Source organism: Providencia burhodogranariea DSM 19968, assembly GCF_000314855.2.
GTDB lineage: Bacteria > Pseudomonadota > Gammaproteobacteria > Enterobacterales > Enterobacteriaceae > Providencia > Providencia burhodogranariea.
The window spans coordinates 183,092-240,762 of record NZ_KB233225.1; the positions used below are offsets into that span (position 1 = coordinate 183,092).

Below are 57,671 nucleotides of genomic sequence, written 5' to 3' on the forward strand. Positions count from 1 at the left end.
ATTCGCCGCTTTTCTCTAATCTAAAACTCATGAGGTATAATTGATTACATTAAAAAATGTACAAAACCGCATTTATTGAGAACGAAAATTAGATTCGGAAAATGATATTCAGTGATTTAGAGCAGGGAATTTCTCTATTTTACGAATTAATTGTTAATTAATGTTGTTTTTTTAGGCAAGGCTACGGTTATTTCTTGCGCCTTTGAGTCCTCAGCACTAGACTAGTCGCCTATTTTTTTAGATTGAAGTTAATACAATGCGTGTTTCTGATTTTACTTTTGAATTACCCGAAGAATTAATTGCCCATTATCCTCAAGCCCAGCGAAGCGCATGCAAATTGCTAAATCTTGACGGCCCAACGGGGCAGCTAACGCATGGTGTTTTTACAGATATTCTTGAGAAACTGAATCCCGGCGACTTATTAGTGTTTAACAACACTCGCGTCATTCCTGCTAGGTTGTTTGGCCGTAAAGCAAGTGGCGGTAAAATTGAAGTTCTTGTTGAGAGAATGCTGGATGAACATCGTGTACTCGCGCATATCAGAGCCTCTAAAGCACCAAAAGAAGGCGCAGAGCTAATTCTCGGTGAAGACGAAAGCGTGAATGCAACAATGGTTGCTCGTCATGGAGCACTATTTGAATTGCAGTTTGAAGATGACCGCGATGTCCTCACCATACTCAATCAAATCGGTCATATGCCATTACCGCCTTATATCGACCGCCCTGATGAAGAGTCCGATAAAGAACTCTATCAAACAGTTTATAGTCAACGCCCTGGCGCAGTAGCCGCACCAACAGCCGGTCTACACTTTGATGAACCTTTGCTTGAAGCTCTACGTGCAAAGGGTATCGAAATGGCTTTCGTCACGCTACATGTTGGTGCTGGTACATTCCAACCTGTCCGCGTTGATACTATCGAAGATCATGTGATGCATTCCGAATATGCTGAAGTACCACAAGATGTGGTTGATGCAGTGTTGGCTTGTAAAGCGCGTGGAAATCGTGTTGTTGCAGTTGGAACCACCTCAGTACGTTCACTTGAAAGTGCCGCTAAAGCTAGTCAAAATGCATTGATTGCTCCCTTTTTTGATGATACCCAAATCTTTATTTTCCCCGGATTCGAATATCAAATCGTTGATATTTTGATTACCAATTTTCATTTGCCGGAATCGACATTGATCATGTTAGTTTCTGCATTTGCAGGATACCAAAATACCATGCAAGCCTATAAAGAAGCCGTAGCACAGAAGTATCGCTTCTTTAGTTATGGTGATGCGATGTACATCACCCGTAATCCGCTAGCGCGTTTAGAGCAAGTTGGAGAGTAGTTGTTATTCGATAGGCAGTAGCATTGCTGCTTGCTTATTATCGTTAATATCAGCATCAGACTGTTTTTCTGATGCTAGGAGAAGCAAACGTGAAATATGAATTACAAACCACTGACGGTAAAGCACGTCGTGGTCGTTTAGTTTTTGAGCGTGGAGTTGTTGAAACGCCAGCATTTATGCCAGTGGGTACTTATGGTACAGTCAAGGGAATGACACCTGAGGAAGTGAAAGAAACGGGTGCGCAAATCCTTTTAGGTAACACCTTCCACTTATGGTTGCGTCCAGGGCAAGAGATCATGAAATTACATGGTGATTTGCATGATTTTATGCAATGGCATGGGCCAATTCTGACTGACTCAGGTGGGTTCCAAGTATTTAGCCTCGGCGCGATGCGTAAAATTAAAGAGGAAGGTGTTCACTTCCGAAATCCAATTAATGGTGAAAAAGTCTTTTTAAGTCCCGAAAAATCGATGGAGATTCAGAACGATCTGGGTTCTGATATCGTGATGATTTTTGATGAATGCACGCCATATCCTGCTGATTGGGATTACGCCAAGACTTCAATGGAAATGTCTTTGCGTTGGGCTCAGCGTAGCCGCCAACGTTTTGATGAATTAAACAACAAAAACGCATTATTTGGCATCATTCAAGGTAGTGTTTACGAAGATTTACGTGATATTTCTGTTAAGGGACTGGTGGAAATTGGCTTTGATGGGTACGCTGTAGGCGGTCTTGCAGTTGGTGAACCAAAACCAGACATGCACCGTATTTTAGAGCACGTGTGTCCACAAATTCCTGCCGATAAACCACGTTATTTAATGGGCGTGGGCAAACCAGAGGATCTGGTTGAAGGTGTGCGTCGCGGTATTGATATGTTCGATTGTGTGATGCCAACTCGAAATGCACGAAATGGTCATTTATTTGTCACAAATGGCGTGGTAAAAATTCGCAATGCGAAGTATAAATCTGATACTTCAACACTCGATCCTGAATGTGATTGCTATACCTGCCGTCATTATAGCCGAGCCTATTTACATCATCTCGATCGTTGTAATGAAATTCTGGGGGCAAGACTAAATACCATTCATAATTTACGTTATTATCAGCGCTTGATGGCAGGTATTCGTCAGGCGATCGAAGAAGGTAACTTCGAAGAATTCGCTCAAGATTTTTACCAGAAGATTGGGAAAACCCAACCTTCGTTAAATATGGAATGAATTTAAGTGCGAAATTGGGCTAACCTGTGTAGCATAGCAGGCTTGGCTGTACTTATGTTTTAAATTGCTTTCAATAACAATGAGGAAAGTTGAATGAGTTTTTTTATTTCTGAAGCAGCGGCATCCGCAGGCGGTCAAGCACAGGGCAGCCCGTACACGATGGTCATCATGCTCGTCGTTTTTGCCCTGATCTTCTACTTCATGATCCTGCGTCCACAGCAAAAACGTGCTAAAGAGCATCGTAAACTGATGGAATCAATTTCTAAAGGTGATGAAGTTTTAACTACAGGCGGTTTGATCGGACGTGTGAGCAAGGTTTCTGAGACTGGTTATGTTGTTCTTGAACTGAGCGAAACAACTGAAGTAACTATCAAACGTGATTTTGTTGCTGCCGTTTTACCTAAAGGCACAATGAAAGCTATTTAATTTCTGATTTTCCCGAAGGGAACTGCCGTGCTAAACCGTTATCCTTTGTGGAAGTACCTGATGCTGATCGCTGCGATCCTCATCGGCCTGCTTTATGCACTTCCAAACCTATATGGTGAGGATCCGGCTGTTCAGATCACTGGCGCGCGGGGAACCGCCGCCAATGAACAAACGCTGATCCAAGTCCAAAAAACGTTAGAAAAAGACAATATACAGAGTAAATCAATCGCTCTGGAAAATGGGGCTGTACTTGCCCGATTCAACAACTCTGATGTTCAGCTGCTTGCCCGTGAAGCACTCGTTAGCGGACTGGGCGATCAATATGTTGTTGCACTTAACCTTGCACCTGCGACACCTAAGTGGCTAGAAGCTGTTGGCGGTGAGCCAATGAAGCTTGGCCTTGACTTACGTGGTGGGGTTCACTTCCTTATGGAAGTTGATATGGACACTGCATTAGGCAAATTGCAGGAACAAAACATGGACGGTATACGTAATGACTTGCGTGAAGCAGGAATTGCGTACTCTTCTATCCGTAAAGGCGATAACTATAGTGTTGAAGTGCGTTTTCGTAACGCTGACGACCGTAGTCAAGCAGAGAAAATACTGGCTCGTAAATTCCAAGACCTTGTATTCTCCGATGGTAGTAACAATACCATGATTGCCGTTATGACGGATGAGCGTCTACGTGAGGCTCGTAACTATGCCGTAGCTCAAAACATTACTATTATTCGTAACCGTGTAAACCAGTTAGGTGTTGCAGAACCTTTAGTTCAACGCCAAGGTGCGGACCGTATTGTTGTTGAGTTACCAGGTATTCAAGATACTGCGCGCGCGAAAGAAATTTTAGGCGCAACAGCAACACTGGAATTCCGTTTAGTCAACTCAGGCATAGACAGCTCTGCTGCTGAAAGTGGCCGTGTTCCTGGTGATTCAGAAGTTAAATATGATCGTAATGGTGTGCCTTATGTACTCTATAAACGCGTTGTTTTAACGGGGGATCATATTACTGATTCGTCATCCGGCGGCGATGAAAATGGTGCACCACAAGTTAGTATTAGCCTCGACAATGCTGGTGGCTCTATCATGTCTGACTTTACTCGTGATAATCAGGGTAAACTCATGGCAACACTGTTTGTTGAATATAAAGACAGTGGCAAGAAAGATGCCGAAGGTCGTTCAATCTTGGTGAAAGACGAAAAAGTTATCAACGCCGCAAATATTTCTGCACGCTTTGGTAGCCAATTCCGAATCACAGGTATCAATGATCCGAATGAAGCTCGTCAGCTATCATTACTGCTGCGCGCGGGTGCGTTGATTGCACCAATCCAAATCGTTGAAGAGCGTACCATTGGTCCAACTCTTGGTTTGCAAAATATCGAACAAGGTCTGAAAGCCTGTTTAGCTGGTTTGTTTGCATCAATCCTATTTATGATTATTTATTATCGTAAATTTGGTTTGATAGCCAGTACAGCGCTGATGGCAAACTTGGTTATGATTGTGGGTGTAATGTCGCTTCTACCAGGAGCAACACTGACCATGCCGGGTATTGCGGGTATCGTTCTAACCCTGGCAGTTGCAGTCGATGCTAACGTTCTGATAAATGAGCGTATCAAAGAAGAGCTTCGCAATGGGCGCTCCGTCCAGCAAGCGATTCATGAAGGCTATAAAGGTGCCTTCTCAAGTATTATCGACGCAAACCTGACAACACTTATCACTGCAATTATTCTGTATGCAGTGGGTACAGGGTCAATCAAAGGCTTTGCAATTACGACAGCTATAGGTGTCGCAACCTCTATGTTTACAGCTATTATAGGAACACGTGCCATTGTGAACCTATTGTACGGCGGTAAACGTGTTAAAAAGCTGTCAATTTAAGGAGCACGTTGTGGCACAGGATTATACTGTTGAACAATTGAACTATGGCCGTAAAGTCTATGACTTTATGCGCTGGGACAACGTTGCCTTTGGTATTTCTATCGTATTACTTATCGCCTCTATTGCGATTATTGGCGTTAAAGGGTTCAACTGGGGACTTGATTTCACCGGTGGTACCGTCGTAGAAATCAACCTAAGCCAGCCTGCTGATTTGGATAAAATTCGAGAAAGTCTTTCAAACGCCGATCACAAAGACCCTCTTATCCAAAACTTTGGTAGCACCCGTGACATCATGATCCGTTTACCTCCTGCTGAAGGGGTTGCAGGTCAGGAAGTGGGTAAAGATCTAATTAGCATTATCAATAAAAATGTTGATGATAAAGCGACGGTTAAACGTATTGAGTTTGTTGGACCGAGTGTTGGTGCTGAACTTGCTCAAACGGGTGCTCTGGCATTGTTAGCAGCGCTTATCTGTATTCTATTTTATGTTGGTTTCCGTTTTGAATGGCGTTTGGCAGCGGGTGCTGTATTGGCTCTTGCGCATGACGTGGTCATTACGTTAGGTATCTTATCTCTTTTTCATATTGAGATAGATATGACCATTGTGGCATCCTTGATGTCCGTTATTGGTTACTCACTGAACGACAGTATCGTAGTATCTGACCGTATTCGTGAGAACTTCCGTAAGATCCGCCGTGGTACGCCATATGAAATTATGAACGTCTCTTTAACCCAGACGTTGAGCCGTACGATTATGACATCAGCAACGACCTTATTGGTTGTTCTGATGCTGTACATCTTCGGTGGTGCGATGCTAGAAGGATTCTCACTCGTTATGTTAATCGGTGTGACCATTGGTACAATTTCATCTATCTATGTTGCTTCTGCTTTGGCACTGAAGATGGGAATGAGACGCGAGCATTTGATTCCGGTTAAAGTTGAGAAGGAAGGGGCTGACCAAGATTCATTACTGCCTTAATTGTGTATTACTAAGGTCGTATCACTTAGGTGATTGAATAAAGCCAATATCTTTACAACTCGGAGTATGACGAGTATTAAATTAAACACCCTGCAGGGAGACCGCGCAGGGTGTTTTTCATTGCGGTCTGAGTTACACTGTTTACCCGAAATAAGAATCAGGAAACACTATGCATTGCCCATTTTGCTCAGCTGTAGATACGAAAGTAATTGACTCGCGTCTGGTTGGAGAAGGCTCTCAAGTCCGCAGACGACGCCAATGTCTAGTTTGCCATGAACGCTTCACCACCTTTGAAGTGGCGGAACTTGTTATGCCACGGGTAATCAAAAGTGATGAAGTACGTGAACCATTCGATGAAGAAAAGCTTAGGCGCGGTATGCAAAAGGCTCTAGAAAAACGCCCTGTTAGCGCTGATGATATCGAACAAGCAATTATTTCTATCAAGTCACAATTGCGTGCAACAGGGGAAAGGGAAATTCCGTCTAAACTGATTGGTAATTTTGTGATGGATGAACTGAAAAAATTGGATAAAGTTGCCTATATTCGTTTTGCATCAGTATACCGTAGCTTCGAAGACGTGCGCGAGTTTGGTGAAGAGATAGCGAAATTACAGGATTAATAAGATGACTGAACAAGACCGTATTTATATGTCTCGGGCGCTTGAGCTTGCCCAGATAGGCTGTTTTACGACTTCACCAAATCCTAATGTTGGCTGTGTTATCGTGCGTGATGGCGAAATTGTTGGTGAAGGCTATCATCAAAAAGCGGGTGAGCCACATGCTGAAGTCCACGCGTTACGTATGGCAGGCGAAAAAGCTACAGGTGCTACAGCTTATGTTACCTTAGAACCTTGTAGTCATCATGGCCGAACGCCACCTTGTGCTGAAGCATTAATTAATGCGGGTGTAAGCCGTGTTGTTGCCGCAATGCAAGATCCAAATCCAGAGGTTGCTGGTCGTGGTTTGTACATGCTTTCTAAGGCGGGAATTGAGACTGAAACTGGCGTTTTAATGGATCAAGCTGAGGCATTAAATCGTGGGTTTTTAAAGCGTATGCGTACGGCATTTCCTTATATCCAACTGAAACTAGCTGCTTCTCTTGATGGCAAAACAGCATTAGAGTCAGGTGAAAGTAAATGGATTACTTCTGCCGCAGCCAGAAGAGATGTACAGGTGTTGCGTGCGCAAGCAAGTGCTATATTAAGTACTAGTAGCACAGTGCTTGTAGATAACCCATCACTGACTGTACGTTGGAGTGAGTTACCTGATGATGTACAAGCCATCTATCCAGAAGAAACATTGCGACAGCCGATTCGTATCGTGTTAGATAATCATAATAAAGTAACGGCTGACCACAAAGTGACTCAATTGGCGGGGGAATGTTGGTTAATTCGCCCTAAACCTGATTCTGAGGCTATTTGGCAAGGGCAAGTTGAGCAAATTCCTATTTTAGCCGATGATAATGGTATCGATTTAGTTATTCTTATGATGCAATTGGCAAAACGTAATGTTAATAGTATATGGGTTGAAGCAGGACCCAAACTTGCCGGCTCTTTGCTAAAGTTGGGCTTAGTTGATGAACTTATTGTTTATATTGCCCCTAAATTATTAGGGGATAGTGCACGAGGTTTAGTGAATCTACCAGCACTTACTCAGTTATCAGATGCCCCTAAATTTGAATTTACGGATGCGCAAAAAGTTGGTGATGACTTGCGTGTTCGGTTACGTCCTGTGTGGTAATAGGTTTTTTTATAGTTTTGCTGAAATTCAACCACGCGGTTAATGAAAGAATGTGATAAAATCCGCGCCCCGCGGATTATAATTAATATTAAAGGAAGGCTATGAACGTAATTAAAGGTGTTGTTGCTGCGCCACAAGCGCGCATCGTTATTGCAATCGCTCGTTTTAACAACTTTATTAATGATAGTCTGCTGGATGGTGCTGTTGATGCTTTAGAGCGTATCGGCCAAGTGTCTCAAGACAACATTACTGTTGTGTGGGTTCCTGGTGCTTATGAGCTGCCATTAACAGTTAAAGCATTAGCTGAAACGAAAAAATATGATGCTGTGATTGCATTAGGTACAGTTATTCGTGGCGGAACTGCCCATTTCGAATTTGTAGCTGGCGAATGTAGCTCTGGTCTTGCTCATGTTGCATTGAATAGTGATATACCTGTCACGTTTGGTGTTCTGACAACTGAAAACATTGAGCAAGCAATTGAACGTGCTGGTACTAAAGCTGGCAACAAAGGCGCTGAAGCCGCATTAACTGCATTAGAAATGATTAATGTACTTAAGGCTATAAAAGGCTGATTTAGTTTTTTTTATTTAAGGGGAATCTTGTGAAACCTGCTGCTCGTCGTCGCGCTCGTGAGTGTGCTGTACAGGCCATCTATTCATGGCAATTATCCGGTAATAATATTTCCGATGTGGAATATGAATTTATTGCTGAACAAGACATGTCTGATGTTGATATAACTTACTTTCGTGAACTGTTGTCAGGGGTGGCTAATAATGCGATCAAACTTGATCAACAAATGTCACCTTTCTTATCTCGCCAGCTAGAAGAATTAGGGCAAGTAGAGAAAGCAATTTTACGTGTATCTATGTATGAACTTAGCTATCGTCAGGATGTACCTTACAAGGTAGCGATTAACGAAGGTATTGAACTGGCCAAAGTTTTTGGTGCAGAAGATAGCCATAAATTTGTTAATGGTGTTCTTGATAAGGCAGCACCGGCAGTTCGTCGTAAAAAATAAGAAATTGTTCAGGGTTCCCTCCTGTAATACTACAGTAGTAATGAGATAGGCTGGGTTCCGGCCTATCTTTGTATTCATATGTTTATTTTTTAGCGGTAATGCTATTAATTAGGCATAGCGAAAATGGAAAATCTACCATGTCATATGGCGAATTTGACCTCATCGCACGTTACTTTAATCGTCAACTAACCAATCGACGTGATGTGAATATCGGTATTGGTGACGACTGTGCGTTGATGACTATCCCGGAAAAACAGCAGCTTGCAGTGAGCACTGATACACTGGTTTCCGGTATTCATTTCCTTCCAGAGATTTCTCCAGCAGATCTTGCTTACAAATCATTGGCTTCTAATCTAAGCGATCTTGCTGCTATGGGGGCTGATCCTGCATGGGTTTCTCTTGCTATCACATTACCTCATATTGATCCTGATTGGCTTCAGCAATTTAGTGACAGCTTATTTGAACAAATCAATTATTACGGCATGCAGTTGATTGGTGGTGATACAACTCGTGGGCCTATGAGCCTAACCTATACTGTGCACGGTTTAATTCCAGTTGGGAAAGCTTTATCACGCTCAGGTGCTCGTAATGGTGATTGGATTTACGTAACAGGAACGCTTGGTGATAGTGCTGCGGGTTTAGCACTATTACAGGGTAAATTAATCTCTGTAGATGAAAAACAAAAAGCATGGTTAATTGGTCGGCACTTACGCCCTCAGCCTAGGATTTTACAAGGACAAGCGCTACGCAATTTAGCTTCTTCAGCAATCGATATTTCAGATGGATTAATTTCAGATCTCAATCATATACTCAAAGCGAGTGGTTGTGGTGCGCGTATCAATCTTGATGCTTTACCATTGTCTAATGAACTGCAACAAAACTGCTCAGTAGAACAAGCACGCGTTTGGTCTCTTAGTGGTGGGGAAGATTATGAGCTCTGCTTTACGATCCCTGAAATAAATCGCGGCGCATTAGAAATGGCGCTAGCGCATACTGGAGCAAGTTTTACTTGCATCGGGCAGATCAAACCCCAATCTGAGGGGATAAGTTATTATTGCGACAATCAGGTAGTAGATGTTGCATTAAAAGGTTTTGATCATTTTGTTCTGGAAGCAACTAACGGATAAACCCATTTAATTTTTAATAATCGAACCCGTGCCAATAATTTGCCACGGGTTTTTTTTATTGAACTTAATTATTGATCTTTTTACTCAAGTAAAAATTTTTTAATAGTGATGAAAATCAAAGATATTATTTATATTTTTACCTGAAGAGTGAATTGAGATAATTATTAAGTAATACAACAAGTTACCTATTCATGTGTTTAGCATTTTGTTGAAAAGGATGTGCTCTAATTTATTGAATTATAATAACTAATTATTGCCATTATATAAAAGAAAAGCTGCCAAAAGGCAGCTAAAATATAAAGAGGCGTTATATCCCATAAAATAAGAGATATTAGTGTCAATATTGACAAAAATTAATTTGAGGGTAATTAGGTATTAAAAATATACTGAACTTTATTTGAGATAAAAGCAAGATCCTTTTTAAATAAATTTAATTGAAATTGATCTTGTACACTTTTCCAGAATGGATACTGTAAAAGCAGTGATTAGTTTAAATGGATTTGAATTTTAAGTGTTTAAAAACAATACATTATGCGTATTATGTTTTTTGTCAGATAGAAGATGCACGATCAGGCATTGTTTATCGTAACAATGCCTGTTTTGTTTGGATTAATTATTTTTTTTGATACTGTTCGATAGCATCGATTATGCCTTCACTATCTAGCCCTAAATCGCTGATCAGCTCTTCTTGACTACCTTGTGAAATGAAGAAATCAGGTAATCCAAGGTTTAATATCGGTATAATTTTTCGCTCATGCATTAGGAATTCATTGATGCCACTTCCTGCCCCCCCCATGATCGCATTTTCTTCTAGTGTTACTAATAATTCATGGCTATTTGCCATTTCGAGAATTAATGCTTCATCTAAAGGCTTAACAAAACGCATGTCGACAACCGTTGCATTGAGCTTTTCTGCTGCAATGAGCGCGTGGCTAAGCAATGTGCCGAAGCAAAGTATCGCAATTTTCTCGCCTTGACGGCGAACAATACCTTTACCAATAGGTAAAGAAGCAAGCGGTTGTAGCTCTGCGCCAGTTCCAGTTCCACGAGGATAACGAACTGCACACGGCCCTTCTTTATATTGGTAACCGGTATGTAGCATTTGGCGACACTCATTTTCATCACTTGGCGTCATGATAACGAGGGTAGGAATGCAACGCAGGAAGGATAAATCGAATGATCCTTGGTGAGTTTGACCATCAGCACCGACAATACCAGCACGATCAATCGCAAATAGTACAGGGACTTTTTGGATAGCAACATCGTGGATCACTTGGTCATAACCACGTTGCAAGAAAGTTGAATAGATAGCAACAACAGGGTTATAGCCCCCGATTGCCAAGCCTGCTGCAAAAGTCACCGCATGTTGTTCTGCAATAGCAACATCAAAGTATTGTTTAGGGTACTCTTTTGAGAAACGAACCATACCCGAGCCTTCACGCATTGCTGGTGTGATAGCCATCAGTTTGTCATCATTCTCGGCTTCATCGCACAACCAATCCCCAAATATCTTAGAAAACGTTGGTCCGCTTTCTTTGCTTTTAGGTAATGTGAATGTGCTTGGATCGAATTTAGGTACCGCATGCCAGCTGATAGGATCTTTTTCGGCAGGTTCATAACCACGACCTTTTTTAGTCATGATATGTAAGAATTGAGGACCTTTAAGATCACGCATATTTTTCAGCGTTTGCACTAAGGCTATGACATCATGCCCATCAACAGGGCCAATATAGTTAAAGCCTAATTCTTCAAACATAGTGCCAGGAACAACCATACCTTTAATATGTTCTTCAGTTTTCTTTAGCAGCTCTTTGATTGGCGGTAGGTTAGAAAAAACTTTTTTACCACCTTCACGTAATGTGGTGTACAGCTTGCCAGATAGTAGGTGTGCAAGATGGTTATTAAGTGCACCCACGTTCTCAGAAATAGACATTTCGTTGTCATTGAGAATAACTAACATGTCAGGCGCAACGTCACCAGCGTGATTCATTGCTTCAAATGCCATGCCCGCAGTAATTGCACCATCACCAATAATACAGGCAGTTTTACGGTTTTTATCTTCTTTTTCTGCGGCAATTGCCATACCTAAGCCAGCACTGATTGAAGTTGAAGAGTGACCGACACTCAGCACATCATACTCACTTTCTGCACGCCATGGAAAAGGGTGTAACCCATTTTTCTGACGAATAGTATCGATACGGTCTCTGCGGCCGGTCAGAATTTTATGGGGGTAGGCTTGATGTCCAACATCCCAAACAAGGTTATCGAAAGGAGTTTTATAGACATAATGCAATGCAACGGTGAGTTCAATGGCGCCTAAACCAGAGGCAAAGTGACCGCTAGATCGACCAACACTATTTAATAAAAATTGTCTGAGTTCATCACACAATTTAGGCAAGCTTTCTTTAGGCAGCAGACGTAACTCATCTGGTGTTTCTGCCAGCGCTAGTGTTGGATATTTAGCGATATCAATACTCATTAGAGGGCCCACGACTATTTATAATTGTTAATAAGGTAATAGCGCTGATCAATATCAGCGATTGGATTAGCTATTATGCCACTTTTATTATCAGTCGTCTGAATAGAAAGCGGCATTGCATGTTATTAGCTTTTGCGTTCAATAATGAAATTAGCTAGGGCTATTAAGGTTTGTGTATTATAGCCTTGTGCCTCAATAGTTTTTAAGGCATCTAATGCATTATAATACAGTTCACGGGCTTTTTCTTGAGCCGCTTCAAGCCCGAGTAAAGATGGATAAGTACTTTTTTCATGCTCAGCATCAGCTCCCTGGCGTTTGCCAGTCACTTCACTGTCACCAATCACATCTAAAATATCGTCTTGTACCTGAAATGCAAGGCCGATGGATTCAGCGTATTTATCTAAAGCTGGTAATATTTGGCGACCTTTATCTCCAGCAGCATAAGCGCCCATACGAATGGCTGCACGTATTAATGCGCCCGTTTTATGCTGATGAATTCGCTCAAGAGCAGTAAGATCGATTCGCCGACCTTCTGCATCAAGATCTAATGCTTGTCCGCCACACATACCTGCTAAACCGCTCGCATAAGCAAGTTCTGATAACATGGCAATTCTATTTTTATCTGTAACATCGGGCATCGCACCAGATGAAAGCAATTGGAATGCTAAGGTCTGTAATGCATCACCGGCTAAAACCGCATTGCCTTCACCGAACTTAATATGGCAAGTCGGTTGTCCACGACGTAAATCATCATCATCCATGGCAGGAAGATCATCATGAATCAATGAGTAGGCATGAATACACTCAACAGCAGCTGCTGGGGCATCTAGATTATCTTGCTTCACACCAAGCATTGTACCTACAGTATAGGTTAAAAATGGGCGTAAGCGTTTACCGCCAAGCAATGCACCATGTTTCATTGTTGCAGCGAGAGGTAGATCTGAAAAAGGGAGTGCATCTAAGGCGCTTAATATATATTGGTTAACACGCTCATGTGCTTGTTGCTGCTGTAATGTGAAGCTATCAATGTGTTGTTCAGACATAATTTATTCGATATCAGGTGAAAAATTATCAAGGGCTTTATTTTCATCATCACTAAGTAAGATTTGAACGCGTTGTTCGGCTTGTTGAAGGACTTTTTGTCCTTCTTTAGCGATTTTAATACCACGCTCAAACTCATTGAGTGCATCTTCAAGTGGTAGCGAGCCAGACTCAAGACGAGAAACAATTTCCTCAAGTTCTTTAAGTGAATTTTCAAAGCTAACTACAGGAGCTTGTTGAGATTTTTCTTTAGCCATCGTTCTTCAACCACAAATGTTAAATCATAGAATTAGGGGGGGTTATTAGTTTAGCAGACTAGCGTAGTCTCGCTGTGGATACAATTTATTATTGGTGTTTTTAGATTCAGCACGCAAGATAGTGCTATAATGCGCCTCTTTATTGACAATTGGTAACCTGTGCGTGTGTCATTTTTAAAATACGTTCGCTTGCCCCTATAATATTAACATGCTGCTATTATGAAGTTTATCATTAAGTTATTCCCAGAAATTACTATCAAAAGCCAGAGCGTTAGGCTGCGTTTTATTAAAATCCTTACCAGCAATATCCGTAATGTACTTAAATCCTCGGGTAAAGAAATCGCGGTTGTCCGTCATTGGGATAACATTGAAGTACGTGTTAAAGGGGAAACAACGCACGACGAAATTTGTGACATGCTAACGCGTATTCCGGGTATTCACCATGTCTTAGAAGTCGAAGATAAACCCTTTACCAACTTACACCACATTTATGAAATGGTGTACGAGTCTTATGCTGCTTCATTGGAAAATAAAACTTTCTGTGTGCGAGTAAAACGTAAAGGGACACATGAATTTACCTCGATTGAAGCTGAGCGTTATATTGGCGGTGGGCTCAATCAGCACATTCCATCTGCAAAAGTAAGACTAAAACAGCCAGATACAACCGTACATTTAGAGATTGAAGATGATAAACTGATCCTCGTTAAAGCTCGTTACGAAGGTATTGGCGGCTTTCCAATCGGTACCCAAGAAGATGTATTATCACTGCTCTCTGGTGGTTTTGACTCGGGCGTTTCCAGCTATATGTTGATGCGTCGTGGTTGCCGTGTTCATTATTGCTTCTTCAATCTAGGCGGTGCTGCCCATGAAATTGGTGTCAAGCAAATTGCACACTACTTGTGGAATCGTTTTGGTAGCTCACATAAAGTTCGCTTTATCGCCGTAAACTTCGAACCTGTTGTAGCTGAAATCCTTGAAAAAGTCGAAGATGGCCAAATGGGAGTCATACTGAAACGTATGATGGTACGTGCAGCGTCTAAAGTTGCCGAGCGTTATGGCGTTCAGGCACTTGTGACCGGAGAAGCATTAGGGCAAGTCTCTAGCCAAACGCTAACTAACTTACGCCTAATTGATAATGTGTCTGATACCTTAGTATTAAGACCACTAATTTCACATGATAAAGAACATATCATCAAATTAGCACGCCAAATTGGTACGGAAGATTTCGCTAAAACTATGCCTGAATATTGTGGTGTGATTTCGAAAAGTCCGACTGTTAAGGCAATTAAAGCTAAAATCGAAGAAGAAGAGGATAACTTTGATTTTAGTATCTTGGATGAAGTCGTAGCACAGGCTCAAAACATTGATATTCGCCAAATTGCACTAGAAAGCCGTGAGCAAGTGGCAGAAGTGGAAATGGTTAGTGAACTTTCGACCGAAAATGAGGTTATCCTAGATATCCGTTCACCAGATGAGCATGAAGATAAGCCATTATCAATTGACAGTATCGAAGTCAAACATATTCCATTTTATCGATTAGCTACGCAATTTGGTGACTTACCAAAAGATAAAACCTATCTATTATATTGTGACCGTGGTGTGATGAGTCGCTTACAAGCGCTTTACTTGCATGAGCAAGGCTTCACTAATGTGAAGGTATATCGCCCGTAAAAGTATTATCCGATAAATTAGAGCCGATACAGTGAATACCGTATCGGCTTTTTTCCTTGAATCAGTAAACTATAAAACTCGCCAAACCATTTATCCTAAAACGGATCCAAATTGGATGATGTGGACGTCCAATGGTGTATTTTCTCTAGACTAACTCTTGATTAAGTAATTGAAATTATTGATTTTATAATCGAATTGTCTGATCAGTGATTGGGCGTTTAATTCAATTCTTATCCACAGTTCAGGTTAATTTTCGAGATAATCATTAATGCCTGGTGGAAGAACCAGCTCTGAGGCTACTTTTGCTGCAATATCTCGACCAGCTAGCAATTCAATAAGCTTTAGGGCGAAATCAAAGCTAGTTGCTGGCCCTTGGCTCGTGAGTAGATTAACGCGTTCATCAAAATAAACCCGCCTATCAACCCATTTATTTTTAGCAATTTGATGTTCTAATGCGGGATACCCTGTCATATTACCAAGAGGAAATAGTTGGTGGTATTCCAATACGACAGCAGGTGCAGCACAGATTGCTGCAACGATTTTACCATCAAGATGCATTCGTCTAACTTTTTCGACTACTAGTGGGCTATCTCTAAAGGTTTCAGCACCTGTAAGCCCTCCAGGGAGGACAATCGCATCGAAAGGTTCATCTGCTACATTAATTAGTGGGATATCTGCAACGATTTTTATTCCTCTTGATGCTTTGATATTCAAAGAGCCGTCTTCAGTTACACTAGCGAGTGTGACATTAATACCCGCTCGAACTAATAAGTCCGCTGTAGTAACGATTTCTATTTCTTCGCTACCATTGGTGATGCATATCAGCACTGAAGCCGTCATTTTGTTCTTCCTGTTGTTTAATTAAGTGGTACAAGCGATCATTTTCTGGCGTATTGAGGCCATATGATCTCGCTTGTTTAATTAGGTACCCTGTAATGTAATCAATCTCAGTACGTCGTTTTTTACGAATATCTTGCAGCATAGAAGAGTAGTTATCTGCGGTACTTTGAATGATGTCATAAATATAGCTGACAAGCAGGGCTTTATCTGTATGCAATCCTTCCATCGCCATGACTTGGCATATTTCATCAATCAGTAGCTGAATTTGTTCTGGATAATCGGTTAACTTACCATTCTTACAATCATAAACAGCCGTAAGGGGATTAATCACACAGTTAACGGCAAGTTTTCGCCAGCAAGTTGCTAAAATTTGGTTATGCCATGCCACATCGGGTAAAGCTTCATGCAGTATATCGGCAATAGGGTAATAGGGTTCAGCAAGTAGATTAGCTGCGCCAATATGGGTTATACCATTAGCAACATGAAAAACTTGGTTGTTATTTTGCCAAGCTCCATGAGTGGTTACACCGAATAAAAAAGGATGACGTAGAGTTCCTAATTCATCGAGTGTTCCCATACCGTTATGAAGTAATAAAATAGGGCTAGTTTCAGGTATATGATGAAGTAAAGGTAGCAACCCCCCAGATACTTGCCAAGCCTTTAAACAGACGATAATGAATTCACTTTGATTTAAATGACTCATGTTATTGCAAGGGAGTAACTCACGAAAAACACTACCATCGGGCTTGTTCACATCAACAAATACGTCAGATTGAGCTACACGTAACCAGCCTTGTGCTTCATGACCTTTTTGAGTTAATGCTGCAAGCCATAATTTCCCAATTGCACCACAACCAATAAGTGTTATTTTCATATTACCCCTCTGAATATAGAGTGATATATACTCTAAATAACCCAAGTTACAAGTAGGTAAAAAGCAAATATATTCTAGATATATCGAAAACGATATGATTCGAATAGTTCGCTTTAGTACCATGCTGGCACTGACAACACTCTATGTAACTTGAAGTATGACGAATATAGACACATGTAAACTCATATTTCCAGTATAGTGCTTTTGCTGTTAATGGAAAGAGGATATCATGCATCACATTGATTATCTGGAGATCTTAACCATGCCATCATTTGATATTGTATCCGAAGTAGAAATGAATGAAGTCCGTAATGCGGTTGAAAATGCCGAACGTGAATTAACCACCCGTTGGGACTTTAAAAATGTGACAGCAAGCTTTGAGCTAAATGATAAAAATGAATCCATCAAAGTAACGAGTGAATCCGATTTTCAGGTACAGCAGCTACTGGATATTTTGCGTGAAAAAATGGCTAAGCGTGGTATTGATGGTGCTGTACTCAATGTTCCTGACGAAGTAGTTCACAGTGGTAAAACCTACAGTGTGGAAGTGACTTTGAAGCAAGGGATTGAAGCTGCAATCGCCAAGAAAATTGTTAAATCAATCAAAGACAGCAAATTGAAAGTTCAAGCACAGATCCAAGGCGAACAAGTTCGTGTGACGGGTAAATCACGTGATGACTTACAATCTGTTATGGCGCTGATGCGTTCGAGTGATCTAGGTCAGCCTTTTCAGTTTAATAACTTCCGCGACTGATTCACTATAGGGCCCGAATTATGAAGGGCCCATTATCTTATTGTTAGTGAGCTTGAATTATAGCTTCAAGCTGCTCCCTTGACGTTACTTTTCTATCTACTTTGATGTAGACACTTTGCTCTTGTGCGATAACGACAACATCCATGACACCCGGTTGATAAGCCAGCTCTTCTTGTAACCGAACTACATTGGTATAGTTATTTGGTAATTCTAATCGAATGCTACTGACATAGGGTGGTTGCTGCATTGTTAAGCTCACGATGAACCAAATGATAGTTAACAATAATCCACCAATAAATACTGCACCAGCACCATCAGTGTCATATAGCCATCCTCCGAGTATCCCGCCGATTGCTACACCGAGGAATTGGCTGGTGGAATAAACACCCATTGCTGTTCCTTTATAACCCGCGGGAGCTTCTTTACTGATAAGCGAAGGTAGGATAGCTTCCATAATGTTAAAGGCGATAAAAAACAGTTGAAGTCCTAAAAATATCACCCATAAATGATTTCCGGATAACCATAAAGTTATTTCCGCCAACGCGAGTAAAATGATACAAAATAGAAACACTTGCTTCATTTTGCGATGTTTTTCAGCGTAGATAATAAAAGGTAGTACAGAGATAAATGCAATCAACATGGTAATGAGATAAGCTTTCCAGTGATCTTTTGCTAGATATCCGGCATTTGCCATGATTAAAGGAAGTGCAACGAAACTAGCCATAAGCAATGTATGTAAGCTTAAAATACCTAAGTTCAATTTAAGTAATTGTGGATGAGTAAGAACCGCACGTAAATTTCCTTTAACGAAGGCAGATTCACGATTAGTGATGTGTTGATTACCATTCGGGACGACAAAGAGCGTTACAATAATTGCACCAGCAGCGAGTAAAGTAATACCCCAAAATAGCCCACTAATTCCAACCCAATGGGTGATAATTGGACCAAGAACTAGTGCAATAGCGAAGGTAATACCGAAGCTTATACCGATAAAAGCCATGGCTTTAGTTCGGTTTTGTTCGCGAGTGAGGTCAGATAATAGAGCCATGACAGCGGCAGAAATTGCTCCTGCTCCTTGTAGTGCTCGACCAATAATGATCCCCCATATCGAATCACTAAGTGCGGCTATTATGCTACCAATAATAAAAATTATCAGTCCAAATACAATTAATGGCTTGCGTCCTATTTTATCAGACATTAAGCCAAACGGAATTTGGAAAATGGCTTGGCTTAATCCATAAATACCAATTGCTACACCGACTAAAAATTCAGTTGAATCTTTAAGTTGTATTCCGTAGCTGGTGATAATGGGTAATACCATAAACATCCCTAGCATTCGTAGGGAAAAAACAGATCCTAACCCCCATGTCGCACGTAATTCGGAGGAGGTCATTTTGTTATCGTTCATAAATACTCGTCATACTTCAAACTGTAGCTACGATGGCTTCATGCACTAACTTTAATCATGTAGTTATCTATGATCCTAAAAATTAGTTTCACTTGCCGCCTTGCTACAACTTTAACTATTTAGAGCATCTATACTCATGACTTTTTAAGTTGTAGCGTATTTTCATAGAGGTAAAAATTTAGTCCATTGAGCCAAATAGCAATGTTAGTTTAATAGCTGAATTATTTGTTTTCTGGTTACAATGGCTTAGAATGTTACTGATTATAATTCCAGTTATGTATTCGCCATACCTTAATTTACATGGTCATTGACTGCGCTCAGTTAGCCGAGTGACATAGTTTATCTATGCTCCGCCACCTATCTTCACTTATCGTCTATATGCAAATCAAATCCAAATTATCTAGAGTATAGAAAGGTATTATCTAGCGATTACAGATAAACAGCAGCTATTTAATCATAAAAGCTATTCAATAGGATAGGTAGATTAGTCAAATAAAAATGGATAATAGCATTGAATACCAAATAAAAACGGCAGGACAAGCCTGCCGTTAGGAGTAACTAGTTAGAAATTACTTAACTAAGGCTATAACAGTATCGTGCGAAACTATAGGATCAACTGACATCATTATGCTTAATGAAGTTATTGCAATGATGGAGAAGACAAATAGTTTTCTAGCCCAAACACGGTCATCATTTTCGGTTTTAAAGCCGGAAATTGCCATACCAAGCCACCAAAGGCTAACTGCTGCACCTACAATTAGATATTTATAACCAGCATATCCGCTGATAGTCAACATCAGTGTTGCGACCATAAATGCTAAAATATACAAGAAAATATGTGTCTTCGCGACAGAGATTCCCTTGATAACGGGTAGAACCGGAATATTAGCTGCTTTATAGTCTTTAAAACGGAAAATTGCGATGGCATATGAGTGAGGCATCTGCCACAAGCTAAATATCAATAACAGGATAAGTGCACCTGTATCAAATTCATTTGTGACTGCGCAGTAACCTATAACAGGTGGAGCTGCGCCAGATAAGCTTCCAATCAATGTGCCATAGACCGATTTACGTTTCATATATAGGCTATAAACACCTACATAAACGATGAAACCAATCACCGCAAGTAGCATTGCTAGAGCATTTGCTGCTACAAGTAGTAGCAGCATGCCAGCAATACCTAATGCAGTGGCGTAAATCAGGCTAACTTTCGGGTCAATCAGCCCTTTAACTAAAGGGCGATTCTTAGTTCTTTCCATGATACGGTCGATATCACGATCGATGTAGTTGTTAAAAACACAACCAGAAGCGACGACCAGTGATACACCCAGCAAAGTCGCAATAAACAGCGGGTAATCGATAGTGCCTTTTGAGGCAAGTAGAAAACCGCCGATCACAGAAATTAAATTTCCGAAAATAATTCCTGGTTTGGTCACTTGCAGGTATTGCTTAAACATATCGGCAACTCTTTAGTCGAGCATCATATTGATGTTCAGGTTGTACATAATCCACAGAGAGCCAATGACAACGATACCGATGATTAGCAAAGTGAAAAGGAATGCAATCAGGTTCCAGCGCTCATCTGATGATGTGTTCATGTGCAAGAAGCAGACTAAGTGTACGAGAATCTGCACAACAGCCATTCCGACAACAGTCCAAAGAATAACAGCTTGGGATGCTGTACCTTCCATAACCATCCAGAAAGGTATTACCGTCAAGATGACTGATAAAATAAAACCAATCGCATAAGTCTTCATGCTACCGTGGCTTGCTCCAGTATGAGCATCTTTTGCGTGACTCATTTAAATTGCCCCCAGAAGATAAACAACGGTAAATACACAGATCCAAACTACGTCTAAGAAGTGCCAGAACAAGCTTAAGCAGTTCAGGCGAGTTTGGTTAACTTCGGTTAAGCCACGGCGTGAGATTTGAATCATCATAATGATAATCCAAACTAGACCACAAGTAACGTGAATACCATGAGTTGCAACCAGAGCAAAGAAGCCAGATAGGAAGCCACTACGGTCAGGTCCGAAGCCTTCTGCAATAAGTTCATGGAACTCATAGACTTCCATGATAACGAAGCCAAGGCCTAATAGGAAAGTCACAAACAGCCAAAGATTGACTGAGGCGATTTTACCTTTATGCATTGCTAGCATAGCGAAGCCATAAGTGATACTACTGAATAACAGTAAGAATGTTTCACCTAAAACGAACTTCAGACTAAAAATGTCTTTACCTTCAGGGCCGCCAGCAGTGCCATCAGCCAGAACAACATAAGTAGCAAATAAAGAGGCAAACAGTATCAGGTCACTCATCAAGTAAACCCAGAAACCAAATACCTTAGTACCACCAGCATCGTGGTGCCCATGCTCTGCATGGGCTGCATTATGATTAGTCATAGTGTTAGTTGACATCGTTCACACCTGCCTTACGTAAGTCTTCAAAGTGCTTATTCTCGATTTCTTCGATTTCAGCCACAGGTACGTAGTAATCAACATCTTCGTCGAAGCTTTTTGCAATCCAAGTAACAATCATGCCACCGAAACCAACGATTGCTAGCCACCAGATGTGCCAAATCATTGCGAAACCAAATATCAAACTGAATGCAGCAATAATCACGCCTGCACCTGTATTTTTTGGCATATGAATTTCTTCATATTCAGTAGGTTGCTTGTGAGCAGTACCTTTTTCTTTCATATCCCACCAAGCATCACGAGTTTGGATGTGTGGTTCGACAGCGAAGTTATAAAAAGGCGGTGGTGAAGAGGTTGCCCACTCAAGAGTACGTCCGCCCCATGGATCTCCCGTTAAATCACGGTTTTCATGGCGATCACGGATACTTACGATGACTTGGACAACTTGACATGCAATACCGATAGCAATCAGCGCAGCACCACATGCAGCCACTACTAGCATTGTGTGGTAAGTTGGGTCAATGTTTTGGCTTATACGACGGGTCATACCCATAAAGCCAAGAACATACAGCGGCATAAATGCAACGAAGAAACCGATGATCCAGAACCAGAAGGCACGAACACCCCATTTTTCGTTCAGAGTGAAGCCGTAAGCTTTCGGGAACCAATAAGTCAGACCAGCGAAACAGCCGAACACAACACCACCAATAATAACGTTATGGAAGTGAGCAATTAAGAACAAGCTGTTGTGTAGAACGAAGTTAGCACCAGGAACAGCAAGAAGAACACCCGTCATACCACCAACAGAGAAGGTGATAATGAATCCGATGGTCCACAGCATTGGCGATTTAAACTCGATACGGCCTTGATACATAGTAAACAGCCAGTTGAAGATCTTAACCCCTGTTGGGATTGCAATAATCATGGTTGCTATACCGAAGAAGGCATTGACGTTCGCACCGGACCCCATCGTAAAGAAGTGGTGAAGCCAAACAATGAACGACATGATAGTAATAACGATTGTTGCCCATACCAGTGAGGTATAGCCGAACAGACGTTTTTTCGAGAACGTTGCTGCAATTTCAGAGAACACTCCGAACACTGGCAGAACAAGAATATACACCTCTGGATGGCCCCAGGCCCAAATCAGGTTGATGTACATCATCATGTTGCCGCCCATATCATTGGTAAAGAAATGGGTGCCCAGATAACGGTCTAATGTCAGCAGTGTGATTGTCACAGTCAGAATAGGGAAGGCTGCGATAATCAAAATATTGGTACAGAAAGCTGCCCAAGTAAATACAGGCATCTTCATCATCGACATACCAGGCGCACGCATGCGAATGATAGTTGCGAAGAAGTTAACACCCGTTAGTAGCGTACCGATACCGGATATTTGGAGACTCCATATCCAATAATCGACCCCGACACCAGGGTTGTACTCCAAGCCGGACAACGGCGGATAAGCTAACCAACCTGTTTGTGCGAATTCACCTACCCCTAAAGATAAGTTAATCAGCACGACACCAACCACGAAGAACCAAAAGCTTAATGAGTTCAAGAATGGGAAGGCAACGTCACGCGCACCGATTTGTAGTGGCACAACAAGGTTCATTAAACCAACAACAAATGGCGTAGCCATGAAGAAAATCATGATAACGCCGTGAGCTGTAAAGATTTGGTCATAGTGATGAGGGTTCAAAAACCCTTCTTGGCCTGCAGAGGCAAGAACCTGCTGACCACGCATCATGATGGCATCCGCAAATCCGCGGAACAACATGACTATCGCTACGATGATATACATAATACCGATTTTTTTATGGTCAACAGTTGTTAACCACTCTTTCCACAACCATTTCCATTTACCGAAGTAACTGATCGCACCCACAAGCGCTAAGCCGCCAATGACGATAGCAATTAGTGTGACAACGATAATAGGTTCATGGAGCGGAACTGCATCCAGTGTTAATTTTCCGAACATGCCCTTATTCCTCAGTGCCTGTATGAGCAGAGTGGCTCATATGCATAGAATGACCTGCAGATTCATCTTTCGACTCTACAGGTGCGTGACCTTTATGGTGCTCATGACCAAATTTGAGAACAATGTCTTGGTACAGATTAGGTTTCACGCTAGAGAAGTAGGTAACAGGAACGTTTGTGCTCGGCTTAGCGACTTCGTCGAAAGCTTGCATAGTATCCATAGTTTTTGGTGAGGCTTTCACCTTTTGAACCCACTCATCAAAACCTTGGCGATCTTGAGTTGCAATTGCATTAAACTTCATATCGGAGAAACCATGGCCACTATAGCTTGCAGAAAATCCTTTATAAGTGCCTGGTTCATTAGCGATCAAATGAAGCTTAGTTTGCATTCCTGCCATTGCGTAGATTTGGCCACCTAAAGATGGAATGAAGAACGAGTTCATCACCGAATCAGACGTAATTTTGAAATTGACAGGGACACCAGTAGGGAACGCAATTTCGTTAACTGTCGCGATACCTTGCTCAGGATAAATAAATATCCATTTCCAGTCAGCGGAAATAACTTCAATGGTGACAGGTTCCTGATCACTAACTAATGGCTGATAAGGATCAAGCTCATGAGTCGTTTTCCAAGTGATAGCACCTAGAATGATGACGATAATGATAGGAACAGTCCAACAGACTAACTCAATTTTATTAGAGTGAGACCAATTTGGACGGTAGGTTGCTGATTTATTGGATTCACGATATTTCACGGCAAAGATAATTGACATGAAAATAACAGGAATCACAACAACGAGCATTAAGCCGATTGCAATAAGAATCAGCTCTTTCTGTTTAACGCCAACGGCGCCTTTAGGATCCATCAACACCATATCGCAACCGCCTAATAATAAGGCAGCAGCAACCAGCGAGATTGCTCCAATGCTTTTTTTGTAGTTCATAAGTCTCATCCACGACCCCAAATGACAAAGATTCTAATTGTCGTTTCATCAGTGGGGGCATTCTACGGTAAGGTTATGTTAGTGTAAACAATTGTAAGGTAAAGAAATGGGATTGTTAGCTCTTTATGTTAATATGATCACATGTGACGAAATCATAATAAAAAAGTTAACAGTTAAGTAGATTATATCTGTCTTTAGAAAAAACAGTGGTAATAGTAAAGTATCCTTGTCATTTATCAAAGAAAAATATGTACAAAAGTGAGATGAAAATAAAGAAACTGATATAGGTTTTAAATGAAATTTCAGATTGAAATATAAATTTTCTAGCGATAAGGCGATTAAAACTACCTTATCGACTAAATGTCGTTAATTTTATTATAATGAATTGAAAATTTTGATTTTTATTTATTTATTTAGAAAGTTTTCTCTACGTATTTAGAATGTATACTTTAATGTATAAATGATTGCATCCTGATAAAAATCATCACCTAATTTATTATCGGCATAGCGATATTGAATGCCCGCTGATAAGTTTGGTGTCGCATTCCACCAAAATGCGAGAGCGCCATTCACACCATCGCGACCACCATTACCATAACGTTTATGGCGTGTGAATTCCATTTCTGTCCAGTTAGTGATCATGAAATCTTCTTCATACATTTTAAATCCATAGCCTGCTACCCAGCCTAATATATAGCCATTATTGCCTGAGTAATATGTTTGATCAACATAGTGCATTGCGATGAATGGCTTGAACCAGACATCACCAATTAACGTATTGTAGCCTAAACCATATAGGGTGTTAACTTCATGGAAATTACCACCATATTTAGCTCCGGGCATAGACCAAGTACCATAAACGTGACCATATAGGTTAAAACCTCTATCCCCTAAATAATAACGTCCAGTGGTTTTTATTGTATAACGCTGATTACGCCCTGGCTCTGTACGGCGTTTGTGAAATGGGTTTTCTACATCGAAAAAGCCATACAACTCTCCCCAATTGAAGTTAGCGCCACCTTCTAACTCAATATAGGCAAAATCTTTTTTTCGTGTAGTGTTTTCTGATTTAGTTTCGGTACGATGAGATCAGTCTAAATAGTTGATATTGATATCCGCGAAACCATTTTGGTAGCCAAGAAAGTCATCAGCATTAGCTGTTCCTGCTAAAGATGCAACAGCAGCGACGTAGATAAGTTTTTTCATAATATATAATTTTCACTTAATTATTTGCTTTGGTTATTATTGATGCTATCCAAATTTCAACCATCCATTGAATTATGGATGTTAGGCTTTTGATCTACAAATAAGAAATTAATTTAAATAATTAAGTTATATTAATCACTTTTTATTCGTTTTAGTGTCAAAATTTGCTAGTCGGATCTTGATTTTGAAATCAAAAAACCCGGAGTGAATTAGTTACACTCCGGGTTGGTTTCTTTGATTAATAATTTATTTCTTAACTATTTTACGTACAGCAAAGAAATCAAGGCACCCGCCAACGATTAAACTTATTCCACCAATACTGACACCTGCATTGAATATCATGTTTTGGTAATCGGGTAGGGCAAGCCACAATGATATATGAGAAGTGAATAGATAGATTTTAATGGGCGAGAAAGCAGTCACTAATAAAATTAGTAACCAAATTGCAAGAATGCTGATAGCAACAATGAGAGAATAAACAGCGGCCTTGTATGCTTTAGCATATTGTTCTCGACGCTGGAATAACCCTGTGGTTTGGGTATAAATCAATGAGGTTCTACAGGCAAGTAATAACAAAATACCCGGCACAGCAACGAAAATTGAAATTAAATAAAACATTGGCCAGCCATAGGTGCTGACAAAAATACTAGCAACAGGTCCTATATAGACTCTCCCAACAGCGGAAAGTGCAGATAGCAGTGCAAATTGTGTTGCTGATAATGACTTATTACATAAGGTCATTAGTAGGGCAACAAATGCTGCAGTACCCATTCCTGAAAATATATTTTCCAGAAAAATAATTGAACCCATGCTGATAATGTTGGGTGGTGTTACGGCAAGGAACCAGTAACCTATATTGGAAACGCCTTGTAAAATACCGAAGACAAATAGAGCTTTAAATAAGCTCATATTTCGCATTAAATAACCACCAAACAGCGCCCCTATAATAGTGGCGGTCATACCAACAGTTTTATTAACTGCACCGACTTCACTTAAGCTAAAACCAAGACCATTAAGTAAAAAGTTAGTATTGAGGGCCATTACAAAGGCATCGCCCATTTTATAAAAAACCAATAGCAATAGTATTAACCATGCATTGTTACGACTGAAGAATTCAGCTAATGGCTCGTAAATAGCATCTTTTAATGAGGTGGGTGCCGCACCGTTATCTTCTGGCTCTTTGGCGAGTAGTGTGGCAATAACACCAATCAACATCAAACCCGCCATGAGCAAGTAGAGTTGTTTCCATGTGAGGAATTTATCCGCCATCCATAACGCCAACCCACCGGAAACTAGCATGCTGATGCGGTAACCCATAACAGAAACTGCTGCGCCGAACCCGCGTTCTTCTGCGCTTAATAAGTCCGTTTTGTAAGCATCAAATACGATATCTTGTGATGCAGAGAAGAAAGCCACTGAGACAGCCAGTGCTGCTAGCCACCATAAATGTTCTGACGGGTTCATAAAACCCATGGCTGCAATACTAATAATTAGAAGGAGTTGTGTTGTTATCAACCAGCCTCTACGCCTACCAAGGAATGGTGGCGTATACCTATCCATCATAGGAGACCAAAGAAACTTTAAAACATAAGCTTGGCCGACAAGTGAAAAAAAACCGATAGTTTTAATATCAATGTTTTCAACCGTTAACCAAGCTTGTAATGTTCCCGCCGTAAGGGCTAAAGGCAGGCCAGAGACGAAACCTAATAGGATTAAAATGGCAGTATTGGGTAAAAAAACGCGGGACATAATCTTCCTATAGGTTCGCTATCTTATTAAATATTGAGTGTATGTTTAATAACCAGTTGTCAGTGTGACCATAACAACTGGTTATGCATTCAGAGGAGTAGTGAAGTTCAATTATCGAGAATTTTGTTTGATAAACTGAGTCAATTCTTGATCGTTTGCCATATCTGTTATCAAATCAGTCAATGCTGTATTGATTGCTTTTTCTATCTTGTCATTGCTTGCGCCTAACAGCTCTTGATTGTTGTAGTTACGTGTAAACGTCCGTGATTTTGTGGAACCATTTGGTGCTGTTGCATTCACTGTAACACTCGAATTGACAGTAATGTTATGACGTAAGTTACCTTCAGTGACCTGAGCATTCAATTGGTTTAGCTGTACCACTAAATTAACATTTGCGGGTGACGATACCATGAAGCCACGTGCAGCCATTTGTTTTTCCACGGCTTCCTGCATTAAATAACGCGGATCGCGTGAGGGTGATAATACGACCAAAGCACCATTCCGGTTAACTTCAGATAGTGATTTTGATGTTCTATTGTCGATACTGCTGATGCTAATTGAAGTGGCATTCAGTGTTGGATTTCTCGCTGGCAGTGTAATCTTGGGCTCAAGCGATAAAGTATTGTTACTTGTTGCACAACCTGCTAGAAGAAATAGTGCAAAAAGTGGAAAACAAAGTTTTCTTAACATAATTTTTCCAGTTCATCTTTCCTAATTGAGTACGTTCCGTTATGGTGCAACTTATGATCTACCCATAGTACATCGAGTTATTGCGATCTTGATTAAATGCAATTACCTAACTGAAACTCGAGCTATTTTGAGCATAGTACCATGTTGACGGATTTCTTGAATGATTAGGCAACATTTTCAGGAAAAATTCGCCAAATCGGACAACTATCATACCATTGGAGAGTGATTTTCCACTATCGCCACAAAAAAGATAACAAAAAAAACGTAAAATTTAGGGTTAATAAAGGAGTTATTTTTATGGATACGAATTCACCACTGGACATGCAATCTCGGGTTAGGCAAAAATTGCATGTAGCCTTTGACCCCACTCATCTTGAAGTTATTAATGAGAGCTATCAGCACAATGTCCCCCCGGGTTCAGAAAGCCACTTTAAAGTAATTTTGGTGAGTGAAAAATTCGAAAATAAACGTATGGTTGCCCGTCATCGTGAAATTTATGCTATTTTGGCGGACGAATTAGCCGGGAGCATTCATGCTTTAGCGCTCCATACCTATACTCCGTTGGAGTGGAGCGAATTAACAGATACTGCATTAAATTCACCGGCATGTCGTGGTGGTGGTAAAACAAGCGGGTGATTGACTCGTTGACTGTTTTGCTGTCATTCTGATGTGATAATTCACTCAATTTATGATGACGTTATTTTATATTGATGAATGTTTTTTCTTCAATTCTCTTGAAGAATGAATTTTTTAGTCAGAAAAGTCACAAATAAAGAGGAATAATTGCTTCTTTTATCGGCTTTTCTCGACTCAGAGCATATGCATCGGTATAATGTTGCGTCTAATTTTCAGTAAGGTTTCGGGACGCTTCTGATATCAGGGATGACCGTTGTGAAAACAACGCCCCCGGTTCTGGAAGGGAGAAGGTCATTAAAATTTAATGGCATAACTCTGGAGTAGACCGATCACTAAGATTTTTTTTGAGGTAAAAAGATGCAAGTTTCTGTTGAAACGACTCAAGGCCTTGGGCGTCGTGTAACAATCACCGTTCCTGCTGCCGATATTGATAAAGCAGTAAACAGCGAGCTGGTCAGCGTCGCGAAGAAAGTTCGTGTTGATGGTTTCCGTAAAGGAAAAGTACCAATGAACATCGTTAAACAGCGTTACGGCGCGTCTGTTATGCAAGACGTTCTGGGCGATGTTATGCAACGTAACTTCATCAACGCTATTGTTGAACAAAAAATCAATCCAGCGGGTGCACCTAGCTATAAGCCAGAAATGCTCGAAGATGGTCAAGATTTTGTTTACTCTGTTGAATTCGAAGTTTATCCAGAAATTGAACTGAAAGGTCTGGAAACTATCGAAGTCGAAAAACCAGTTGTTTCCGTTAAAGATGAAGATCTGGAAAACATGCTGGAAACTCTGCGTAAACAACAAGCTCAGTGGGCTGAAGTGTCTGAAGCAGCAACAGCTGATTCACGTATCACTATCGACTTTACTGGCTCTATTGACGGTGAAGAGTTTGAAGGCGGTAAAGCTGAAGACTTCGCACTGGTCATGGGCGAAGGCCGTATGATCCCTGGCTTTGAAGATGGCGTTGTTGGTCACAAAGCTGGCGAAGAGTTTGATATCGAAGTTAACTTCCCAGAAGATTACCATGCTGAAAACCTAAAAGGTAAAGCTGCAAAATTTGCAATCGTTCTGAAGAAAGTTGAACAGCGTGAACTACCAGAATTTACTGAAGAGTTTATTAAACGTTTCGGTATTGCTGATGGCACACTGGAAGGCCTGCGTGCAGAAGTCCGTAAAAATATGGAACGTGAACTGAAAAATGCGGTACGTAACCGTGTTAAAGCTCAAGTTCTAGATGGTTTGGTTAATGCCAACGATATCGAAGTTCCAGCAGCAGTTGTTGATGGTGAAATCGACGTTTTACGTCGTCAAGCGGCTCAACGTTTTGGTGGCAACGAACAGCAAGCGATGGAACTTCCTCGTGAATTGTTTGAAGAACAAGCTAAACGTCGTGTTGTTATTGGTTTGCTGTTAGGCGAAGTGATCAGCACAAACGAACTGAAAGCTGATGAAGATCGCGTTAAAGTACTGATCGAAGAAATGGCATCAGCTTACGAAGATCCGTCAGAAGTTATCGAATACTACAGCAAAAACAATGAACTGATGAATAGTGTTCGTAACTTAGCATTAGAAGAACAAGCAGTAGAAAAAGTTCTTGAAGCTGCTAAAGTCACAGAGAAAGAAACTAATTTCACTGAGTTGATGAACCAAGTTCAAGCTGGTTAATTTTACTTTTTGAGTTGTTCAAATGATAAACCCGTAGTGTTGCGCTACGGGTTTTTTGTCAATAAGAATAAAATAGCCTTGAAAATAATATTTATGCCCTAATCTTGATATGAATATTACAGTATTATATTCAAGGTATTTATACCGTTATTATCGGTTAGATACGGTTTAATCTGAAAGCACAAATCAGTGAATCCTTACAGACTTGTGTTAAACTATTTTATAGAGCGTCTATTTTCTGCTGCATAATTAGCATCGTTGAAACTCACTTTTCTGAAATACTTAAATTAAGTCAGACGAAATAAAAAGTGAGCGAATATATGCAAGAGACAGAAAATTTAAAGACAAATTGTTTGTTTGTGGCAGCATTTTTGCCCTAAAGTCGGGTAGACAGCAAATTAGGCGCAAGCACCAGAAAGTTTTTAATAGGAGATTTTGATGTCACATTTTGGCGGTCAGGAAAAGCTAGCATCCCAAATGGCATTAGTGCCAATGGTCATTGAGCAGACCTCTCGGGGTGAACGTTCATACGATATTTACTCACGTCTGTTAAAAGAACGTATTATCTTCCTGACTGGTCAGGTGGAAGATCATATGGCGAATTTAATCGTCGCACAGATGCTATTTTTGGAAGCAGAAAATCCAGAAAAAGATATCCAGCTATACATCAACTCCCCCGGCGGTGTGATCACTGCGGGTATGTCAATTTATGACACCATGCAATTTATTAAACCAGATGTTAGTACTATTTGTATGGGGCAAGCTTGCTCAATGGGTGCTTTCTTACTAACGGCTGGAACAAAAGGCAAACGCTTCTGCTTGCCTAATTCTCGTGTCATGATCCACCAACCTTTAGGTGGTTATCAAGGCCAAGCAACAGATATTGAAATTCACGCTCAGGAAATTCTGAAAGTAAAATCTAGAATGAATGAATTGATGGCACTGCATACAGGTAAATCCATCGAAGAGATTAATCGTGATACTGAACGTGATCGTTTCTTATCTGCGAATGAAGCTAAAGAATATGGTTTAGTCGATCAAATTTATACTAGCCGTTAAATTAGCTAGCACATCGACTTAATACATTTATTAATATTAAAGAAATTTATTACTTTGTTTATTCTATATAATATTTTGATTAAAAAAGTAATATGACTATAAGTGAGGTCACCTGATGACAGAAAAGCGCAAAGAGGGATCAGGTAAACTGTTGTACTGCTCTTTCTGCGGAAAAAGTCAGCATGAAGTCCGTAAGCTGATTGCCGGTCCATCAGTCTATATCTGTGATGAATGCGTCGACTTATGTCTCGATATCATCCGTGAAGAGATCAAAGAGCTGGCTCCTCATCGTGAGCGTAGTGCGCTACCGACACCCCATGAAATTAGAGAGCACCTTGATGATTACGTCATTGGCCAAGAAAAAGCGAAGAAAGTTCTAGCTGTTGCTGTCTACAATCACTACAAGCGTTTACGTAATGGTGATACTACAAAGGAAGGGGTTGAACTCGGTAAAAGCAATATTTTGCTGATAGGCCCAACGGGTAGTGGTAAAACATTGCTTGCAGAAACACTTGCTCGTTACTTGGATGTGCCATTTACGATGGCAGATGCGACAACATTAACTGAAGCTGGTTATGTGGGTGAGGATGTTGAAAACATCATTCAAAAACTCCTACAAAAATGTGACTACGATGTTGAAAAAGCACAACGTGGTATTGTCTATATCGATGAAATTGACAAAATTTCTCGTAAATCGGACAACCCATCGATTACTCGTGATGTTTCTGGGGAAGGTGTACAGCAAGCATTGTTGAAACTGATTGAAGGAACAGTTGCAGCAGTTCCACCGCAAGGTGGCCGTAAGCATCCACAGCAAGAGTTTTTACAGGTTGATACATCTAAGATATTATTTATCTGTGGTGGTGCTTTTGCTGGCCTTGATAAGGTTATCGGTCAGCGTTTAAATACACGTTCAGGCATCGGGTTCGCTGCTGAAGTTAAAGGCGAATCAGAAAAAGTAACTGAAGGTGCATTATTAGCGCAAGCTGAGCCAGAAGATTTGATTAAGTTTGGTCTTATTCCTGAGTTTATTGGTCGCTTACCTGTCGTTGCAACCTTGACTGAACTGAGCGAAGAAGCATTGATTCAGATTCTGAAAGAACCGAAAAATGCATTAACAAAACAGTATCAAGCGTTATTTAGTCTTGAAGGTACTGAATTAGAGTTTCGTGAAGAAGCGTTAAAAGCTATTGCGAAAAAAGCGATGGCACGTAAAACCGGTGCTCGAGGTCTACGTTCTATTGTTGAGGCTACATTGCTAAATACAATGTATGACCTACCTTCTATGGATAATGTAGCTAAAGTAGTTGTTGATGAGAATGTTATTAATGAACAATCTGATCCATTACTGATCTACAGCAAGCCTGATGCCCAAGCCTCCGGTGATAATTAACACCTAAGATTTAGCTCAAATTAAGTCATAAAACAAAATGAGGGTCTTTCCCTCATTTTGCTTTTTATGTTTAAGTACCATTGAATGCTAAAATCTTGTCCCCATATAGTTTATATTCTGAGTGCGGTTTCTTTGTTTTTAAATAAAGATTTTTAAGCAATAATCGGAAACCCTTAAACTAGCGTGAGCTAAACGAAGAGAGAGCTTTATGAATCCAGAGCGTTCCGAACGCATTGAAATACCAGTATTGCCTCTGCGTGATGTAGTGGTATACCCACACATGGTGATCCCACTGTTTGTTGGACGTGAAAAATCCATTCACAGTCTGGAAGCAGCGATGGATCATGATAAGCAAGTTATGCTGGTAGCCCAAAAAGAGGCCTCCACTGATGAGCCTGGGGTTAATGATTTATTTTCTGTTGGTACAATAGCTTCTGTTATCCAAATGCTAAAACTGCCTGATGGAACAGTTAAGGTATTAGTTGAAGGGCTTAAAAGAGCGCGTATTAGTAGTTTGACTGACAATGGTGAGTATTTCTTAGCTCAAGCGGAATACTTAGAACCTGAGTCAGCAAAACACACCCCAGAGACCGAAATGTTTTATGATGAAGAAGGCACAAAAACGCCATCTTCAGATGTTCTTGATGAAAAAGAACAAGAGGTTCTCTATCGCACAATTGTTAGCCAGTTTGAAAGTTACATCAAACTGAATAAAAAAATTCCACCTGAAGTCCTGACATCACTGCATTCTATCGAACAAGATCAACTGGATAAACTAGCTGATACGATAGCATCTCATATGCCACTTAAATTGGCAGATAAACAGCGTGTGTTAGAGATGGCGAATATTTCAGAGCGCGTTGAATTCCTGATGGCAATGATGGAATCAGAAACTGAGCTGCTACAAGTTGAAAAACGTATTCGTAATCGTGTTAAAAAGCAGATGGAAAAAAGCCAACGTGAATATTATTTGAATGAGCAAATGAAAGCCATTCAAAAAGAGCTTGGTGAGATGGATGATGCGCCGGATGAATATGAATCGCTGAAACGTAAAATCGAAGATGCGAAGATGCCGAAAGAGGCTCATGAAAAGGCTGAAGCTGAATTACAAAAGCTAAAAATGATGTCACCAATGTCTGCGGAAGCGACTGTCGTACGTAGTTATATCGATTGGATGGTTCAGGTACCATGGAATAAACGTAGCAAAGTTAAAAAGGATCTGGTTAAGGCGCAAGAAATCCTTGATACAGACCATTATGGCTTAGATCGCGTTAAAGAGCGTATATTAGAATATCTGGCAGTACAAAGCCGAGTTAGCAAAATTAAAGGGCCAATTTTATGTTTAGTTGGACCTCCTGGAGTTGGTAAAACGTCTCTTGGCCAGTCTATTGCGAAAGCAACTGGTCGTGAGTATACCCGTATGGCTCTAGGTGGTGTTCGTGACGAAGCTGAAATTCGTGGACATCGTCGTACCTATATCGGTTCTATGCCGGGTAAACTGATCCAGAAAATGGCAAAAGTTGGCGTTAAAAACCCACTATTCCTGTTGGATGAGATAGATAAAATGTCATCTGATATGCGTGGTGATCCTGCATCAGCACTTTTAGAGGTGTTAGATCCAGAACAGAACGTTGCATTTAACGACCATTATTTGGAAGTTGATTACGATCTTTCTGATGTCATGTTTGTGGCAACATCTAACTCAATGAATATTCCGGCTCCATTGTTAGATCGTATGGAAGTTATTCGTCTTTCTGGTTACACCGAAGATGAAAAATTGAATATTGCGAAACAACACTTGTTATCTAAGCAAATTCAGCGTAATGCATTGAAAAAAGGTGAGATAACAATTGAAGATAGCGCATTAGTAAGCATTATTCGCTACTACACACGTGAGGCTGGGGTTCGTAGTCTTGAGCGTGAAATCTCAAAATTATGCCGTAAAGCAGTTAAATCCTTATTAATGGATAAAAAGCTTAAACATATCGAAATTAATGCTGAAAACTTAAAAGACTTTTTAGGTGTGCGTAAATTCGATTATGGACAAGCTGATACAGAAAACCGCGTAGGGCAAGTTACAGGCTTAGCATGGACCGAAGTGGGTGGTGACTTACTTACTATTGAAACAGCATGCGTTCCTGGTAAAGGGAAACTAACTTATACCGGTTCTCTTGGTGAAGTTATGCAGGAGTCTATTCAAGCTGCATTAACGGTTGTACGTGCTCGAGCAGAGAAATTAGGTATTAACAGCGATTTTTATGAAAAACGTGATATCCATGTGCATGTTCCTGAAGGTGCGACACCTAAAGATGGCCCAAGTGCGGGTATTGCAATGTCGACTGCATTAGTTTCGTGCTTAACGGGAAATCCAGTAAAAGCAGATGTTGCTATGACTGGTGAAATCACACTCAGAGGACTTGTTTTGCCGATCGGTGGGCTGAAAGAGAAATTACTAGCAGCGCATCGAGGTGGTATTAAAACAGTACTGATTCCATTTGAAAACAAGCGTGATTTAGAAGAAATTCCAGAAAACGTAATTGCTGATTTGGAGATTCACCCAGTTAAAACAATTGAAGAAGTACTCTCTTTAGCGTTACAAAATCCACCATCTGGTATGGAAGTTGTAAAAAAATAATCGAAAAAGAGTGAGCTAAATCAAGAAGTTTGTAAAAAAGTGAGGCTGACAGCTAATTTTGGGATTGTCAGCCTTTTTTTTCGTCGCTAATTTAACGATGATTCTGATAATTATTTGGATATAATCTGTTCTCTTGCCATTGGCATTCAGGATTGATATAACGACTGCATCATTAATTAGCTTAATAGTCTAATTAAGATCATAGTCAAAACTAATATGGGGATGATAAGAGTGAATAAGTCTCAACTGATTGATCAAATCGCTTCTGAAGCGAATATTTCTAAAGCTGCTGCAGGCCGTGTTGTTGATGCATTTGTTGCATCAGTAACAGGTTCACTGAGCAAAGGTGATGATGTTGCTTTAGTTGGCTTTGGTACATTCACTGTTCGTGAACGTGCTGCTCGTACAGGACGTAATCCACAAACAGGTCAAGAAATTAAGATTGCTGCGGCAAAAGTACCTGCTTTCCGTCCGGGTAAAGGCTTAAAAGACGCGGTTAATGCTTAATACAGTTTTATTTTGAGTTTGTTTTATTTTTTCTAAAACTCACACTGACTGAATATTATTAATCAGCTAATATAGAGGCGTACCATGGAAATGGTGCGCTTTTTTTTCAATCTGAGTTAAGATTAGCGTATTATTAAGAAATTGAATTCAACAAAGCGGAGTTAAGCCTTTTTATGATGGACAATCTACGCACGAAGGCAAATAGTCCTTTTATCAAAGTGCTACTGGGTATTATTATTCTGTCATTTGTGCTGACAGGTGTTGCCGGTTATGTAATTGGCGGTTCAAGCAATGATGCTGCGGAAGTTAATGGACAGTCAATTAGCAGGGAACAATTACAACAGGCTTTCTCGCAAGAACGTCAATCTTTACAGGAATACTTGGGTGATAAGTTTTCTGAAGTTGCTGGTAATGAAGAAAGCATGAAGTTATTGCGTCGCCAAGCGCTTGATAACTTAATCAATAATCAATTGATTAATCAATATGCAAACGAATTAAATCTATCGGCTAGTGATGCGCAAATAGAAAAAGCTATTTTTGCAATGCCTGTTTTCCAAACTAATGGGCAATTTGATGGTGACAAATACCGTCAAATCTTAGCGCAATATAATGTCAACGCAGATAACTTTGCGGCTCAAGTGCGCAGTGACTTAGTTCGCGCACAATTAGCAAGCTCTTTCACTGGAACAGATTTTACTTTGCCTTCAGAAGTTAAAGCTTACGCAGAGCTATTTTTACAAGAGCGTGAGATTCGCACTGCAACACTTTCTTTAGCTGATGCTCAAGCAAAGCAGTCAGTAACAGATGATGAGATCAAAGCTTACTATGATGCGAATCAAAATAGCTTTATTTCACCTGAAAAAGTACAAGTTAGCTATGTTGAAATGGATGCTGCAGCGATGCCTGAGCAAACTGTTTCTAACGAAGAAATGAAAGCCTATTACGAGCAAAACCTGAAAAATTATACTCAAGCAGAACAGAGGCAATACAGCATGATTCAAGTTGCGTCTGAGAAAGAAGCTAAAGTGATTGCTGATGAACTAAAAAAAGGTACTGACTTTGGCGCGCTAGCAGCTGAAAAATCAACGGATAAATTTAGTGCTGGCAATCAAGGTGTTATTGGTTGGATGGAAAGCGCATCAACCCCAGCTGAAATTGTTAGTGCTAATTTAATAGAAAAAGGCCAAATTTCAGTACCTATTGAGTCAGGAACAAATTTTGTTATTTTCCGTTTAGATGATATCAAGCCAGAAAGTATCAAGTCCTTTGATTCAGTCAAAGACAGTCTGCAAAGTACGCTTACCCAAGAAAAAAATGTTAAGCAGTTCTATGACTTACAACAAAAAGTCAGTGAAGCAGCAACAAACGACAATGAGTCATTGATTTCTGTAGAAGATATCTCTGGCTTGAAAGTTGTCACAACGGATTGGTTTGATAGAAATAATCCACCTGCGGCACTAAATTTTCCTAAAGTTGTGAATGAAGTCTTCAGTGAACGTTTAATTGATAAAAACGGTTCTACGGGTATTAACTCTGATGTGATTAACGTTGAAGGTGATCGAGCATTTGTCGTCCGTGTTTCTCAATTTAAGCCAGAGCAAACTGAATCATTAGAAACGGTTAAATCTGACATTGAAACGTTAGTTAAGCGCCAAAAAGCAGAAGCTATGTTAAAAACTGAAGGCGACAAACTGGTTGTAGCATTAAAAGAAGATAAAGGTGAGGCTGCATTAAGTGCTGCTGGAGTCCAATTTGGAACTTCTGAAACGGTTTCTCGTCTTATGCCTCAAACACCAGTCATCGGTGCTGCAATGGCAATGGCTAAACCTGCGAAAGGTAAAGCAACTTATGCGACTGCACGCGATGCACAAGACAATTTAGTTGTGATCCAGCTTGATCAAGTAATGCCTGGTAAAGCTTCTGAAAGTGAATTAACGCAATTAACCAAAGATTACAAAGACATGATGGGTGCAGCTGTCAATGAGGCTCTGATAATGAACTTACGTAATAACGCTAAAATTGAAGTATTAAATCTCGAATAAATTGCAAATCGCTTCGCAATTCCGGATGTAATAACCAGTCTATCAAGGCCACCTTTGGGTGGCCTTTCTCATTGTTATATTCATACAAAAGCTTTTGCAGTATGGCTTTGGCATTGTGTTATCTCAACTTAAACAGGAGAATCACAATGACATGGATGAAATTAATAAAACAAGGGATAAATAGTGCATTGGTAATGTCAGTAATATTTATGTGCTCACCTCAGGCGCTAGCAAAAAAAATAGAGCCAGATAAACCAGTGATTACGGCCGTGAATAAGAAGTCTACAGAGGATAGTTCTCCAACAGTTAGTTCGCAAAATCCTAGTCAGGTTAACATCAACCAAGCAAGTGCTGAGGTGTTAGCTGAAAAACTTAATGGTATTGGTATGCAAAAAGCTAAGGCAATTGTGGAATATAGAGATAAATATGGGGCATTTAATTCAATAGAGAATATTTTGGAAGTTAAAGGTATAGGACCTTCATTTTTGGAAAAAAATAGAGATAAATTAATTTTATAAAGTGATTAGTGCCTACTGATTTATGTAGGCACTCATTTTTACATAATGAAATTAAATGAAGGTATAAGTATGATTTAGCGCTCATTAATAATGTAAACTAATGTAGTTATCATTAATTATTTTTATATAAGTCAAATAACTAATATTGTTTTGGCGAAAGACCTAATTCTTTGTTATCTTTTTGTAATCAAATTAAACTGGTCGGAGTAGTTATGGCAACGCAAATAAAGGTTCGTGGCTATCATATCGATGTCTTTCAACATGTTAATAACGCGCGTTATTTAGAGTTTTATGAATCAGACAGTTGGGCTTGGTTGGATAGACAACATTTTCATGATTGGGTTCGGAAACGTAAATTTGCTATGGTTGTTGTTAATATAAATGTGAACTACTATCGAGGTGCTATTATTGGTGATGAACTTACCATAGCCAGTCGTGTTGAGAAAATTAATGCTAAAAATTTCAAATGTTATCAACAGATAACGCGCGAAAGACAAGGTAAAAAAGAAATGATTTCTGATGCGTTGATGAAATTTGTTTTTATCGATGTAGTTTTAAATAAAGCGGTTGTCATTGACGGCGAGCTTCTTGAAAAAATCGAGCAGTTAGAACAAATATCAAAAAACGATGCTAACGAGTTTATTTAAATTTAATATTATGACCGGAAAGCCAGCAGTTACTTTCTGGTCATATCACATTTGTTATAATTGATGTTTTACTAATTAAGGTTGATGAATTTTTTTAATGAAGATAAAACCATATCTTTATTATTTAAATAGTGATTTAAACCTTTGCTACGAAGGTGGCATGCAGCACATTCTCCACAACCATCGCCTTGTATTCCATTATAACAGGTAAGAGTCTGTTCACGTATGGTTTGTAAGTGCCCATAATAGTCGGCTAGAGCCCATGTCTGTGCTTTATCTAGCCACATTAAAGGGGTTTCAAAGCGTATATTTTTTGCTAATCCTAGACTAACAGCATGGTTTAGCGCTTTGACAAATTCATCTCGGCAATCAGGATAACCAGAGAAGTCTGTTTCGCATACACCCGTAATAACAGCTTCCGCTTGAACTTGATAAGCATAAATCGCGGCGAGAGTTAAAAAGAGAATATTTCTTCCCGGGACAAATGTACTAGGAAGGCCGCTTGCTTCACTCTCATCAAAACTAGGTACAGGAATATTGTCACGAGTTAGACTGCTAACGGCTAATTCATTGAGGAGTGTGACATCTAATACTTTGTGTGCAGCAACACCTAGAGAAATACTTAATTTTTGTGCAACTTCGATTTCAAAACGATGGCGTTGGCCATAATCAAAAGTGATGCAATGTACCTCATCATAATCTTTTAGTGCTTGGATTAGACAGGTAGTCGAATCTTGCCCACCACTGAACACGACAACAGCACGTTTCATAAACACTCCTCTCATTAAATAGAATTTTATATGGTCATTTTTCGAGAGATCTATGTTAACGATGCTAGATTAGGATGAACAGCGTTAATTTTACCTATGATCATTAAGTGATAAACTATTTATGTTGTGGTAAATCAATTTGGATAAAATAATCCTATGATTAATGGAAACGATGATATTTTATTGCAAACATATAAAAGAGAGTGAACATGCTAGATAAGATAGATAAAAAATTACTACGCTTATTGCAACATGACAGTAGTCTATCCTTGAATTCACTAGCGGAATCAGTCAATTTAACCTCCACACCTTGTTGGAAAAGACTGAAGCGCTTAGAAGATGATGGTTATATTCGTGGTCGTGTTACTTTACTTGATGGCGAAAAATTAGGTTTAGGTCTTACCGTGATTGTGATGATCAAAACACAGCACCATAATAGCGAATGGTATGAGCAATTTGTGTCATTTGTTAGCCAATTACCCGAGGTATTAATGTTCTATCGCATGGCAGGCGAGTATGATTATTTAATGCAAGTTGAAGTCAGTGATATGAAGTCATATGACTTTTTCTATAAAAAATTAGTCAATGGCGTTCAAGGTCTAATTGATGTAACGTCTAGTTTTGCAATGGAAAAAATCAAGTATACTACTGTGCTACCTATCCCTGATTAGTAATGTTAGTCTAGAGGCTGTTGGTTTTGGAAGGTCGAATTTAATTCGAATTAAAAAGCCCTTATTTAAAGTAAAAAAACTAAAGTGAATTATTTGTAGCCGAGTGAACTAGGTTAAATTCGCTTAACACAGCGAAAAATCGCTTTTAAGTGAACCTGAAGTAATTGAATCCGAAAGGTTCTTTTCATTTTCCTCTTGGAGGGGGTAGTTTTTTTTAATCAGTCTAATGTGCTATATGATAATATTACTATTATTTCAATCAATGTACGTAGTAAAAATAAACAGCAAAGGTCAACAATCCCTATAATTTATCTGTCATTTGCATCAGCAGAAATGCTGAATAACGGCAATGAATCAAACCTCATTCAAGGCAATAACTAAGTGCGATTATTTTCACAACTACTCTGGTATTTTATTAGTGAATGGCGACGCTATGCTGGCGCAGTTTGCTTTTTAATTATCATTGCTATTTTACAGCTTATTCCACCACGACTTGTGGGGATTGTTGTAGATGGCATTAGCAATGAAACGATGGCTATGAGCCAATTGGTTTCCTATGTTGCATTGATGATATTGATTGCTGTTCTTATCTATGGGCTACGTTATGTTTGGCGGATTTGGCTATTTGGTGCTTCCTATAAATTAGCAGTACAGCTACGTCAAAAATTCTATCGGCAATTAAGTCTTCAGAACCAATCCTTTTACTTGAGATACAGAACTGGAGATTTGATTGCTCGCACGACTAATGATGTTGATCGTGTTGTCTTTGCCGCAGGGGAAGGGGTACTCACGTTTGTTGATTCACTCGTGATGGGCTGTGCGGTACTTATTATGATGAGTGTGGAGATTAGCTGGCAACTGACACTGTTAGCGTTGATACCTATGCCTATTATGGCTCTTGTCATCAAGCGCTATGGCGATCAACTTCACCATCGCTTTAAGTATGCTCAAGGAGCATTTTCATCTCTGAATAATCAAGCGCAAGAAAGCTTAACTAGTATTCGCATGATTAAAGCGTTTGGTCTCGAAGAGCATCAATCTAATCAATTCGAACAAGTCGCCACGGAAGCTGGGCGTCGTAATATGCATGTCGCTAAAGTCGATGCACGCTTTGACCCGACAATTTTTATTGCTGTAGGTATGGCTAACCTCCTTGCTGTTGCTGGGGGAAGTTGGATGGTGTTACAAGGCACTTTAACTCTGGGTGAATTAACAAGCTTTATTATGTATTTAGGTTTGATGATTTGGCCAATGCTCGCACTAGCATGGATGTTTAATATTGTTGAACGCGGTAGTGCTGCTTACAGCCGTATTCGAGCCTTGCTCGATGAACCTTTAGTTATTGAAGATGGACGTGAATCACTTCAAGCAGAAAGTGGAGAGTTAAACGTAGACATTAAGTCTTTTATCTATCCAGACACAGAACGTGTAGCACTTCATGATATTAAATTTGATCTTAATCCGGGGCAATTTTTAGGGATCTGTGGGTCAACGGGAGCAGGAAAATCAACATTGATTACTTTGCTTCAACGTCAATTTGATCTCACAGAAGGTTGTATTAATTATCAAAATAAACGATTGCCAGATATTCGACTCGATGAATGGCGAAGTCGTTTAGCGATAGTTAATCAATCACCTTTTTTATTTTCAGATACCATTGCAGGAAATATTGCATTGGGCGATCCACAAGCAACGATGGAACAAATTGAAGAGGCTGCTCGTATAGCTTGTGTTCACGAAGACATATTGAGATTACCAGAAGGATACCAAACACAGGTTGGTGAAAGAGGTGTGATGCTTTCAGGTGGACAGAAACAGCGGATCTCTATTGCACGAGCTATTTTGCAAAATGCAGAAATTTTGATTTTAGATGATTCTCTATCTGCCGTTGATGGCCAGACTGAGTTTACTATCTTGCAAAATTTAAACCGCTGGCGACAAGGTAAGACACTTATCATCAGTGCGCACCGTTTATCGGCATTAGTAGAGGCTGATAATATTATCGTGTTATCACAAGGGGGCATAATTGCAGAGGGAATTCACGCTTCTTTAATAGCTCAGCCGGGTTGGTATAAAGATATGTATCATTACCAACAAATTGAAGCGGCTTTGGATGGTGATTTATGAGCCAGAGAAAACCACTATGGCCAGCTTTAAAACGCCTATTAGCCTATGGTAAGGCTTACCGCAGAGCGATGTCAATTGGAGTCGTGATGCTATGGATTGCCGCGATTGCTGAGGTTAGCGGGCCATTACTTATAAGTTATTTTATCGATAATATGGTTGCAAAAAAACAAATCATTATGCCGTTGGCATTGTATATGGTGGTTGGTTTTGTGTTATTACAATTAATAGCTGCGTTTTTGCACTATTATCAAAAAATATTATTTAATAAAACAGCTATCGGTATAGTACAAACGTTGCGTACTGATGTGATGAATGCTGCATTAAGGCAGCCGTTGAGTGCATTTGATAAACAACCTGTAGGGCAAATTATATCTCGAGTTACGAATGATACTGAAGTGATCAAAGATCTATTTATTATGGTTGTACCGACGGTATTTCGTAGCTTAGCACTGATTTGTACCATGCTCATCGCAATGTTCACTCTTGAGTGGCGTATGGCTTTGGTTGCTATCATGATATTTCCTGTTGTTATGGCTATTATGGTCATATACCAACGCTTGAGCACGCCCATAGTTCGCCGTATTCGTTCTTATCTTGCTGATATTAATAATGGTTTCAATGAGATAATTAATGGAATGACAGTGATTCAGCAGTTTCGTCAACAAGCACGGTTTGGCGAAAAAATGCTTGAATCTAGCCAAGAACATTATCGTGCTCGAATGAAGGCATTGAAACTCGATGGATTATTGCTTCGCCCTTTATTAAGCTTGATTTCTGCATTGGTTCTTTGTGGCTTATTACTATTGTTCGGATTAGATGGAACAGCAACCATTGGTGTTGGTGTTTTATATGCATTTATCAATTATTTAGGGCGTTTAAATGAACCATTGATTGAGTTGACTTCTCAACAATCGATGTTGCAGCAAGCAGTCGTGTCTGGAGAGCGAGTATTTGAATTAATGGATAGTCCAAAGCAAGGTTATGGTGAAAATATACAACCATTACAAGGCGGTGCTATCGATATTCAAAACCTATCATTTGCATATCGTGAAAATAAAAATGTGCTAAATGATATTAACCTTCATGTTCCTGAAAATAGTTTTCTTGCATTGGTAGGGCATACAGGTAGTGGTAAAAGTACCATAGCAAACTTGATTATGGGCTATTACCCTTGGCAGAAAGGTGAGATTTTACTTGATGGGCGAAATTTGCACTCGCTTTCGCACCAAGTTCTACGCAATGGCATCGCAATGGTGCAACAAGATCCTGTCGTATTAGCGGCATCATTTTTCGATAATGTTGCATTAGGGCGAGATGTGACACAAGAAAAAGTTTGGCAAATGCTAGAAACAGTACAGCTAGCTGAATATGTACGCTTATTGCCTGATGGACTTGATACACTATTAGGTGAGCAAGGGAATACGCTTTCTGTCGGGCAAAGGCAGCTGCTAGCGATAGCTCGTGTATTAGTTGTGACCCCCAAAATTTTAATTCTTGATGAAGCAACAGCTAATATCGATTCAGGAACTGAACAAGCAATTCAAAAAGCACTGCGGATTATTCGAGAGACAACAACATTAGTCGTTATTGCTCATCGATTATCTACGATCGTTGATGCGGAGCAAGTTGTTGTGCTCCATCGTGGTGCAATTGTTGAGAAAGGAAACCATGCACAATTGCTACAACAAAAAGGGCGGTACTTCCAAATGTACCAGCTACAGCAAGTTGGGGAATCATTAAATTCACATGATGATACCGTGTCTGAATCAATTTTAATCTAGTTATTGTTGCACATTTGTAATGCATTCGAAAAAGGCCACTCATTTGAGTGGCCTTTTGTTTTTTCATTACTATTTGAATTATAAGAATAATTGGTTTAAGTTTGTTACTTTTTGTTTTTTTGGCACGCTACTTGCTTTAAGTGTTATTGCAGTCTTGAGTGTTGCTACTGCGTGTATTTAGCTGGATAGACAGGGAATTATATTAACCGGAGGGGAAATGAAATATATCATCGCGATCATTAAGCCTTTTAAGCTAGATGAAGTAAGAGAGGCACTTTCAGATATAGGAATACAAGGTCTGACAATTACTGAGGTTCGCGGTTTTGGACGTCAAAAAGGCCATTCCGAATTATATCGAGGTGCAGAATATACCGTCGATTTCTTACCAAAAGTTCGTATGGAAATTGCCGTTTCAGATGAATTTGCTGACCAAGTTATCGAATCAATAGAAAAAGCAGCTAATACAGGTCAAGTTGGGGATGGCAAAATATTTGTATTAGAGCTTGAACAGGCCATACGTATTCGTACTGGTGAAAAGCAAGATGAAGCACTATAGGAGAACGGCGATGAGTAAACTGTTTCAGTGTTTGTATTTGCTAATTATGGTGTGTTTTCCTGTCAGTGTATTTGCAGCTGATACGACCTTAGATAAAGCTGATAATGCATTTATGATGGTTTGTACCGCATTGGTTTTATTCATGATCGTTCCTGGTATCGCCTTATTTTATGGAGGCTTACTCAGAAGTAAAAACGTATTGTCATTGATGGCTCAAACCATGGTTATTCTAGCGCTCGTATCTGTGATTTGGGTAGTTTATGGTTATAGTTTTGCTTTTAGTGAAGGAAATGATTTCTTTGGTGGTTTTGAGCAGTTTATGCTTAAAGGAATTAGCATTGAAAGCTTATCAGCAACAATTCCACAATTCGTCCATGTTGCATTCCAAGGTGCTTTTGCATGTTTGACTGTTGCACTGGTTGTCGGTGCACTGGGTGAAAGAATCAAATTTTCCGCCATACTTATATTTACATTTATTTGGACAACATTTGCCTATTTGCCAATGGCGCATATGGTCTGGGGTGGTGGATTGTTAGCTCAAGATGGTGCATTGGATTTTGCTGGCGGAACAGTTGTTCATATTAATGCTGCGGTTGCAGGTCTTGTAGGTGCCTACTTACTTGGTAAACGAACTGGTTTAGGTAAAGAGGCAATTAAACCACATAATCTACCAATGGTGTTTATGGGAACAGCAATTCTCTTTATTGGTTGGTTTGGTTTTAATGCAGGCTCTGCAGGAAGTGCTGATTCGATTGCTGCATTAGCATTTATTAACACTGTGATTGCGGCATCTGGGGCAATTTTATCATGGACAATTGGCGAGTGGATATTTAGGGATAAACCTTCACTATTAGGTGCTTGTTCTGGATGTTTAGCGGGTTTAGTTGGTGTTACACCAGCGGCAGGAACCGTAGGTGTTGGAGGTGCACTAATAATTGGTTTAGTGTCTGGTATTGCAGGGCTATGGGGTGTTGTTATTCTTAAACGCTGGTTGAAAGTTGATGATGTGTGCGATGTATTTGGTGTACATGGCGTTTGTGGTGTGGTTGGTTGTTTACTCACCGGCGTCTTTACATCAGCCACCTTAGGCGGTATGGGTTATGCTGAAGGCGTCACCATGATTAAGCAAGTTGGAATTCAGGCATTTAGCGTACTTATATGTGTCGTATGGACAGCGATTGTTGCCTATCTGGCTTTCGTTATTGCGGATAAAACAACAGGACTACGTGTCAATGTTGAACACGAAAGAGAAGGTCTCGACATTACTTATCATGGTGAAAGTGCGTATAATTAATTACATGTAACTTAGTACTAACTATAATAATATTTACGATAACGGCAGCAATATATGCTGCCGTTGTTCTTATGAGTGATTTCAATACGATGTAGTCATTACTTGCGTAAGATTTGATTTATTAACCTAAGTTAAAGCTTAATGAGGTTTTCTTTTTCGTATCACACCTTCTTGAACCGCAGTGGCAACTAAAGCTCCTTTTTTGTTGTAGATTTGACCTTTAACAAAACCACGGCCTCCAGAAGCTGAAGGGCTTTCAATTGCATATAACAACCAATCATCAATTCTGAACGGACGGTGATACCACATTGAATGGTCGATGGTTGCAACCTGTAAATCTCTTTCCATAAAACCGCGACCATGTGGCTGCAATGTTGCAGGCAAAAAATTATAGTCCGAGGCATAGCCTAATAAATAATTATGAAGTGAGGAGATATCAGGTAATTGCCCTTTTGTTTTAAACCAAATATAACGAAAAGGCTCTAGTGGAGGGCTGTCAAATGGGCTATAAAACTGTACGGGACGAAATTCAAAAGGATTTGGGCGTAAAGCGTATTTTTTTATAGATTCAGGTAATTTATCGGCTAGACGCTGAATGATTTCATCTTGTGAAATTAAGGCTTCAGGAGATGGAACTTCAGGCATGACATTTTGGTGGTTAAAACCTTCTTCTTGCGACTGAAAAGATGCAGTCATAAAAAAAATAGGCTTACCATGTTGAATAGCACTGATACGGCGAGTACTGAAGCTACCACCGTCTCGTAATATCTCAACATCATAAATAATAGGATGTTTGCTATCACCTGGACGCAAGAAGTAACTATGGAATGAGTTGATGACTCGGTCTTCAGGGATTGTTTGCTCTGCTGCATACATTGCTTGTCCAACAACTTGCCCACCAAAAACTTGTGGCAAACCAAGATCTTCACTTTGACCTCTGAAGATACCTTCCTCGATTTTTTCCAGCTCTAAAAGACTGATTAAGTTTTGCAGTTCTGGGCTCATAATAACCTTGACCATTGATTAATAAATATCAGATTGGGGTATTTTCACATCAATATACAAAAATAGGTAGACAGTTTCTGCTTTAGATGCAAAATTGATATACTTTGTTACATTTTGAAATGTTATTTTCTTGATGAGTCTTTTTTAGCTATAATCTAACTATCTTCAATAAAAATAATATTATTAATACAGAATGGATTTTTTGATAATAATTTGTTTTTTTAGGTATTTATCATGAAATTACACCAATATGCCACTAGCTTCATTTTTCTTGCTCTGTTAGCGGGTTGTGAAGGTCATAAAGAAAAAGAGACTAAGCTTGGTATAACCAATCATACGGTAAAACAAAGCTTAGAAACTAATGAGATTAATGGAAAAATTTTTATTTTACAGCGTATTGCCTTGCCTGATAACGCAGTGGTTACGGTAACGTTGACAGATACTTCGATGGTAGGTCTACCAGCCTTAATTTTATCCCAAAAATATTATGATACTCAAGGTAAGCAATCGCCTTTTCCATTTAAACTGAGTTATCAGAAGGATGAAGTTCCTCCGAATGCCTACCTTACTGTCAGTGCAACTATTTCTGTCGATGGTGAAACATGGTTTATAACAGAGAAAAAGCATGAGGTGATTAATAATGGTATAACGAAAGATATCGAATTAGTGCTTGTACCTGCACAATAATGGTTAATTATTAGGTTAAAAATACACAAAAGTCTTATTGTGTAATAAAACATCACTTAGAGGTGGTTTTCTTGCTATTTCTGATTTCATCAAGCATAATGCACCTGCTTTTTAGGAAGCATTCTATGGGGGCTCTGTTGGTTCTCCCGCAACGCTAACTTGTTAACTTGGTCAGGTCCGGAAGGAAGCAGCCATGGCAGGGGATGTGTGTGCCGGGATGTCGCTGGCAGAGCTCCCACCCAATTCAGTTCTAATTGCCTTTCTTCTTATCTTCAGCTTAGCCATAAATTTTATCAAAAAAATATATTCAGCTATAAACGAGAACAACTTAAAAATAAAGTTATGAAATTTATTTATATATTATGAAATGTTTTATATTTATAAGATATTCTTATTCTAATGGATACTTTTTGTTAAAGCATTAAAAGCTAACGTGGAAAAATAATGTTTAGCAAGATGAAATACACGAGAGATGGGTGCGCTAGTATGACTATGTGCAATGATATGTTATAAAAATATATTGAGCCGATAAAATGAACTATCGGCTATAACCAGTTATTATCTGAGTTTATTAATAAGTAGTTATCTAACAAATTTCCAAACTGATGCTGGAATTTTGTCATAAAGTTTATTCATAGTCAGTTCTGCTAGGCGATGGTCAGCTGCTGAGTAAAATAACTCCAGCTCGTCCTCTGAAAGTTCATACTTATTTTTCTCAATTACACGTTCAAGTGTATCAATAGTTGTGCATTTTCTTAAACGCATCAGATAATCAGTTTTGGTCATAATACCCTTTCTTTCTTTTATTTATTGATAGCTAAAAACTTTATAACATGCGGTGTTATAGCTTATTTAATAATGAATAATATCTTTATGTTTTACTGGTTGGACACTTTAAATCATCATCAAGGACTGCGACAAGGTTTTGATTCATACTTTGCCAATCAATAATTTCACTTAGAGTTATTACAGGGCTGCCGAATAAATCATAAGTCTCATCAAGATACTCTTCAACTAATGATATAACGAGATTTTCTTTTGGATATTTAATCTTATATTGCCATACAAAGGCTGTAATATGCTCAATAAGTTCATTCAATCTAGCACTCTGTGGAGAACTTAGATCATTTATCCAATGTGTATTAGTCTTCTGTAAACTTGAAATTGCTTCTCGATTCAGGCTGTTACACAAATATTTTAACTCGGATATATCATAATTCTTGGGTGAGTATTCATCCATAATCACCTCCGCGGGCGAGATGAGCATTCGCTATGTGTATTTCTATATCAAATAATCAAGTATTAACTAAATAAAAAGAGCCGTAGTTAATACAAAATTTAGTTTAATCAATATCTTACATAATATAGATACTATTTAAATAGATGCAGTTTTAGAAGCATCAATAATGACATTATTAATATTTAAATACGGACTTAAAGTGCTAACTATTTTTGCTATGCTAGTAATATAGCACTTTTATTGCATAAGTCACCACCTGACTAGTATTTTTTTTTAAATAAAAGTACGTAAAGTAACTTATCATACTATCTATATTGACTAAATGCTATTTTTATAGAACTTTATATGGGGTTAGTAGTGCTTTTCATTTATTTACAAAAAACAATGATGATTTTAACTTAAACTACGAAGAATGAAATAATCTAAAGAAAAATTTTTAACAATGTTGTAAAGGTATTAGCTACAATCAAATATGATACCAATATTGATAAATATAATTAATTTTTGGTATCAAAGGTTATATACCTACCGATTAATCAGTAGGTATATAACAAATTTGTATTTTATTTAGTAAATATTTAATGTAACTCCAGGTTTTAGATCCGCCATTTTAACACCTGAATTCCAACTCATTAAATCATTGAGCTTGATCCCATGTCTTTTCGCGATGCTATAGTAAGAGTCACCTTTCTTTACTTGATACGTTTTGGATTTACGGCTATTCGTGGCTGATACAGCATCTTTTATCTTCAGGGTTTGTCCAGGACGAATATTTGCAGTCTTCATTCCATTAAGTTGTTTTATACTCTGGCTAGTTGTATTGAATTTTTTTGCAATACTGGCAACAGACTCACCTTTACGAACTTTATAATTAAAGTTATTGGCTTGTTGTATTGGTCTCTTGCTCTGGTTTTGAGCAACAGCTATACGAATATTATCTAAAATAGCTTGATCAGAGAGCGATAATTTTAGTTGTTCTGCTTTTGAAGCTGGCAACATAATATAATGAGGACCATTCGGTGATGTCACACCTCGCTTATAACCAGAGTTATAAGTCTTCAGGGATTCTTCTGAGATACCCGTTAGTTCTGCTGCTTGAGTTAATGTAATTTGTTGTCCTACATCAACTTGGGTAAGCGCTCGGTTTTTATTGCTACTAGGTAATTTAACTTGATATTTTTCAGGCGTTCTCAATATTTGGCTGAGTGCTAATATTTTAGGAACATATTGTTTGGTTTCTTTTGGTAAAGATAATGACCAAAAGTCAGTTGGTAAACCTGCATCTTCATTCTTTTTGATTGCATTTAATACGCAGCCTTCACCACAGTTATAGGCGGCAAGAGTGAGTTCCCAATCATGGCCAAACATAATATTTAAGTTTTCAAGCAAATCAAAAGCAGCCATAGTCGATGTGACCAAATTACGGCGTTCATCAACCCATTGATCTTGTTTTAGGCCATAAGAGCGAGCAGTAATAGGAACAATTTGCCATAAGCCGGCAGCTTGCGCTGGTGAAGTTGCTTTTGGATTAAATGAACTTTCGATGATAGGAATTAAAGCCATTTCCATCGGTAAGTTGCGATTTTCTATTTCCTCTACGATCCAGTACATATAAGGTTCAGCCCTTAATGTCACATCATAGAGAAAGCTTTGTTTTGAATAATAATTGCTTACCTGTTCCCTGATGATCGCATTATCAGGTATTTCCATCTTCAGCTCATCACTGATATAACCCCAAAGATCGTTATCGGCCTTAGAGATTTGTCTACTTGCTGCCTGATTATGTGGAGCAATGGTTTCAATAGTGTGGTTTGCTGAAGACCTGTTCTGCTTAGTTTTCTGTGGGGAAGCTTGACATCCAGCCAGCAGAACAATGGCGATAATAGTCGCTATTGTCTTCATTATGCTTTTGTTCTTTATTGTCATGTATAAAAGTCAAACAATAATACTTACCAAGCACAAAGAAGACAATAATTAAACGTCAATATTGGTCTTTTAATTGACGTAAAACCGTAAAAACAGCTCTAAGTGGTGGATTAGATTGGTTTATATTTAATTTTTTTTGTAGTTCAACGTTATCACATTGTAAAAAAAGGTTAATTTTTCGCTCTGTTTTAAGCGTTGTAGGCACAGTAGGTTCATTTTTACTACGTTTGATAGTAATTTCTTGTTGATATTGGCTAATTTGATCATTTTCAGGCCAAATATGATGGGCAAATTTCAGATTAGACTGTGTATACTCGTGAGCACAGCAAATTAACGTGTCATCAGGGAGAGCGGCTATCTTTTGAATAGATTGATACATCTGTTCAGGTGTACCTTCAAATATTCTCCCACAGCCAGCTGAAAATAGTGTATCACCACAAAATAAATATGGAGCTTGATAAAAACCAACATGCCCGAGGGTATGCCCTGGGAGTCCAAATACTGTGAAATTAAAGTCACCTATTTTGATATTATCTTCACTATTGACCAATTTAGTCGCGCCTTTTATTTGTGTTTCTTTTGGTCCAAATACGGTTAAATGTTTAAAGGATTTGAGCATATTTTGTACACCACCAATATGGTCGTCATGATGGTGAGTTAATAGGATAGCGATAGGTATAAGTTTTTTTTGTGCCAATATTTCAAGGACAGGTTCTGACTCCGATGGGTCAATAATGATACACTGCTGATGGGCATCAGACAGAATCCAAATGTAGTTATCATTTAAAGCGGGGACTCGTATTAACTCCATAGTAACCTCTACACTTTATATTAAGGGAAATTGATGAAGCCAGCGCGTATTGAAAAACAATTCGAGATGCCGGTCAGTTGGTCTGATATCCCTTTTGGGGAGCAATACCGGCAAGCATTGCAATATCATCTTCGTTCTTGGTGGCCAAAGATGTTTGGCTTTCATTTACTAAAACTCGGTCATCTAAGCACTGAGATAGATACTAAAGAGTGCATGATATCTCATCAATTTAGTGCAGGAAATAATGATCCTCGCTTTCATGTTATTGCGGATCCACTTGCACTTCCTTTTGCGAACAAATCGATAGATGCTTGCCTAATGTCGCATATGTTGGCATATAATCATGATCCACATTGGGTTTTACGTGAAGTTGATCGGGTATTGATGGATGACGGCTGGTTGATCATTTCAGGTTTTAATCCATTTAGTCTATTGGGTATCGGTAAAATGATACCAATACTCAGAAAACAGCAACCTTATAGTAGCCGTTTATTTCCCACAATAAGAATTTCGGATTGGTTAAGCCTTCTGAATTATGAAGTATTTTTTCAGCGTAATTGTCAGGCATTTCCATGGCTTGGTCCAGAAAATCGTCTTAACCAATGCATTGCTGGAATAGGTACATTAAATATTCTTGTAGCAAGAAAACGAACTTCTCCATTGACGCCGACTGCACTTAAGTTTAAACAGAAAAAAATGAAAATAAGCACGGCATTAGGGGCAACAAAACGCATGACAGATCGTTCAAAGAGCCCCTAATTATAAGCATGAAAATTTAATCTTGTACGGGTTGGTAGCCTGTATCTTCTTGCGTCGGTGATTCAGCGGCTTGACGAGCTAATTGATCGCACTTCTCATTTTCAGGATGGCCTGCATGCCCTTTGACCCAGCGCCAATCGATAGTATGGCGTGTAATAGCTTCATCTAATCGTTTCCATAGATCAACATTCACGACTGGTGATTTATCTGCTTTACGCCATTGTCGACGCTTCCAATTATGGATCCACTGGGTGATACCTTGGCGTACATATTGGCTATCAGTCGTTAAAATAATGTCACACGGGCGTTTTAAAGATTCGAGAGCAACAATAGCGGCAAGCAGCTCCATGCGATTGTTGGTCGTCATAAAAAAACCTTCACTAAGTGTTTTTTCATGTTGGTGGTAACGAAGAAGAGCACCGTAACCACCAGGGCCTGGGTTGCCCAAACAGGAACCGTCAGTGAAAATTTCTACTTGCTTTGTCATTTCTGTTAAACTCTATCTTATTCATCAATCTCTAGTTTGACACAAAAATCCATTATGAGCACAGCGATAACAAGACAAATTGTCCTCGATACTGAAACCACAGGTATGAATAAGCTGGGCATTCATTATGAAGGCCACAATATTATAGAAATTGGTGCTGTTGAGGTTATCAACCGAAGATTGACAGGCCGAAACTTTCATGTGTACATCAAACCTGACCGTTTAGTCGATCCTGAAGCATTTGAAATTCATGGTATTAGTGATGAGTTTTTGCAGGATAAACCGGTATTTGCAGAGATTGCAGATGAATTTATTGAGTTTATTCGTGGTGCGGAGTTAATTATCCATAATGCGCCGTTTGATATCGGCTTTATGGATCACGAATTTCGTAAGCTAAATAAAGGCATACCACCTACCGCTGATTTTTGTCAGATAACCGATAGCTTGGTGATGGCTCGACAAATTTTTCCGGGTAAACGAAATAATTTAGATGCTTTGTGCGATCGTTATTTAATTGATAATACTAAGCGGATGCTCCACGGCGCTTTATTGGATGCTGAGATACTCTCTGATGTGTATCTGGCAATGACTGGTGGACAAACATCACTAGCGTTTTCTATGGATAATGACTCTTCAAATGAAAATTATGTAGAACAGGTACAACGTATAGAGCGACCTAGTAGTGGCCTTAAAGTTCTTTATGCAACAGATGATGAGCTCGCTGAACATGAAAAAAGATTGGATATTGTCGACAAAAAAAGTGGTAATTCATGCCTTTGGCGTCAACCTTCAAATGAAGAATAAATAATAAATTAGTGACTATAGCCAATTAAGGCTAAAAACTGCTCAACTACGCGTTTTTTCAAGAAAAAGTATTGACTGTCTCCTGAAGTGTTCGTAATATGCATCCCGTTCCCAAAGGGAATGCTAGGAGCGGTAGTTCAGTTGGTTAGAATACCTGCCTGTCACGCAGGGGGTCGCGGGTTCGAGTCCCGTCCGTTCCGCCAAATTATAACGCCATGCTATTTGTTAGCATGGCGTTTTTATTTGGTGCATGTGATACTTGCATATATGAATCGTATAGCGAGTGTTATTAAGTCAGCACCCCATTCATCTCTTATAATCACTACGTTAGCTATCTTTACCTACATGTGATTCAACCCGTTTCATGCATAAATACTTATTTTCAAATTTATTTGATTCAAACTCGTTATTTAAAGCTGAATAGATTGAATGAAAGTAATCCCGTTTTAGACTTCCCATATAACAATCCAGTGAATCAGTGAATAGGTGAAATAAACAGCCGACAGCGATAGCTTTAAGTTTCCATGACGGCATTAGGAATAGGATAACATAGGCAACAGCAGCCCAAATGGTATGCAGTGGGTGAAAGCCAATACCACAGCGTTCAGGATCAAAAATGGGATCTGCTAGCAAGTGATCTAAATCGATCGCCATCGTTGCGATCATCAATAATGCCGCTAATTTCCAATTTTTTCGCCAAAATAGATAACCGAAAAAGATGGGAACTAAAAAATGAAATCCGTAATGCAGGATGTTCCTGAAAATTTCAAATATCACAATGAAACCTCTAAATTGTTATCGTTTTATTGTTAACTGCATCATGGTTTAGAAAGATGAAGCATCATTCGATAAGAGCGGTGAAAAATTACTCTCTATTCACTTATTTCGACGGCTAATCTTTATTATCTATTGGTAATTTTTCATAGCAAAATTGACTAATAATCACTATTGTTACCCCTAAATGCGTTAGAAGCATAAATCACCTTGATCCCTGATAGTAAACTCAGGTTTAATAAGGGCAATGAATTGCGCAAAAAAATAACTTTAAGTTATATTTTGCGCAATAGAAAGGATTCAGCTCTACGATGGCTTAATTTATTGACGATTATTTGTCTCTATTGCGGCGAATAATTGCTGTATGGACGAAATTGCGTTAGTTTCATACATAGCTTATGAAAATGACAACAATTTTGTACTACTTTATGAAAATTGGTTTAAGTACGTTTTTATCCGACCTGGAGTATACTAATGACGACTCGTAAAACCCTTGCTAATGCTATCCGTTTTCTAAGTATGGACGCGGTTCAAAAAGCAAAATCAGGGCACCCTGGCGCGCCTATGGGCATGGCTGATATTGCTGAAGTTCTATGGCGTGACTATATGAATCATAACCCAGCGGATCCTCACTGGGCTAACCGTGACCGCTTTGTACTATCAAATGGCCATGGCTCAATGTTGATTTATAGCTTGTTGCATTTGACAGGTTATGACTTGTCTATTGAAGATTTAAAAAATTTCCGTCAACTTCATTCTAAAACACCGGGCCACCCAGAATATGGCTATACTCCAGGTGTTGAAACAACAACCGGCCCATTAGGGCAAGGTATCGCAAACGGCGTCGGTTTTGCTATCGCAGAACGTACTTTAGCGGCTCAATTCAACCGTCCTGGTCATGATATCGTCGATCACCATACCTATGTGTTTATGGGTGATGGCTGTATGATGGAAGGTATTTCTCACGAAGTATGTTCTTTAGCGGGTACACTCAAATTAAACAAATTAGTTGCGTTTTACGATGATAACGGTATTTCTATCGATGGTCATGTAGAAGGCTGGTTTACAGATGATACAGCCGCACGTTTTGAAGCATATGGCTGGAATGTTATCCGTGACATCGATGGTCATGATGCTGACCAAATTCGTGCAGCAGTTAAAGAAGCGCATAATGAAACTGATAAACCAACTCTGATTATCTGCAAAACGGTTATCGGTTTTGGTTCGCCGCACAAAGCGGGTACAGAATCAGCTCACGGCTCACCATTAGGTGACGCAGAAATTGCAGCAACACGTGAAGCGCTTGGTTGGGAGTATGGTCCATTCGAAATCCCACAAGATATTTATCAAGCATGGGATGCTCGCGATTCAGGTAAAGAAAAACAAAGTGCTTGGAATGAAACATTTGCAGCTTATGCAAAAGAATTTCCTGAGTTAGCTAAAGAATTTACACGTCGTATGGCGGGTGATTTACCAGCAAACTTTGATGCTGAAGCGAAAAAATTTGTTGAGCATTTACAAGCAAATCCTGCCAATATCGCTAGCCGTAAAGCGTCACAAAATACTTTAGAAGCATTCGGTAAAGTATTACCAGAATTCCTAGGCGGCTCCGCTGACTTGGCGCCAAGTAACTTGACTATGTGGTCAGGCTCTAAGCCATTAAATGAAGACAAGGCCGGTAACTATATCCATTATGGTGTACGTGAATTCGGTATGTCAGCAATCATGAATGGTATTGCTTTACACGGCGGTTTCGTACCTTACGGTGCAACTTTCTTGATGTTTGTTGAATATGCCCGTAATGCGGTGCGTATGGCAGCATTAATGAAAATTCGCAGTATCTTTGTTTATACTCATGACTCTATTGGTTTGGGGGAAGATGGTCCAACTCACCAACCTGTTGAGCAGCTGGCAAGTCTGCGTGTAACACCGAACATGAACACTTGGCGTCCTTGTGACCAAGTTGAATCTGCGGTTGCATGGAAATATGCTATCGAGCGCAAAGATGGTCCAAGTGCACTAATTTTCTCTCGTCAAAATCTGGAACAGCAACCACGTACTACTGAGCAATTAGCAGAAATAGAAAAAGGTGCTTATATCCTGAAAGACTGTGAAGGTAAGCCAGAGCTTATCTTTATTGCTACAGGTTCAGAAGTTGAGTTAGCTGTTAAAGCAGCGGATCAACTGGCCGCTGAAGGCCGTAAAGCCCGTGTTGTCTCAATGCCATCAACTGAAGTATTTGATAAGCAAGATGCGGCATACCGTGAAGCAGTTCTACCTTCAAGCGTGACCAAGCGTGTTGCAATTGAAGCTGGCATTGCTGATTACTGGTTCAAGTACACTGGTCTAAATGGTGCTATCATTGGTATGCATTCATTTGGTGAATCCGCACCAGCTGAAGAGCTATATAAAGAATTCGGTATTACGGTTGAAAGCGCAGTTAAAGCAGCAAAATCATTGTTGAAATAATTGAGTTAGCGGTCTTATACGTAAAATAATTTGATTTGCATATCGGCGGTATCTCGATGAAAAGCCCGAAAGACATAGTAAACTATGTCATTTGGGTTACTGAGAACAGTCAATATCGCGGTATACTAGACTGCAAAAACTAATAAAATACGCCTCTGTATCAATTTTGATGCAGAGGCGTTGTTGTTTTGTTCATTTGACTGGCTTTTGCTATTGCGTTCTAAGAATATATCCCTTAATCTAATTCTAAATAGCTGAACCGTTTCAGTCTTTATTGCAAATAGGGTTAAATTTTTCAAAAGTGTCGATTGAAGCACACTTTTGATGTTTGACAGTTAAAATGAGCAGTAGAGTTTGTGTGAGTCAGTTATCCTTATCAGCCGTGTGATTTTG

General features: G+C 39.5%; 51 protein-coding genes, 1 tRNA gene, 1 other RNA gene and 1 pseudogene. 32 read left to right on the forward strand and 22 right to left on the reverse strand.

All coding sequences use genetic code 11. From position 1 onward, the window contains the following. Nucleotides 1-256: 256 nt before the first annotated feature. The 10 genes from queA to thiL all read left to right on the forward strand — a co-directional run bounded on the left by queA (nucleotide 257) and on the right by thiL (nucleotide 9,708). Entirely contained in the window at nucleotides 257-1,327 is a 1,071-nt protein-coding gene (gene queA, locus OOA_RS16695) for a tRNA preQ1(34) S-adenosylmethionine ribosyltransferase-isomerase QueA (protein WP_008913346.1), read from the forward strand. An 89-nt stretch (nucleotides 1,328-1,416) separates the two neighbouring features. Continuing rightward, on the forward strand, nucleotides 1,417-2,544 hold the full coding sequence (gene tgt, locus OOA_RS16700; protein WP_008913347.1) for a tRNA guanosine(34) transglycosylase Tgt: 1,128 nt from the start codon (nucleotides 1,417-1,419) through the stop codon (nucleotides 2,542-2,544). A gap of 93 nt (nucleotides 2,545-2,637) precedes the next feature. After that, entirely contained in the window at nucleotides 2,638-2,970 is a 333-nt protein-coding gene (gene yajC / locus OOA_RS16705; RefSeq protein WP_008913348.1) for a preprotein translocase subunit YajC, read from the forward strand. 27 nt (nucleotides 2,971-2,997) lie between these two features. Beyond that, nucleotides 2,998-4,845 carry a protein translocase subunit SecD gene (gene secD / locus OOA_RS16710; protein ID WP_008913349.1) on the forward strand — a complete coding sequence of 616 codons (1,848 nt, stop codon included), beginning with the start codon at nucleotides 2,998-3,000 and terminating at the stop codon, nucleotides 4,843-4,845. Between the two features lie 10 nt (nucleotides 4,846-4,855). Beyond that, nucleotides 4,856-5,824: a protein translocase subunit SecF gene (gene secF, locus OOA_RS16715; protein WP_008913350.1), complete on the forward strand. Its 969-nt coding sequence runs from the start codon at nucleotides 4,856-4,858 to the stop codon at nucleotides 5,822-5,824. A 169-nt stretch (nucleotides 5,825-5,993) separates the two neighbouring features. Beyond that, nucleotides 5,994-6,443 carry a transcriptional regulator NrdR gene (gene nrdR, locus OOA_RS16720; protein WP_008913351.1) on the forward strand — a complete coding sequence of 150 codons (450 nt, stop codon included), beginning with the start codon at nucleotides 5,994-5,996 and terminating at the stop codon, nucleotides 6,441-6,443. A 4-nt stretch (nucleotides 6,444-6,447) separates the two neighbouring features. Next, nucleotides 6,448-7,563 carry a bifunctional diaminohydroxyphosphoribosylaminopyrimidine deaminase/5-amino-6-(5-phosphoribosylamino)uracil reductase RibD gene (gene ribD / locus OOA_RS16725; RefSeq protein WP_008913352.1) on the forward strand — a complete coding sequence of 372 codons (1,116 nt, stop codon included), beginning with the start codon at nucleotides 6,448-6,450 and terminating at the stop codon, nucleotides 7,561-7,563. Nucleotides 7,564-7,664: 101 nt separating this feature from the next. Continuing rightward, nucleotides 7,665-8,135, forward strand: a complete 471-nt coding sequence (ribH, locus tag OOA_RS16730; protein ID WP_008913353.1) for a 6,7-dimethyl-8-ribityllumazine synthase — start codon at nucleotides 7,665-7,667, stop codon at nucleotides 8,133-8,135. Between the two features lie 29 nt (nucleotides 8,136-8,164). Then, nucleotides 8,165-8,581: a transcription antitermination factor NusB gene (gene nusB, locus OOA_RS16735; protein ID WP_008913354.1), complete on the forward strand. Its 417-nt coding sequence runs from the start codon at nucleotides 8,165-8,167 to the stop codon at nucleotides 8,579-8,581. A gap of 137 nt (nucleotides 8,582-8,718) precedes the next feature. Next, complete coding sequence (gene thiL, locus OOA_RS16740) at nucleotides 8,719-9,708, forward strand: thiamine-phosphate kinase (protein ID WP_008913355.1); 990 nt, start codon at nucleotides 8,719-8,721, stop codon at nucleotides 9,706-9,708. A 613-nt stretch (nucleotides 9,709-10,321) separates the two neighbouring features. Here the strand turns inward: thiL and dxs are convergent. The 3 genes from dxs to xseB all read right to left on the reverse strand — a co-directional run bounded on the left by dxs (nucleotide 10,322) and on the right by xseB (nucleotide 13,485). Further along, nucleotides 10,322-12,187, reverse strand: coding sequence for a 1-deoxy-D-xylulose-5-phosphate synthase (gene dxs / locus OOA_RS16745; RefSeq protein ID WP_008913356.1), 1,866 nt, complete (start codon nucleotides 12,185-12,187; stop codon nucleotides 10,322-10,324). A 125-nt stretch (nucleotides 12,188-12,312) separates the two neighbouring features. Next, on the reverse strand, nucleotides 12,313-13,230 hold the full coding sequence (gene ispA, locus OOA_RS16750) for a (2E,6E)-farnesyl diphosphate synthase (protein WP_008913357.1): 918 nt from the start codon (nucleotides 13,228-13,230) through the stop codon (nucleotides 12,313-12,315). Between the two features lie 3 nt (nucleotides 13,231-13,233). Further along, complete coding sequence (gene xseB, locus OOA_RS16755) at nucleotides 13,234-13,485, reverse strand: exodeoxyribonuclease VII small subunit (protein ID WP_008913358.1); 252 nt, start codon at nucleotides 13,483-13,485, stop codon at nucleotides 13,234-13,236. A 219-nt stretch (nucleotides 13,486-13,704) separates the two neighbouring features. Between xseB and thiI the strand changes: the two genes are divergently transcribed. Continuing rightward, nucleotides 13,705-15,156 (forward strand): tRNA uracil 4-sulfurtransferase ThiI, encoded by a 1,452-nt coding sequence (thiI, locus tag OOA_RS16760; protein ID WP_008913359.1) that lies wholly within the window; start codon nucleotides 13,705-13,707, stop codon nucleotides 15,154-15,156. Nucleotides 15,157-15,402: 246 nt separating this feature from the next. Here the strand turns inward: thiI and yajL are convergent, their stop codons facing one another. Continuing rightward, nucleotides 15,403-15,996, reverse strand: coding sequence for a protein deglycase YajL (yajL, locus tag OOA_RS16765; RefSeq protein ID WP_008913360.1), 594 nt, complete (start codon nucleotides 15,994-15,996; stop codon nucleotides 15,403-15,405). Further along, nucleotides 15,959-16,870 (reverse strand): 2-dehydropantoate 2-reductase, encoded by a 912-nt coding sequence (gene panE / locus OOA_RS16770; protein WP_008913361.1) that lies wholly within the window; start codon nucleotides 16,868-16,870, stop codon nucleotides 15,959-15,961. The genes yajL and panE overlap by 38 nt, the downstream gene beginning before the upstream one ends. Before the next feature lie 262 nt (nucleotides 16,871-17,132). Here panE and OOA_RS16775 point away from each other — a divergent pair, with 262 nt between their 5' ends. Next, nucleotides 17,133-17,624: a YajQ family cyclic di-GMP-binding protein gene (locus tag OOA_RS16775; protein WP_008913362.1), complete on the forward strand. Its 492-nt coding sequence runs from the start codon at nucleotides 17,133-17,135 to the stop codon at nucleotides 17,622-17,624. A gap of 43 nt (nucleotides 17,625-17,667) precedes the next feature. Here the strand turns inward: OOA_RS16775 and OOA_RS16780 are convergent, their stop codons facing one another. The 9 genes and pseudogenes from OOA_RS16780 to OOA_RS16820 form a co-directional block, all read right to left on the reverse strand. Beyond that, the gene (locus tag OOA_RS16780; RefSeq protein WP_008913363.1) at nucleotides 17,668-19,032 is read right to left on the reverse strand and encodes an MFS transporter; all 1,365 of its coding nucleotides are present in this window, start codon (nucleotides 19,030-19,032) and stop codon (nucleotides 17,668-17,670) included. 569 nt (nucleotides 19,033-19,601) lie between these two features. Then, complete coding sequence (cyoE, locus tag OOA_RS16785; RefSeq protein ID WP_008913364.1) at nucleotides 19,602-20,489, reverse strand: heme o synthase; 888 nt, start codon at nucleotides 20,487-20,489, stop codon at nucleotides 19,602-19,604. Nucleotides 20,490-20,501: 12 nt separating this feature from the next. Beyond that, complete coding sequence (locus OOA_RS16790) at nucleotides 20,502-20,834, reverse strand: cytochrome o ubiquinol oxidase subunit IV (RefSeq protein ID WP_008913365.1); 333 nt, start codon at nucleotides 20,832-20,834, stop codon at nucleotides 20,502-20,504. Next, complete coding sequence (locus tag OOA_RS16795) at nucleotides 20,835-21,449, reverse strand: cytochrome o ubiquinol oxidase subunit III (protein WP_008913366.1); 615 nt, start codon at nucleotides 21,447-21,449, stop codon at nucleotides 20,835-20,837. Further along, nucleotides 21,439-23,430 carry a cytochrome o ubiquinol oxidase subunit I gene (cyoB, locus tag OOA_RS16800; protein ID WP_008913367.1) on the reverse strand — a complete coding sequence of 664 codons (1,992 nt, stop codon included), beginning with the start codon at nucleotides 23,428-23,430 and terminating at the stop codon, nucleotides 21,439-21,441. Before cyoB ends, OOA_RS16795 begins: the two co-directional genes overlap by 11 nt. A 4-nt stretch (nucleotides 23,431-23,434) precedes the next feature. Next, nucleotides 23,435-24,382, reverse strand: a complete 948-nt coding sequence (gene cyoA / locus OOA_RS16805; protein WP_040691820.1) for a cytochrome o ubiquinol oxidase subunit II — start codon at nucleotides 24,380-24,382, stop codon at nucleotides 23,435-23,437. Between the two features lie 426 nt (nucleotides 24,383-24,808). Further along, a pseudogene (locus tag OOA_RS16810) lies at nucleotides 24,809-25,579 on the reverse strand (nucleoside-specific channel-forming Tsx family protein). Nucleotides 25,580-25,825: 246 nt separating this feature from the next. Continuing rightward, on the reverse strand, nucleotides 25,826-27,328 hold the full coding sequence (ampG, locus tag OOA_RS16815; RefSeq protein ID WP_008913370.1) for a muropeptide MFS transporter AmpG: 1,503 nt from the start codon (nucleotides 27,326-27,328) through the stop codon (nucleotides 25,826-25,828). Nucleotides 27,329-27,439: 111 nt separating this feature from the next. After that, a complete protein-coding gene (locus OOA_RS16820; protein WP_008913371.1) occupies nucleotides 27,440-28,018 on the reverse strand; it encodes a YajG family lipoprotein in 579 nt (192 codons plus the stop codon). Between the two features lie 297 nt (nucleotides 28,019-28,315). Here OOA_RS16820 and bolA point away from each other — a divergent pair, with 297 nt between their 5' ends. The 9 genes from bolA (at nucleotide 28,316) to OOA_RS16865 (ending at nucleotide 39,117) form a co-directional block, all read left to right on the forward strand. Next, complete coding sequence (gene bolA / locus OOA_RS16825) at nucleotides 28,316-28,654, forward strand: transcriptional regulator BolA (RefSeq protein WP_008913372.1); 339 nt, start codon at nucleotides 28,316-28,318, stop codon at nucleotides 28,652-28,654. A gap of 357 nt (nucleotides 28,655-29,011) precedes the next feature. Further along, nucleotides 29,012-30,316, forward strand: coding sequence for a trigger factor (gene tig, locus OOA_RS16830; protein ID WP_008913373.1), 1,305 nt, complete (start codon nucleotides 29,012-29,014; stop codon nucleotides 30,314-30,316). A 438-nt stretch (nucleotides 30,317-30,754) separates the two neighbouring features. Further along, nucleotides 30,755-31,375, forward strand: a complete 621-nt coding sequence (gene clpP / locus OOA_RS16835; protein WP_008913374.1) for an ATP-dependent Clp endopeptidase proteolytic subunit ClpP — start codon at nucleotides 30,755-30,757, stop codon at nucleotides 31,373-31,375. Nucleotides 31,376-31,490: 115 nt separating this feature from the next. Beyond that, nucleotides 31,491-32,768, forward strand: coding sequence for an ATP-dependent protease ATP-binding subunit ClpX (gene clpX, locus OOA_RS16840; RefSeq protein WP_008913375.1), 1,278 nt, complete (start codon nucleotides 31,491-31,493; stop codon nucleotides 32,766-32,768). A 208-nt stretch (nucleotides 32,769-32,976) separates the two neighbouring features. After that, nucleotides 32,977-35,403 carry an endopeptidase La gene (lon, locus tag OOA_RS16845; RefSeq protein WP_008913376.1) on the forward strand — a complete coding sequence of 809 codons (2,427 nt, stop codon included), beginning with the start codon at nucleotides 32,977-32,979 and terminating at the stop codon, nucleotides 35,401-35,403. 231 nt (nucleotides 35,404-35,634) lie between these two features. Then, nucleotides 35,635-35,910, forward strand: coding sequence for a nucleoid-associated protein HU-beta (gene hupB, locus OOA_RS16850; protein ID WP_008913377.1), 276 nt, complete (start codon nucleotides 35,635-35,637; stop codon nucleotides 35,908-35,910). Between the two features lie 173 nt (nucleotides 35,911-36,083). Next, a complete protein-coding gene (ppiD, locus tag OOA_RS16855) occupies nucleotides 36,084-37,952 on the forward strand; it encodes a peptidylprolyl isomerase (protein ID WP_040691826.1) in 1,869 nt (622 codons plus the stop codon). 146 nt (nucleotides 37,953-38,098) lie between these two features. After that, nucleotides 38,099-38,470 (forward strand): ComEA family DNA-binding protein, encoded by a 372-nt coding sequence (locus OOA_RS16860; protein WP_008913379.1) that lies wholly within the window; start codon nucleotides 38,099-38,101, stop codon nucleotides 38,468-38,470. Between the two features lie 212 nt (nucleotides 38,471-38,682). Further along, nucleotides 38,683-39,117, forward strand: coding sequence for an acyl-CoA thioesterase (locus OOA_RS16865; protein WP_008913380.1), 435 nt, complete (start codon nucleotides 38,683-38,685; stop codon nucleotides 39,115-39,117). 71 nt (nucleotides 39,118-39,188) lie between these two features. Here OOA_RS16865 and queC read toward each other — a convergent pair whose 3' ends face one another. Then, the gene (queC, locus tag OOA_RS16870) at nucleotides 39,189-39,887 is read right to left on the reverse strand and encodes a 7-cyano-7-deazaguanine synthase QueC (protein WP_008913381.1); all 699 of its coding nucleotides are present in this window, start codon (nucleotides 39,885-39,887) and stop codon (nucleotides 39,189-39,191) included. 209 nt (nucleotides 39,888-40,096) lie between these two features. On the opposite strand from queC, the gene OOA_RS16875 reads away from it, so the two are divergent. The 5 genes from OOA_RS16875 to amtB all read left to right on the forward strand — a co-directional run bounded on the left by OOA_RS16875 (nucleotide 40,097) and on the right by amtB (nucleotide 46,316). Next, nucleotides 40,097-40,558, forward strand: coding sequence for an Lrp/AsnC family transcriptional regulator (locus OOA_RS16875; RefSeq protein ID WP_008913382.1), 462 nt, complete (start codon nucleotides 40,097-40,099; stop codon nucleotides 40,556-40,558). A gap of 381 nt (nucleotides 40,559-40,939) precedes the next feature. Continuing rightward, on the forward strand, nucleotides 40,940-42,685 hold the full coding sequence (locus tag OOA_RS16880; RefSeq protein ID WP_008913383.1) for a SmdA family multidrug ABC transporter permease/ATP-binding protein: 1,746 nt from the start codon (nucleotides 40,940-40,942) through the stop codon (nucleotides 42,683-42,685). Next, nucleotides 42,682-44,466 (forward strand): SmdB family multidrug efflux ABC transporter permease/ATP-binding protein, encoded by a 1,785-nt coding sequence (locus OOA_RS16885; protein WP_008913384.1) that lies wholly within the window; start codon nucleotides 42,682-42,684, stop codon nucleotides 44,464-44,466. The genes OOA_RS16880 and OOA_RS16885 overlap by 4 nt, the downstream gene beginning before the upstream one ends. A gap of 217 nt (nucleotides 44,467-44,683) precedes the next feature. After that, nucleotides 44,684-45,022 carry a P-II family nitrogen regulator gene (gene glnK, locus OOA_RS16890; protein WP_008913385.1) on the forward strand — a complete coding sequence of 113 codons (339 nt, stop codon included), beginning with the start codon at nucleotides 44,684-44,686 and terminating at the stop codon, nucleotides 45,020-45,022. A 10-nt stretch (nucleotides 45,023-45,032) separates the two neighbouring features. Continuing rightward, nucleotides 45,033-46,316 carry an ammonium transporter AmtB gene (gene amtB, locus OOA_RS16895; protein WP_008913386.1) on the forward strand — a complete coding sequence of 428 codons (1,284 nt, stop codon included), beginning with the start codon at nucleotides 45,033-45,035 and terminating at the stop codon, nucleotides 46,314-46,316. Nucleotides 46,317-46,454: 138 nt separating this feature from the next. Here the strand turns inward: amtB and tesB are convergent, their stop codons facing one another. Further along, nucleotides 46,455-47,321 (reverse strand): acyl-CoA thioesterase II, encoded by an 867-nt coding sequence (tesB, locus tag OOA_RS16900; RefSeq protein ID WP_008913387.1) that lies wholly within the window; start codon nucleotides 47,319-47,321, stop codon nucleotides 46,455-46,457. 234 nt (nucleotides 47,322-47,555) lie between these two features. Between tesB and OOA_RS16905 the strand changes: the two genes are divergently transcribed. Continuing rightward, nucleotides 47,556-48,008 carry a YbaY family lipoprotein gene (locus OOA_RS16905; RefSeq protein ID WP_008913388.1) on the forward strand — a complete coding sequence of 151 codons (453 nt, stop codon included), beginning with the start codon at nucleotides 47,556-47,558 and terminating at the stop codon, nucleotides 48,006-48,008. Nucleotides 48,009-48,143: 135 nt separating this feature from the next. Next, an RNA gene (ffs, locus tag OOA_RS20175) (signal recognition particle sRNA small type) lies at nucleotides 48,144-48,240 on the forward strand. A 350-nt stretch (nucleotides 48,241-48,590) separates the two neighbouring features. Here the strand turns inward: ffs and OOA_RS16910 are convergent. From OOA_RS16910 to gloB, 4 genes are all read right to left on the reverse strand, one after another. Further along, complete coding sequence (locus tag OOA_RS16910; RefSeq protein ID WP_004927064.1) at nucleotides 48,591-48,794, reverse strand: HHA domain-containing protein; 204 nt, start codon at nucleotides 48,792-48,794, stop codon at nucleotides 48,591-48,593. An 85-nt stretch (nucleotides 48,795-48,879) separates the two neighbouring features. Continuing rightward, nucleotides 48,880-49,248, reverse strand: a complete 369-nt coding sequence (gene tomB, locus OOA_RS16915) for an Hha toxicity modulator TomB (protein WP_008913389.1) — start codon at nucleotides 49,246-49,248, stop codon at nucleotides 48,880-48,882. Nucleotides 49,249-49,815: 567 nt separating this feature from the next. After that, nucleotides 49,816-51,150 carry a murein transglycosylase D gene (gene mltD, locus OOA_RS16920; protein WP_008913390.1) on the reverse strand — a complete coding sequence of 445 codons (1,335 nt, stop codon included), beginning with the start codon at nucleotides 51,148-51,150 and terminating at the stop codon, nucleotides 49,816-49,818. Between the two features lie 79 nt (nucleotides 51,151-51,229). Continuing rightward, nucleotides 51,230-51,985: a hydroxyacylglutathione hydrolase gene (gloB, locus tag OOA_RS16925; RefSeq protein ID WP_008913391.1), complete on the reverse strand. Its 756-nt coding sequence runs from the start codon at nucleotides 51,983-51,985 to the stop codon at nucleotides 51,230-51,232. A gap of 33 nt (nucleotides 51,986-52,018) precedes the next feature. On the opposite strand from gloB, the gene OOA_RS16930 reads away from it, so the two are divergent. Then, nucleotides 52,019-52,744 carry a class I SAM-dependent methyltransferase gene (locus OOA_RS16930; protein WP_008913392.1) on the forward strand — a complete coding sequence of 242 codons (726 nt, stop codon included), beginning with the start codon at nucleotides 52,019-52,021 and terminating at the stop codon, nucleotides 52,742-52,744. Between the two features lie 16 nt (nucleotides 52,745-52,760). Here OOA_RS16930 and rnhA read toward each other — a convergent pair whose 3' ends face one another. Next, on the reverse strand, nucleotides 52,761-53,231 hold the full coding sequence (gene rnhA, locus OOA_RS16935; RefSeq protein ID WP_008913393.1) for a ribonuclease HI: 471 nt from the start codon (nucleotides 53,229-53,231) through the stop codon (nucleotides 52,761-52,763). A 54-nt stretch (nucleotides 53,232-53,285) separates the two neighbouring features. Here rnhA and dnaQ point away from each other — a divergent pair, with 54 nt between their 5' ends. Both dnaQ and OOA_RS16945 read left to right on the forward strand, forming a co-directional pair. Next, the gene (gene dnaQ, locus OOA_RS16940) at nucleotides 53,286-54,035 is read left to right on the forward strand and encodes a DNA polymerase III subunit epsilon (protein ID WP_008913394.1); all 750 of its coding nucleotides are present in this window, start codon (nucleotides 53,286-53,288) and stop codon (nucleotides 54,033-54,035) included. Nucleotides 54,036-54,161: 126 nt separating this feature from the next. Continuing rightward, a tRNA-Asp gene (locus OOA_RS16945) sits at nucleotides 54,162-54,238 on the forward strand. Between the two features lie 124 nt (nucleotides 54,239-54,362). Here the strand turns inward: OOA_RS16945 and OOA_RS16950 are convergent. Continuing rightward, nucleotides 54,363-54,812 carry a DUF6122 family protein gene (locus OOA_RS16950; protein ID WP_008913395.1) on the reverse strand — a complete coding sequence of 150 codons (450 nt, stop codon included), beginning with the start codon at nucleotides 54,810-54,812 and terminating at the stop codon, nucleotides 54,363-54,365. A 471-nt stretch (nucleotides 54,813-55,283) separates the two neighbouring features. Here OOA_RS16950 and tkt point away from each other — a divergent pair, with 471 nt between their 5' ends. Beyond that, nucleotides 55,284-57,278 (forward strand): transketolase, encoded by a 1,995-nt coding sequence (gene tkt / locus OOA_RS16955; RefSeq protein WP_008913396.1) that lies wholly within the window; start codon nucleotides 55,284-55,286, stop codon nucleotides 57,276-57,278. Nucleotides 57,279-57,671 lie beyond the last annotated feature (393 nt).

Bases quoted from the DNA above. Each gene is read 5' to 3' on its own strand.
- cyoB (WP_008913367.1), bottom strand. From the start codon at position 23,430: ATGTTCGGAAAATTAACACTGGATGCAGTTCCGCTCCATGAACCTATT.
- ampG (WP_008913370.1), bottom strand. From the start codon at position 27,328: ATGTCCCGCGTTTTTTTACCCAATACTGCCATTTTAATCCTATTAGGT.
- thiI (WP_008913359.1), top strand. From the start codon at position 13,705: ATGAAGTTTATCATTAAGTTATTCCCAGAAATTACTATCAAAAGCCAG.
- nrdR (WP_008913351.1), top strand. From the start codon at position 5,994: ATGCATTGCCCATTTTGCTCAGCTGTAGATACGAAAGTAATTGACTCG.
- queA (WP_008913346.1), top strand. From the start codon at position 257: ATGCGTGTTTCTGATTTTACTTTTGAATTACCCGAAGAATTAATTGCC.
- bolA (WP_008913372.1), top strand. From the start codon at position 28,316: ATGGATACGAATTCACCACTGGACATGCAATCTCGGGTTAGGCAAAAA.
- OOA_RS16865 (WP_008913380.1), top strand. From the start codon at position 38,683: ATGGCAACGCAAATAAAGGTTCGTGGCTATCATATCGATGTCTTTCAA.
- OOA_RS16820 (WP_008913371.1), bottom strand. From the start codon at position 28,018: ATGTTAAGAAAACTTTGTTTTCCACTTTTTGCACTATTTCTTCTAGCA.
- OOA_RS16875 (WP_008913382.1), top strand. From the start codon at position 40,097: ATGCTAGATAAGATAGATAAAAAATTACTACGCTTATTGCAACATGAC.
- tig (WP_008913373.1), top strand. From the start codon at position 29,012: ATGCAAGTTTCTGTTGAAACGACTCAAGGCCTTGGGCGTCGTGTAACA.
- tomB (WP_008913389.1), bottom strand. From the start codon at position 49,248: ATGGATGAATACTCACCCAAGAATTATGATATATCCGAGTTAAAATAT.
- clpX (WP_008913375.1), top strand. From the start codon at position 31,491: ATGACAGAAAAGCGCAAAGAGGGATCAGGTAAACTGTTGTACTGCTCT.
- yajC (WP_008913348.1), top strand. From the start codon at position 2,638: ATGAGTTTTTTTATTTCTGAAGCAGCGGCATCCGCAGGCGGTCAAGCA.
- OOA_RS16930 (WP_008913392.1), top strand. From the start codon at position 52,019: ATGAAGCCAGCGCGTATTGAAAAACAATTCGAGATGCCGGTCAGTTGG.
- OOA_RS16905 (WP_008913388.1), top strand. From the start codon at position 47,556: ATGAAATTACACCAATATGCCACTAGCTTCATTTTTCTTGCTCTGTTA.
- rnhA (WP_008913393.1), bottom strand. From the start codon at position 53,231: ATGACAAAGCAAGTAGAAATTTTCACTGACGGTTCCTGTTTGGGCAAC.
- amtB (WP_008913386.1), top strand. From the start codon at position 45,033: ATGAGTAAACTGTTTCAGTGTTTGTATTTGCTAATTATGGTGTGTTTT.
- lon (WP_008913376.1), top strand. From the start codon at position 32,977: ATGAATCCAGAGCGTTCCGAACGCATTGAAATACCAGTATTGCCTCTG.
- ribD (WP_008913352.1), top strand. From the start codon at position 6,448: ATGACTGAACAAGACCGTATTTATATGTCTCGGGCGCTTGAGCTTGCC.
- OOA_RS16910 (WP_004927064.1), bottom strand. From the start codon at position 48,794: ATGACCAAAACTGATTATCTGATGCGTTTAAGAAAATGCACAACTATT.
- xseB (WP_008913358.1), bottom strand. From the start codon at position 13,485: ATGGCTAAAGAAAAATCTCAACAAGCTCCTGTAGTTAGCTTTGAAAAT.
- yajL (WP_008913360.1), bottom strand. From the start codon at position 15,996: ATGACGGCTTCAGTGCTGATATGCATCACCAATGGTAGCGAAGAAATA.
- cyoE (WP_008913364.1), bottom strand. From the start codon at position 20,489: ATGTTTAAGCAATACCTGCAAGTGACCAAACCAGGAATTATTTTCGGA.
- OOA_RS16885 (WP_008913384.1), top strand. From the start codon at position 42,682: ATGAGCCAGAGAAAACCACTATGGCCAGCTTTAAAACGCCTATTAGCC.
- tkt (WP_008913396.1), top strand. From the start codon at position 55,284: ATGACGACTCGTAAAACCCTTGCTAATGCTATCCGTTTTCTAAGTATG.
- gloB (WP_008913391.1), bottom strand. From the start codon at position 51,985: ATGGAGTTAATACGAGTCCCCGCTTTAAATGATAACTACATTTGGATT.
- dnaQ (WP_008913394.1), top strand. From the start codon at position 53,286: ATGAGCACAGCGATAACAAGACAAATTGTCCTCGATACTGAAACCACA.
- thiL (WP_008913355.1), top strand. From the start codon at position 8,719: ATGTCATATGGCGAATTTGACCTCATCGCACGTTACTTTAATCGTCAA.
- mltD (WP_008913390.1), bottom strand. From the start codon at position 51,150: ATGAAGACAATAGCGACTATTATCGCCATTGTTCTGCTGGCTGGATGT.
- ppiD (WP_040691826.1), top strand. From the start codon at position 36,084: ATGATGGACAATCTACGCACGAAGGCAAATAGTCCTTTTATCAAAGTG.
- OOA_RS16775 (WP_008913362.1), top strand. From the start codon at position 17,133: ATGCCATCATTTGATATTGTATCCGAAGTAGAAATGAATGAAGTCCGT.
- dxs (WP_008913356.1), bottom strand. From the start codon at position 12,187: ATGAGTATTGATATCGCTAAATATCCAACACTAGCGCTGGCAGAAACA.
- ribH (WP_008913353.1), top strand. From the start codon at position 7,665: ATGAACGTAATTAAAGGTGTTGTTGCTGCGCCACAAGCGCGCATCGTT.
- tesB (WP_008913387.1), bottom strand. From the start codon at position 47,321: ATGAGCCCAGAACTGCAAAACTTAATCAGTCTTTTAGAGCTGGAAAAA.
- OOA_RS16795 (WP_008913366.1), bottom strand. From the start codon at position 21,449: ATGTCAACTAACACTATGACTAATCATAATGCAGCCCATGCAGAGCAT.
- cyoA (WP_040691820.1), bottom strand. From the start codon at position 24,382: ATGAGACTTATGAACTACAAAAAAAGCATTGGAGCAATCTCGCTGGTT.
- ispA (WP_008913357.1), bottom strand. From the start codon at position 13,230: ATGTCTGAACAACACATTGATAGCTTCACATTACAGCAGCAACAAGCA.
- clpP (WP_008913374.1), top strand. From the start codon at position 30,755: ATGTCACATTTTGGCGGTCAGGAAAAGCTAGCATCCCAAATGGCATTA.
- panE (WP_008913361.1), bottom strand. From the start codon at position 16,870: ATGAAAATAACACTTATTGGTTGTGGTGCAATTGGGAAATTATGGCTT.
- glnK (WP_008913385.1), top strand. From the start codon at position 44,684: ATGAAATATATCATCGCGATCATTAAGCCTTTTAAGCTAGATGAAGTA.
- OOA_RS16860 (WP_008913379.1), top strand. From the start codon at position 38,099: ATGACATGGATGAAATTAATAAAACAAGGGATAAATAGTGCATTGGTA.
- OOA_RS16780 (WP_008913363.1), bottom strand. From the start codon at position 19,032: ATGAACGATAACAAAATGACCTCCTCCGAATTACGTGCGACATGGGGG.
- queC (WP_008913381.1), bottom strand. From the start codon at position 39,887: ATGAAACGTGCTGTTGTCGTGTTCAGTGGTGGGCAAGATTCGACTACC.
- OOA_RS16790 (WP_008913365.1), bottom strand. From the start codon at position 20,834: ATGAGTCACGCAAAAGATGCTCATACTGGAGCAAGCCACGGTAGCATG.